This window comes from Streptomyces sp. 6N223, from assembly GCF_052246635.1.
Taxonomy (GTDB): Bacteria; Actinomycetota; Actinomycetes; order Streptomycetales; family Streptomycetaceae; genus Streptomyces.
The window spans coordinates 1-55,291 of sequence record NZ_JBQQCA010000009.1; the positions used below are offsets into that span (position 1 = coordinate 1).

At 74.6% G+C, this 55,291-nt stretch carries 53 protein-coding genes (1 of these 53 cut by a window edge); 19 read left to right on the top strand and 34 right to left on the bottom strand.

Annotation, left to right across the window (positions count from 1 at the left end):
* Positions 1-259 precede the first annotated feature (259 nt).
* Positions 260-793: an orotate phosphoribosyltransferase gene (gene pyrE / locus ACTWQH_RS08325; RefSeq protein ID WP_443285730.1), complete on the top strand. Its 534-nt coding sequence runs from the start codon at positions 260-262 to the stop codon at positions 791-793.
* Between the two features lie 16 nt (positions 794-809).
* Here pyrE and ACTWQH_RS08330 read toward each other — a convergent pair whose 3' ends face one another.
* The 4 genes from ACTWQH_RS08330 to ACTWQH_RS08345 all read right to left on the bottom strand — a co-directional run bounded on the left by ACTWQH_RS08330 (position 810) and on the right by ACTWQH_RS08345 (position 5,878).
* Entirely contained in the window at positions 810-1,625 is an 816-nt protein-coding gene (locus ACTWQH_RS08330) for an ExeA family protein (RefSeq protein ID WP_443285731.1), read from the bottom strand.
* Positions 1,622-2,986: a DDE-type integrase/transposase/recombinase gene (locus ACTWQH_RS08335; protein WP_443285732.1), complete on the bottom strand. Its 1,365-nt coding sequence runs from the start codon at positions 2,984-2,986 to the stop codon at positions 1,622-1,624. The genes ACTWQH_RS08330 and ACTWQH_RS08335 overlap by 4 nt, the downstream gene beginning before the upstream one ends.
* Before the next feature lie 104 nt (positions 2,987-3,090).
* Positions 3,091-3,492, bottom strand: coding sequence for a helix-turn-helix domain-containing protein (locus tag ACTWQH_RS08340; RefSeq protein ID WP_443285733.1), 402 nt, complete (start codon positions 3,490-3,492; stop codon positions 3,091-3,093).
* A gap of 1,603 nt (positions 3,493-5,095) precedes the next feature.
* Entirely contained in the window at positions 5,096-5,878 is a 783-nt protein-coding gene (locus ACTWQH_RS08345) for a DUF899 family protein (RefSeq protein ID WP_443285734.1), read from the bottom strand.
* Positions 5,879-6,462: 584 nt separating this feature from the next.
* Here ACTWQH_RS08345 and ACTWQH_RS08350 point away from each other — a divergent pair.
* Positions 6,463-7,443: an alpha/beta fold hydrolase gene (locus ACTWQH_RS08350; RefSeq protein WP_443285735.1), complete on the top strand. Its 981-nt coding sequence runs from the start codon at positions 6,463-6,465 to the stop codon at positions 7,441-7,443.
* A 415-nt stretch (positions 7,444-7,858) separates the two neighbouring features.
* Here ACTWQH_RS08350 and ACTWQH_RS08355 read toward each other — a convergent pair whose 3' ends face one another.
* Positions 7,859-8,341, bottom strand: a complete 483-nt coding sequence (locus ACTWQH_RS08355; RefSeq protein ID WP_443285736.1) for a MarR family winged helix-turn-helix transcriptional regulator — start codon at positions 8,339-8,341, stop codon at positions 7,859-7,861.
* A 232-nt stretch (positions 8,342-8,573) separates the two neighbouring features.
* Here ACTWQH_RS08355 and ACTWQH_RS08360 point away from each other — a divergent pair, with 232 nt between their 5' ends.
* The 4 genes from ACTWQH_RS08360 to tpg all read left to right on the top strand — a co-directional run bounded on the left by ACTWQH_RS08360 (position 8,574) and on the right by tpg (position 12,963).
* Positions 8,574-9,014: a hypothetical protein gene (locus ACTWQH_RS08360; RefSeq protein WP_443285737.1), complete on the top strand. Its 441-nt coding sequence runs from the start codon at positions 8,574-8,576 to the stop codon at positions 9,012-9,014.
* A gap of 573 nt (positions 9,015-9,587) precedes the next feature.
* Positions 9,588-10,298: a PEP/pyruvate-binding domain-containing protein gene (locus ACTWQH_RS08365; protein ID WP_443285738.1), complete on the top strand. Its 711-nt coding sequence runs from the start codon at positions 9,588-9,590 to the stop codon at positions 10,296-10,298.
* Positions 10,299-10,303: 5 nt separating this feature from the next.
* On the top strand, positions 10,304-12,403 hold the full coding sequence (tap, locus tag ACTWQH_RS08370; protein ID WP_443285739.1) for a telomere-associated protein Tap: 2,100 nt from the start codon (positions 10,304-10,306) through the stop codon (positions 12,401-12,403).
* Positions 12,404-12,405: 2 nt separating this feature from the next.
* A complete protein-coding gene (tpg, locus tag ACTWQH_RS08375) occupies positions 12,406-12,963 on the top strand; it encodes a telomere-protecting terminal protein Tpg (RefSeq protein ID WP_443285740.1) in 558 nt (185 codons plus the stop codon).
* A 21-nt stretch (positions 12,964-12,984) separates the two neighbouring features.
* Here tpg and msrA read toward each other — a convergent pair whose 3' ends face one another.
* The 5 genes from msrA to ACTWQH_RS08400 all read right to left on the bottom strand — a co-directional run bounded on the left by msrA (position 12,985) and on the right by ACTWQH_RS08400 (position 17,088).
* Positions 12,985-13,650, bottom strand: a complete 666-nt coding sequence (msrA, locus tag ACTWQH_RS08380) for a peptide-methionine (S)-S-oxide reductase MsrA (RefSeq protein WP_443285838.1) — start codon at positions 13,648-13,650, stop codon at positions 12,985-12,987.
* Between the two features lie 86 nt (positions 13,651-13,736).
* Positions 13,737-13,880 (bottom strand): hypothetical protein, encoded by a 144-nt coding sequence (locus tag ACTWQH_RS08385; RefSeq protein ID WP_443285741.1) that lies wholly within the window; start codon positions 13,878-13,880, stop codon positions 13,737-13,739.
* Positions 13,881-14,040: 160 nt separating this feature from the next.
* Entirely contained in the window at positions 14,041-15,003 is a 963-nt protein-coding gene (locus tag ACTWQH_RS08390) for a cytochrome c oxidase assembly protein (RefSeq protein ID WP_443285742.1), read from the bottom strand.
* Positions 15,000-15,752 carry a type 1 glutamine amidotransferase gene (locus tag ACTWQH_RS08395; RefSeq protein WP_443285743.1) on the bottom strand — a complete coding sequence of 251 codons (753 nt, stop codon included), beginning with the start codon at positions 15,750-15,752 and terminating at the stop codon, positions 15,000-15,002. Before ACTWQH_RS08395 ends, ACTWQH_RS08390 begins: the two co-directional genes overlap by 4 nt.
* 94 nt (positions 15,753-15,846) lie before the next feature.
* Positions 15,847-17,088 carry a MurT ligase domain-containing protein gene (locus ACTWQH_RS08400; RefSeq protein ID WP_443285744.1) on the bottom strand — a complete coding sequence of 414 codons (1,242 nt, stop codon included), beginning with the start codon at positions 17,086-17,088 and terminating at the stop codon, positions 15,847-15,849.
* 160 nt (positions 17,089-17,248) lie between these two features.
* Here ACTWQH_RS08400 and ACTWQH_RS08405 point away from each other — a divergent pair, with 160 nt between their 5' ends.
* Positions 17,249-17,443, top strand: coding sequence for a hypothetical protein (locus ACTWQH_RS08405; RefSeq protein WP_443285745.1), 195 nt, complete (start codon positions 17,249-17,251; stop codon positions 17,441-17,443).
* A 12-nt stretch (positions 17,444-17,455) separates the two neighbouring features.
* Here the strand turns inward: ACTWQH_RS08405 and ACTWQH_RS08410 are convergent, their stop codons facing one another.
* Complete coding sequence (locus ACTWQH_RS08410) at positions 17,456-18,664, bottom strand: ROK family protein (protein WP_443285746.1); 1,209 nt, start codon at positions 18,662-18,664, stop codon at positions 17,456-17,458.
* Between the two features lie 17 nt (positions 18,665-18,681).
* Between ACTWQH_RS08410 and ACTWQH_RS08415 the strand changes: the two genes are divergently transcribed.
* Positions 18,682-19,914: an MFS transporter gene (locus ACTWQH_RS08415; protein WP_443285747.1), complete on the top strand. Its 1,233-nt coding sequence runs from the start codon at positions 18,682-18,684 to the stop codon at positions 19,912-19,914.
* 40 nt (positions 19,915-19,954) lie between these two features.
* On the top strand, positions 19,955-20,701 hold the full coding sequence (locus tag ACTWQH_RS08420) for a maleylpyruvate isomerase family mycothiol-dependent enzyme (protein ID WP_443285748.1): 747 nt from the start codon (positions 19,955-19,957) through the stop codon (positions 20,699-20,701).
* A 92-nt stretch (positions 20,702-20,793) separates the two neighbouring features.
* Here ACTWQH_RS08420 and ACTWQH_RS08425 read toward each other — a convergent pair whose 3' ends face one another.
* The 4 genes from ACTWQH_RS08425 to ACTWQH_RS08440 all read right to left on the bottom strand — a co-directional run bounded on the left by ACTWQH_RS08425 (position 20,794) and on the right by ACTWQH_RS08440 (position 25,687).
* The gene (locus tag ACTWQH_RS08425; RefSeq protein WP_443285749.1) at positions 20,794-21,192 is read right to left on the bottom strand and encodes a MarR family winged helix-turn-helix transcriptional regulator; all 399 of its coding nucleotides are present in this window, start codon (positions 21,190-21,192) and stop codon (positions 20,794-20,796) included.
* 282 nt (positions 21,193-21,474) lie between these two features.
* Positions 21,475-22,140 (bottom strand): response regulator, encoded by a 666-nt coding sequence (locus ACTWQH_RS08430; RefSeq protein WP_443285750.1) that lies wholly within the window; start codon positions 22,138-22,140, stop codon positions 21,475-21,477.
* The gene (locus ACTWQH_RS08435; protein ID WP_443285751.1) at positions 22,137-23,393 is read right to left on the bottom strand and encodes a sensor histidine kinase; all 1,257 of its coding nucleotides are present in this window, start codon (positions 23,391-23,393) and stop codon (positions 22,137-22,139) included. The genes ACTWQH_RS08430 and ACTWQH_RS08435 overlap by 4 nt, the downstream gene beginning before the upstream one ends.
* Before the next feature lie 53 nt (positions 23,394-23,446).
* Positions 23,447-25,687, bottom strand: a complete 2,241-nt coding sequence (locus tag ACTWQH_RS08440) for an MMPL family transporter (RefSeq protein WP_443285752.1) — start codon at positions 25,685-25,687, stop codon at positions 23,447-23,449.
* A gap of 162 nt (positions 25,688-25,849) precedes the next feature.
* On the opposite strand from ACTWQH_RS08440, the gene ACTWQH_RS08445 reads away from it, so the two are divergent.
* Entirely contained in the window at positions 25,850-26,635 is a 786-nt protein-coding gene (locus tag ACTWQH_RS08445) for an AfsR/SARP family transcriptional regulator (protein WP_443285753.1), read from the top strand.
* On the opposite strand, the gene ACTWQH_RS08450 is transcribed toward ACTWQH_RS08445, so the two are convergent.
* On the bottom strand, positions 26,593-27,900 hold the full coding sequence (locus ACTWQH_RS08450; RefSeq protein WP_443285754.1) for a geranylgeranyl reductase family protein: 1,308 nt from the start codon (positions 27,898-27,900) through the stop codon (positions 26,593-26,595). The two genes, ACTWQH_RS08445 and ACTWQH_RS08450, sit on opposite strands and share 43 nt — an antisense overlap.
* Before the next feature lie 179 nt (positions 27,901-28,079).
* Between ACTWQH_RS08450 and ACTWQH_RS08455 the strand changes: the two genes are divergently transcribed.
* Positions 28,080-29,504 carry a dipeptidase gene (locus ACTWQH_RS08455; RefSeq protein WP_443285755.1) on the top strand — a complete coding sequence of 475 codons (1,425 nt, stop codon included), beginning with the start codon at positions 28,080-28,082 and terminating at the stop codon, positions 29,502-29,504.
* 51 nt (positions 29,505-29,555) lie between these two features.
* Here the strand turns inward: ACTWQH_RS08455 and ACTWQH_RS08460 are convergent, their stop codons facing one another.
* The 5 genes from ACTWQH_RS08460 to ACTWQH_RS08480 form a co-directional block, all read right to left on the bottom strand.
* Complete coding sequence (locus tag ACTWQH_RS08460) at positions 29,556-30,188, bottom strand: LPXTG cell wall anchor domain-containing protein (protein ID WP_443285756.1); 633 nt, start codon at positions 30,186-30,188, stop codon at positions 29,556-29,558.
* Positions 30,189-30,326: 138 nt separating this feature from the next.
* Complete coding sequence (locus ACTWQH_RS08465; protein WP_443285757.1) at positions 30,327-30,989, bottom strand: class F sortase; 663 nt, start codon at positions 30,987-30,989, stop codon at positions 30,327-30,329.
* Between the two features lie 126 nt (positions 30,990-31,115).
* The gene (locus ACTWQH_RS08470) at positions 31,116-32,138 is read right to left on the bottom strand and encodes an NUDIX domain-containing protein (RefSeq protein ID WP_443285758.1); all 1,023 of its coding nucleotides are present in this window, start codon (positions 32,136-32,138) and stop codon (positions 31,116-31,118) included.
* A 25-nt stretch (positions 32,139-32,163) separates the two neighbouring features.
* A complete protein-coding gene (locus ACTWQH_RS08475; protein WP_443285759.1) occupies positions 32,164-33,129 on the bottom strand; it encodes an ROK family protein in 966 nt (321 codons plus the stop codon).
* Positions 33,130-33,177: 48 nt separating this feature from the next.
* Positions 33,178-34,494: a DUF6986 family protein gene (locus ACTWQH_RS08480; protein WP_443285760.1), complete on the bottom strand. Its 1,317-nt coding sequence runs from the start codon at positions 34,492-34,494 to the stop codon at positions 33,178-33,180.
* A 197-nt stretch (positions 34,495-34,691) separates the two neighbouring features.
* Between ACTWQH_RS08480 and ACTWQH_RS08485 the strand changes: the two genes are divergently transcribed.
* Positions 34,692-34,976 carry a hypothetical protein gene (locus ACTWQH_RS08485; RefSeq protein WP_443285761.1) on the top strand — a complete coding sequence of 95 codons (285 nt, stop codon included), beginning with the start codon at positions 34,692-34,694 and terminating at the stop codon, positions 34,974-34,976.
* 40 nt (positions 34,977-35,016) lie between these two features.
* Here the strand turns inward: ACTWQH_RS08485 and ACTWQH_RS08490 are convergent, their stop codons facing one another.
* The 6 genes from ACTWQH_RS08490 to ACTWQH_RS08515 form a co-directional block, all read right to left on the bottom strand.
* On the bottom strand, positions 35,017-35,979 hold the full coding sequence (locus tag ACTWQH_RS08490; protein ID WP_443285762.1) for an electron transfer flavoprotein subunit alpha/FixB family protein: 963 nt from the start codon (positions 35,977-35,979) through the stop codon (positions 35,017-35,019).
* A gap of 68 nt (positions 35,980-36,047) precedes the next feature.
* Positions 36,048-36,833: an electron transfer flavoprotein subunit beta/FixA family protein gene (locus ACTWQH_RS08495; protein WP_443285763.1), complete on the bottom strand. Its 786-nt coding sequence runs from the start codon at positions 36,831-36,833 to the stop codon at positions 36,048-36,050.
* Positions 36,834-36,953: 120 nt separating this feature from the next.
* Positions 36,954-37,295 (bottom strand): TlpA family protein disulfide reductase, encoded by a 342-nt coding sequence (locus tag ACTWQH_RS08500; RefSeq protein ID WP_443285764.1) that lies wholly within the window; start codon positions 37,293-37,295, stop codon positions 36,954-36,956.
* 77 nt (positions 37,296-37,372) lie between these two features.
* Positions 37,373-38,488: a threonine aldolase family protein gene (locus ACTWQH_RS08505; protein WP_443285765.1), complete on the bottom strand. Its 1,116-nt coding sequence runs from the start codon at positions 38,486-38,488 to the stop codon at positions 37,373-37,375.
* Positions 38,467-39,237: an SDR family NAD(P)-dependent oxidoreductase gene (locus ACTWQH_RS08510; RefSeq protein WP_443285766.1), complete on the bottom strand. Its 771-nt coding sequence runs from the start codon at positions 39,235-39,237 to the stop codon at positions 38,467-38,469. Before ACTWQH_RS08510 ends, ACTWQH_RS08505 begins: the two co-directional genes overlap by 22 nt.
* 91 nt (positions 39,238-39,328) lie before the next feature.
* Complete coding sequence (locus ACTWQH_RS08515; RefSeq protein WP_443285767.1) at positions 39,329-40,735, bottom strand: DUF6421 family protein; 1,407 nt, start codon at positions 40,733-40,735, stop codon at positions 39,329-39,331.
* Positions 40,736-40,825: 90 nt separating this feature from the next.
* Between ACTWQH_RS08515 and ACTWQH_RS08520 the strand changes: the two genes are divergently transcribed.
* Positions 40,826-41,527 carry a glycerophosphodiester phosphodiesterase gene (locus ACTWQH_RS08520; protein WP_443285768.1) on the top strand — a complete coding sequence of 234 codons (702 nt, stop codon included), beginning with the start codon at positions 40,826-40,828 and terminating at the stop codon, positions 41,525-41,527.
* Here ACTWQH_RS08520 and ACTWQH_RS08525 read toward each other — a convergent pair.
* Complete coding sequence (locus ACTWQH_RS08525; RefSeq protein WP_443285839.1) at positions 41,511-42,137, bottom strand: GNAT family N-acetyltransferase; 627 nt, start codon at positions 42,135-42,137, stop codon at positions 41,511-41,513. The genes ACTWQH_RS08520 and ACTWQH_RS08525 overlap by 17 nt on opposite strands.
* A gap of 165 nt (positions 42,138-42,302) precedes the next feature.
* On the opposite strand from ACTWQH_RS08525, the gene ACTWQH_RS08530 reads away from it, so the two are divergent.
* From ACTWQH_RS08530 to ACTWQH_RS08545, 4 genes are all read left to right on the top strand, one after another.
* Positions 42,303-42,878, top strand: a complete 576-nt coding sequence (locus tag ACTWQH_RS08530; protein ID WP_443285769.1) for a DUF5134 domain-containing protein — start codon at positions 42,303-42,305, stop codon at positions 42,876-42,878.
* Between the two features lie 71 nt (positions 42,879-42,949).
* Complete coding sequence (locus tag ACTWQH_RS08535) at positions 42,950-43,897, top strand: M56 family metallopeptidase (RefSeq protein WP_443285840.1); 948 nt, start codon at positions 42,950-42,952, stop codon at positions 43,895-43,897.
* 50 nt (positions 43,898-43,947) lie between these two features.
* Positions 43,948-44,643 carry an HAD family hydrolase gene (locus tag ACTWQH_RS08540; RefSeq protein WP_443285841.1) on the top strand — a complete coding sequence of 232 codons (696 nt, stop codon included), beginning with the start codon at positions 43,948-43,950 and terminating at the stop codon, positions 44,641-44,643.
* Positions 44,644-44,823: 180 nt separating this feature from the next.
* Positions 44,824-45,456 carry a TetR/AcrR family transcriptional regulator gene (locus ACTWQH_RS08545; RefSeq protein WP_443285770.1) on the top strand — a complete coding sequence of 211 codons (633 nt, stop codon included), beginning with the start codon at positions 44,824-44,826 and terminating at the stop codon, positions 45,454-45,456.
* Between the two features lie 218 nt (positions 45,457-45,674).
* Here the strand turns inward: ACTWQH_RS08545 and ACTWQH_RS08550 are convergent, their stop codons facing one another.
* The 3 genes from ACTWQH_RS08550 to ACTWQH_RS08560 form a co-directional block, all read right to left on the bottom strand.
* Positions 45,675-46,178, bottom strand: coding sequence for a dihydrofolate reductase (locus tag ACTWQH_RS08550; RefSeq protein WP_443285771.1), 504 nt, complete (start codon positions 46,176-46,178; stop codon positions 45,675-45,677).
* Entirely contained in the window at positions 46,175-46,972 is a 798-nt protein-coding gene (locus tag ACTWQH_RS08555; RefSeq protein ID WP_443285772.1) for a thymidylate synthase, read from the bottom strand. Before ACTWQH_RS08555 ends, ACTWQH_RS08550 begins: the two co-directional genes overlap by 4 nt.
* Before the next feature lie 156 nt (positions 46,973-47,128).
* On the bottom strand, positions 47,129-48,058 hold the full coding sequence (locus ACTWQH_RS08560; RefSeq protein WP_443285773.1) for a LysR family transcriptional regulator: 930 nt from the start codon (positions 48,056-48,058) through the stop codon (positions 47,129-47,131).
* A 225-nt stretch (positions 48,059-48,283) separates the two neighbouring features.
* Here ACTWQH_RS08560 and ACTWQH_RS08565 point away from each other — a divergent pair, with 225 nt between their 5' ends.
* Positions 48,284-49,000: a DUF4232 domain-containing protein gene (locus ACTWQH_RS08565; protein ID WP_443285774.1), complete on the top strand. Its 717-nt coding sequence runs from the start codon at positions 48,284-48,286 to the stop codon at positions 48,998-49,000.
* Between the two features lie 27 nt (positions 49,001-49,027).
* Here ACTWQH_RS08565 and ACTWQH_RS08570 read toward each other — a convergent pair whose 3' ends face one another.
* Both ACTWQH_RS08570 and ACTWQH_RS08575 read right to left on the bottom strand, forming a co-directional pair.
* On the bottom strand, positions 49,028-49,786 hold the full coding sequence (locus ACTWQH_RS08570; RefSeq protein WP_443285842.1) for a CPBP family intramembrane glutamic endopeptidase: 759 nt from the start codon (positions 49,784-49,786) through the stop codon (positions 49,028-49,030).
* A gap of 194 nt (positions 49,787-49,980) precedes the next feature.
* Complete coding sequence (locus ACTWQH_RS08575) at positions 49,981-51,471, bottom strand: glutamate--cysteine ligase (protein WP_443285775.1); 1,491 nt, start codon at positions 51,469-51,471, stop codon at positions 49,981-49,983.
* A 335-nt stretch (positions 51,472-51,806) separates the two neighbouring features.
* Here ACTWQH_RS08575 and ACTWQH_RS08580 point away from each other — a divergent pair, with 335 nt between their 5' ends.
* Positions 51,807-52,364, top strand: coding sequence for a hypothetical protein (locus tag ACTWQH_RS08580; protein ID WP_443285776.1), 558 nt, complete (start codon positions 51,807-51,809; stop codon positions 52,362-52,364).
* Positions 52,365-52,479: 115 nt separating this feature from the next.
* Here ACTWQH_RS08580 and gcvP read toward each other — a convergent pair whose 3' ends face one another.
* Positions 52,480-55,291: the 3' portion of an aminomethyl-transferring glycine dehydrogenase gene (gene gcvP, locus ACTWQH_RS08585; protein ID WP_443285843.1), read on the bottom strand. Its footprint extends 107 nt past the window's final position; the window shows 2,812 of its 2,919 coding nt (coding positions 108-2,919); its start codon lies off the right edge, out of view; its stop codon occupies positions 52,480-52,482.

Genomic DNA, 55,291 nt, shown 5'->3' on the forward strand with positions numbered 1-55,291 from the left:
GGGTACGGCCTGCGTTCACTCACCCCGCCACCCCAACAGACCACCCGGCCCGGATCAGCGGATTCCCGCCCACGCCCACACCCTCAGGTGACGACAGAACTGCCTAAAAACACACGAACCGCCCTCTGAAGACCCCAGCGGCCGTGAGGCTGCGGGGGTCTTGGTGTTCACGGTGTCGGCTTTATGTTCACGGTGTCGGTAGGGAGGTGGGCCTCGTGGGCCTGGCTTGGTGCAGGGAGCGGGGTGGCTGGAAGACTGGATGCCTGTGACTCATCTTGATCTTGCTCGCCGTATCCATGCCGTCTCTCATCTGACGGGGACGTTCACGCTTCGGTCCGGACGTAGCGCCACGGAGTACTTCGATAAGTACCGGTTCGAGGCCGATCCCGTTCTGCTGGACGAGATTGCCCAGCGGATGGCGCCGCTGGTGCCGTCCGGCACGGAGGTGCTGGCCGGCTTGGAGATGGGCGGTATCCCGGTGGTGACCGCGCTCGGCCGACACACGGGGCTGCCCTGCGCGTTCGTGCGCAAGCAGGCCAAGGCATATGGCACCTGCCGTCTCGCCGAGGGCGCCGAGATCTCGGGCCGGCGGGTGCTGGTCGTTGAGGATGTGGTCACCAGTGGTGGACAGATCGTGCTGTCGACGGTGGACTTGCGGGGTTTGGGGGCTGAGGTTCATGAGGCTTTGTGCGTGATCGATCGCGAGCAGGGTGGTGCGGATGCCCTCGCGGCCGAGGGCATCCGCCTGGTGTCGTTGCTGACGGCTGAGGATCTGCGGGCCGCTGCCGCGTGACCGGCAGGGCTGGTCGTCAGTCTGTCGCGACGCTTTCGGCGATGCCGGCTCGAGTGGAGGACTCGTCCACCATGGACTTCTCCTCGGTGAAGGCGGCGACGAGGGACTGCCAGGCGAGGTTGTTGAACGAGCGGGGCAGGCCGCGGCTGGTGGCGTGGATGAGGTCGACGGCGTCGTCGGAGAAGAGGGGGTCGGAGCGGCCGGCGATGGTGAGGTGGTGCTTGATGTAGCTGTCGGTCTCCTGCTTGGTCATGGCGGGCATCTGGTAGCGCAGGCCGATGCGCTGGTCGAGGGCGGCCAGGACGCCGAGTTTCATCTTCTTCCGCAGGGTGGGCTGTCCGATGAGGAGGACGGCGAAGGGGGTGTTGGAGTCCATCTCGCAGTTGGTGAGCATGCGGATGGCGTCGAGTTCGTGGTGGCCCAGGAGGTGAGATTCGTCGATGACGATGACGGGGGTGCGTCCGCGTTCGTCGACCTCGGCGGCGAGGGCCTCGGTGGCCTGGGCGGTCAGGCTGGCGGAGTGGAATCTCGGGGTGCCGCCCAGGCTGGTGACGATCAGGTCGTAGAGGCCGCGCATGCCGACGGCCGGGTTCGGCAGGTAGATCACGGTGTGCCGGGCGGGGTCGAGGGAAGCGACGGCGGCCCGCAGGGCGAAGGTCTTGCCGGCGCCGACCTCGCCGGTGATGACGCCGAGTGCGCGGTTGTTGATGCACCACACGATGCGGGCGGCGGCTTCGGCGTGTGCGCCGTGGCGGTGGAGCATGGAGGGGGCGAGGTTGCGGCCGAACAGGGTGCGGGTGAAGCCGTAGAAGCCCTGGACGCGTTCGATCACGGGTGATTCTCCCGGGTGTGGTCTTCCAGCAGGGACGCGTAGTTGATGCCGTGGGCGGTGCGGGCGTCGTGTTCGGCGCCCAGGATCCTCAGGTAGTCGATGCCGGTGTCGGGCTTGGGCTGGGCGGGGATCTCGGCGGTGGCTTTGGGGTGGGTGTGGCGGCCGACGGTGTGGGCGACGGCCTTGCCCAGGGTCCGGCCGCGGTGGCGGACTTCGATGTCGGCCAGGTCGAAGGGGTCGAAGACCAGCTCGACCTTCATCCGCGCCAGGGCGGGGTCGACCTGGTAGGTGTTGCCGTGCAGCGAGACCGTCGCGGTCTTGGTCACCGTGCGTGTCTCCGACCAGAGAAACGCCTCGCGCAGGTCGGCTGGGGAGGGCAGCGGCAGCGGTCTGGGGATGGAGGCCAGCCACCGTTCGATCGGCGCCTGGGTGGTCTCGGAGTGCACGGTGCGGTGATAGACCGTCTCCACCCAGGCGGTGAACAGCCGGTTCAGTTCGGCCAGGGAGGCGATCCGCTCGGTGGCGGCGTCGTCGAGCTCGACGAGGAACTGATCCCGCACCGTTCGAAAGAAGCGTTCGATTTTCCCGCGTCCTTGGGGGCGTCCGGGGCGGGAGTGGGTCAGCCGGATGGCCAAAGAGGCGCAGGCCCGCAGCAGCCAGGTGTCCACGAACGCCGAGCCGTTGTCCACGTAGATGCTCTCCGGGACGCCCCGGGCGGCCAGAGCCGGCCGCAGAGCGGCGGCCAGGCGGACGGTGTCCTCGGAGTAGCCGAACCGGTGCCCGACGATCGCCCGGGAGTGATCGTCGATGAACGCGAAGAGATACGTCTTGCGGCCGGCGATCTTCGGCCCGTGCAGGGCGTCCCCGGTCCACAACTCGTTCGCCCGCGTGGCCTCGAACCGGCCGAAGGTGCCCGTCTGGGTCGCGGGCGGGACGTTCAGCCCGGCCTCGGCGAAGTGCCGCTGCAGCGTGCGGTCGGTCGGCGACCAGCCTTGGGTCTGCCGCAGGATCCGGCGGACCTGCGCGGCGGTCCGCTCCGGCTTCTCCTTCTTCAGCGCGACCGCCAGTTCAAGCACCTCCGGTGGCGTCCGGGGGACCGCCTTGCGCGGCTCGGGCACCAGCGCGGCGAACCCGCCGGTGCGGTAGTAACGCGCCCACCGGTCAAGGGTGTTGCGCGAGACGCGGACCTGCCGGCCGAACGGATCGGTGTGCTCGGCCGCGGCGATCCGACGGCACAACGCCCCGCGCTGGCGGGTCGAGAGCGTCGGATCGAGCAGATCCTGAATCAGCGAATACCGGAACAACGCCACCTGCCGGGCCTTCTCCGCCCGGCGGCGGTCCTCTTCCTCCAGCGAAGCCATACGGGCACCTCACCTCGCCTCGATCACCGTCCGCGACCATCGCGGACAGACGATCAAGACTTAACGGCAGCCTCCCGCCCCTGCCCAGAGGCAACTCGTGTTGCTCATCGCCCGGAAGACACACAGGTCAGCAGCCCGCCGTGAAGACAGCGGCAGGCGAACTCCCACCGCGACACGGTGAAGATGCCCGGCCACCTGGCCGCCGCGGCCTCGGCGGCGGCCATCACCGCGAACACAGCGTCACCCACCGCCGAGCCCGCAGGCCGCGGCGGATCCGGATCAACAGCAAGCGCAACCTGGGCGACGGTGAAGAACCGCCGCACCTCCTCCGCCCTGGACCGAAAGGCACGCAGCCAGCCCCGCACCGTGCTCTCCGTCCGCCCCAACCTCTCGGCGATCGGCCGGTGCCCCATCCCGCTGGCCGCTATCTCCAGCCCCGCCCCGATCACCGCCACCGCGTCCGCCCGCCTGGGCACCACCGTCTGGGCCAGCAGCACCTGCGTCACCCCGCAGCCCCGGCACCTCGCCCGACGAGGCCGGAGCAATAGCTTCGCTCCCCGCTCGCCCCGCACCACCCGCGGCCGGCCATGCCCCCACGGCCCCAGCACCGCTGAACACAAGGGACACCGCAACCGGCCGTCCCGCAGCTGCCGCTCGACCACGAACACGTCGGCGTCGACGATCAGCAACCCAGCACCTCCGTCCGCTTCGTGTTCACCGTGTCGTCGCACACGAAGCAGGACGAAACTGCCCAACAAGATCATCAATCATGTTCACCCAGAACGTCGCGAACCCCCACCTACGTGGTCACGCAGAGAGTCGTCCAACAACCCATGGCGCCGCCGTCCGCGCCTTCGAGGAAGCCGTGCGTGTCGTGGTCCGCCGCGGACGTGTCTGACAGCCCGGAACCCGACGACGACCCGGAACGCACCCGTGACGGCGGGCACGCCCGCCCGCGCCCGCGCGGCAAGAAACGCGAACAAACCACCAGAACCCGCCGCGCAGCCCGCCCACCCACCACGAACAACCACCGCCAACCCCCACCCGGGCGTGGGAGACCGCGCACCGTGCCCCACAACGCGATCCACGACCACGCGCCCGCGCGCGTCCCAGCCCAGAACCCGATGAGTCCATTTTCGTCCGACACCGCTCCCCCGGCAGTCCCACACCCGTCACAGGCACTCCGGCCAGCGCCCTCACCCCTCACACTGCGCCACCCACACACCGACCAACCCGCACTCCGTGCAACGCCACACCAACGACGGAAAACCCGGCCCCGTACGATTCAAGAACGCCGTCTGGACATAACGATCGGCGCCAGAACTTCACCGGATTCGGTAACAAGCTTCAACACCACCCCGGCGCGTAGCCCTTCAGCGGCCCCGCCCACACAAGACGCCCACCAGCAGCAACCCCCACCACCCACACCCTGAAACCGAACGCCGAACCCACCGAAAACCCCACACCAACCACCACCCAGCGGGGGTCGGCACCCTGCGCGCCTTGCCTTCTCGCCGTCCGCTCTATCGGCCACCGATCGGGTAGCGGGCGAGTACGAGGCGGCGCACCTCCCGGGCACCGGCCCTCAGAAGGAGTGCCCTATGTGCTCAGGCGGTGACTGCGCCGCCCTTGTCCTCGGCCCGCTTCTCCAGGAGCGGGCCGAGGTCGTCTGCGCAATGGCGCGTGTCGGCGGTCAGCGGCCTCTGGATCAGTCTTCATCTGGCTCCCAGCCTTCAGGCGGCTCCTCGTCTGGTTCCCAGACGTCGGCGGGATCGAGGACGACGTTGAACGCCAGTTCCTCGAGCTCCCCCCACAGGAACTCGTCTTCAACCTCTAGGTCGCAGGCAGAACAGTCGAAGACGTCTGGGTCAGGATCAGGACTTCGTGATCTTCGGTTTCTCCCCAGCTTGTTTCACCAGCGGCCCACCCTTGAGACCCGCATGAGAGACAAGTCTTCGGTGCCTCCCGCCGCTGGCAACAGCGGCACCGACGGGCGAGCCGGCGGGCGAGCCGCCCACCGGCCGGTCGAACGCGCGAGCAGGCAGCCGCATCGCCCGGAGTCCCGCCCGGTACCTGACACCTGGTGCCGACGCCGCCGACGAAGCAGCGTCAGTGGTGGTGGCCGTGCCGGCCGAGGGTCTCCACGGGGGTCGCGCCGGGGCGGGTCCACTGCGGCACGGGGCGGCTGGCCGGGCCCCAGGTGGTGTTCTCCTCGGCGTCCGAGCGCCAGTACCAGCACGGGCTGTGCCCCTCGGGCCAGCCCTCGGGATTGTCCTCCCACGCCTCGCCGCGGCCGTAGGGCGTCATGTCGAGGAGGCCGAGGGACCCGTTGACCCGCTCGTTGCCACGGCCCGTCGTGGAGTAGGTGAGGAACACGCGGTCGCCGTCTCGCAGGAAGCAGGTGAGGTAACCCATGCTGCCGCCGACCGGCGCGTCCACACCGCGCACCGAGTACCAGGGCTGGGTGTAGCCCATGAACGCGACGTGGGAGGCCACCTCCTCCCACCGGCCCGTGGTCAGGACGGCGAACGAGACGCCGCGGGCGTTGAGGTACACGGCGTCCTTCAGGTGCCAGGCCGTGGTGGTACAGCCCTCGCACTGCCCCTGATGCGGTGCGCCGTCGTACCACATGTGCTGGTAGACCACGAGCTCGTCGCGACCCTGGAACAGGTCCAGGAACGGGACCGGGCCGTCGCCTCCGACGACCTCGACCCTCCCGTCGAACTCCACCATCGGCAGCCGGCGGCGGGCCGCGGCGATGGCGTCACCCTCACGGGTGTGGGCCTTCTCGCGGACCAGCAACTCGTCACGGGCCGCCTGCCAGGTGGCCAGGTCGACCACGGGCGGGCGGCCGGGCAGCGCGGTGGTCGGATCATCCGGCGTGGTCGTCATGGTGTCCTCCGTGGTCTCTCGTACCGGGCAGCGTCGAAACGACCGTCCACGACGGTCAAACGACGGTCACCAGAACAGACTCGCCACCCGGCCGGAACTCATCGCAACAAGGCGCCCCGGGCCGAGCCCACACCGACCGCGTCACGCCGTGCGGCGCCGCACAGCGCTGTGGCACGCCGGGCGACCCCCCCCTGCTGGGTCCCGGGTGGCGCGGGTTGGGTGGTGTCTTGTGCCTTGCCGGAGCGCTTTGTGTGGCCTGCTTGCCGTTCCTGCCGGACCGGGTGGCCCTGGGCGGTGGCTGGCGGCGGTGGGCTGTGAAGGCGCACGTGATGAGGGGCCCGCCTCACCGCTCCACGAACCACACCTCACCAAGGCGTGGCATCACGTCCCCTGAGGAGGACGAGGCACGGATCCCATCACCGGAGCACCGGAGCACCGGAGCACCGCCAGAGCCGAGCGATTTGCTGACATGGCAACAAGGCTCGTCCGCACAGCAGTGCCCGCAGCATGCTCGGCACTGAGCTCAAGGCACGGCGGCTCGACGGCGGTCGTGGCACACGCAGGCCGATGGATCCGGAGGACTCATGCCACTGCACGTCACGGACGTCACGCACCGCCTGGTCTCCTCATCGGCTGGCCGGATCCACCTGGTGGAGCAGGGAAGCGGGCCGCTGGTGCTGCTCGTGCACGGTTTCCCCGAGTCCTGGTACTCCTGGCGCCGCCAGCTGCCGGTTCTGGCCGCGGCCGGATATCGCGCGGTCGCCCTTGACGTCCGCGGCTACGGCCGCTCCTCCAAGCCCGCTGACACGGGCACCTACCGGATGCTCGACCTGGTGGAGGACAACGCCGAGGTGGTGCATGCCCTGGGCGAGGAGTCGGCGGTGATCATCGGCCACGACTGGGGCGCGACCATCGCCGCCAACTCCGCCCTGCTCAGACCGGAGGTCTTCCGCGCAGTGGGGCTGCTCAGCGTTCCCTACACACCACGCGGCGGACCGCGGCCCAGCGAGGTCTTCGCACAGATGGGCGGGGACGAGGAGTTCTACGTCTCCTACTTCCAGCAGCCAGGCCGCGCCGAGGCCGAGATCGAACCCGACGTGCGGGGCTGGCTCGCAGGCTTCTACGCGGCGCTGTCCGGCGACACCATGCCCGGGCCGGGGGCTCCGGACCCGCACTTCGTCAGCAGGGGCGGGATGCTGCGTGACCGGTTCCCCGCCGGCAGGCTTCCCGCCTGGCTCGACGACGGCGACCTGGACGTCTACGCCGAGGAGTTCGAGCGAACCGGCCTGACCGCGGCGCTGAATCGGTACCGGAACATGGATCGCGACTGGGAAGACCTCGCCGTCTTCGACGGCGCCCCCGTCACCCAGCCGTCGGTGTTCATCGGCGGCCGCCTGGACGCCTCCACCACGTGGCTGGCCGACGCGATCAACGCCTACCCCGCCACGCTGCCCGGGCTGGTCTCCTCCCACCTCCTGGACGACTGTGGCCACTTCATCCAGCAAGAACGCCCCGTCGAGGTCAACCAGATCCTCACCGAATGGCTGGCCGCCCTGCCTGCCTGACGCACGCACGCACGCATGCAAGGCCGTTTGGTGCTTTTCGAAACAGAGGTTCTGGCTCAGGCTTTGTGGCCCGTGCACGCTAGGTGACGGCGTTGACGTTTGGGCTGTGGAACCGGGAGACCGGGCCGGAGATCAGGAGTGGAGGACCCAGCGCGCGGGGAGGACGCGATTGCGGCGTCCCGGTGGCGGTCGATGCCGGCGGCGAGGGTGTGCAGGCTGGGCGGTCTCCTGCCGGACAGCCGGACAGCGTCGAGCCAGACGGGCAGGGGCTCGCTCTGGCCGGTTCTCCCGCCGAAGCGTGGACGGCTCCTGGCGTTCGCTGCTGGTCAAGCCGTCGCGATCGCCGTCGTCGCCCTCGGCCTGGCGAAGGGCCCACTCGCGCACCGCGGGCCTGGTCGGGACGGCCGCGGCGTGATCATCTGGCGTGGCCGTGGTGGTCCACGAGGGCGGCCAGAAGCCGGGCCAGTAGCTCGCGTTCCGGCGGGGAGAGCGGCGCGAGCACCTGGTCTTCCGCCTCGGCGAGCAGCGTGTCGAGGCCGAGGAGGTGCCGGTGGCCCTGCTGGGTGAGGGTGATGACGTTCCGGCGGCGGTCGGCGGGGTTGGGTGAGCGTTCCACGTGTCCGCGACCGGCCAGCTCGTTGATCACGGCGACGAGGTCGCTGCGGTAGATGCCCGTGCGGCAGCTCAGCTCCGCCTGGCTGGCGGGGCCGAACTCCTCCAGCGTGGCGAGCACGGCGTAGTGCCACTTACGGGCGTCCGCGCGGCCCAGTTCCTCGTTCACCAGGCGATCGGCGTGGATCGCGGCCTGGGACAGAAGCCGGGTGCGCAGGTTCCGCAGCCGCGCGGCGGTGGCCTGCCGGCCGGGCGGGCGCGCCGTACCGGGCGTGCTGGTGCTCATGCCGCCGATCGTACCCTCTTGTGTTAGTGCCGCTAACGGATTAGATTAGTTGGCGTATCCAACATTAGTGGACCGAACAAATCCGGCGGCGTCGTGCCCCTGACGAACGCCCCGTGCCCGACGATGCACCCAAGGAACACGCCGTCGCGAACCGCGTCCGGCGCGGCCGTGCCCTCGGACCGCCGCCACCGCTCGATCGTCTTCCTTCCCGATCACGCTCACAGGAGACCGCATGTCCGCCACCGCCCCAGCCCTCTTCGGCACGCAGATCATCGGCCAGACCGAGAAGGCACTCAACGCCATCCTGGAACGGCAGCTGGACGGGACCGGCATCACCGAACCCCAGTGGGTGACCCTCACCCTCACCATCCTCAGCGAGGGGTCCCTCACCGAAGAGGCGCTCGCCGAGCGCGTCGCCGACTCGCTGAAGATCGACGACGCGGCCGCGCGCGAGCGCATCGCCGAACTCGCCGCCGCGCACCTCGTGCAGAGCACACCGCAGGGCACCGTCGAGGCGACCGGGCACGGCGCGGCGCTGTGGCGCGAGATCCGCGCCTCGATCACGCAGATCACCCAGCGTCTGTGGGGCGACGTGCCGCAGCAAGACCTGGCCACCGCCGGCAGCGTCCTGACCACGATCCTCGCCCGCGCGAACGCCCTGCTAGCCGCCTGACCGACCGGCACCCCCGCCACGCCGCCGACGCCGACGCCGACGCCGCACCCTCCGCACACACACCGGCCCGGACGACACCCGCCTCAGTCTCGGGCCCGTCATCGGCCGATCCAGCGTCGGCTGCCGTGCGGGTCCCACTGGTTCGACCATCTCGCACAACGTCGCGGCATTCCCGCCGTACACGGGGTACCAGAAGCGCACCAGCCGCGAGATCCCCGTGTTCGTGCTCAGCGAACCGAAGGCGTAGGGGTTCCCGGGACCGGCCGCCGTATCAACATCATGGTGACAACAGCCTGTTGATGGCGTGAGGTGGCCGGGTGACCACCAACGACCAGGCGCGCGCGGCCGGACTGGACCGGGCCCGTGCCGCCGTGAACGAGGCAGGCGCGTCCCGGCTCGCGCGGCGGCCGTGGGAGCGTCCGGGACGGCCCTCGTCGGACACGGACCTCGTGCGGTTCGCCGTGTGGGCCTGCCGGAACGCCGACGGCGCGGACCCGGGCGTCGTGGAGGCGGGGCTGCGGCAACCGGGTTCTCGGCCGGGTCGGCGGCCCGGGCCCGGAGGGGCAGGGCGACGTGCTGGTGCCCCTGAGGGACGCGTCCGAGCGGTGCGGCGCCAAGGCCCGCAACCTCGGCCGGCTGCTGAGGGCTGGGTTCAGGGTGCCCGACGGGTTCGTGGTGGCCGACCCGCTCGGCGGCGACGGCTGGGCGCGGGCGATCGGGCCGGCGCTGCGCCGGCTCGGCCCGGGGCCGTTCGCGGTGCGGTCGTCCGCCCGCGCCGAGGACGGCGCGGAGGCGTCGATCGCCGGGCAGCTGACCTCGGTACTCGCCGTCACGGGCGCCGGGGAGGCGATCCGGGCCGTCACCCGCAGCGCACGCTCGGGCGCGGCCGCCGGGCCCGGCACGTACGCGGCGAGGACCGGGCGGCCGGCCGTCACGACGGTCCCGGTGATCGTGCAGGCGATGGTGCGGCCCGACGCGGCCGGGGTGCTGTTCACCCGCCATCCCGTGACCGGAGCCGACCAGGTCGTGATCGAGGCGGCCCGGGAAGGGGACCACGGCGGACGCGGCTCCCGCGGAGGTCCTGCTGACGGTTCGCCGGCGCCTTGGAGAGGGCGGGCGCCGATCCGGCTGGGTGACGGCGAACGACCGGGACTCCTGCCACCGGGTCTGGCTCGAGATCCACGAGGACCTCATCGCCGCCCTCGGCCCGGCCCGGTGACGGCGACGGCACCGGTTATGCTCGCTCGGCATCCGATCCGGCAGCCGCGTGTCCGAGGGAGGTGACGGCCGTGGGAGACGACGCGCGGGACGCGCGGGACGTGTTCGCCGCGGTGGACGCGCTGCTGGAGCAGGCCGCGCCGCTGCCCGGCCCGGGCGAGCGGAAGCGGCTGCGCACCGCCGCCGGCCTGTCCCGGGCCGACGTCGCGAGGGCGCTCGGCGTGACGGCCGGCACGGTCGCCGCCTGGGAGCGGGAGGGCGACGGCACCGAGCCGACGAAGCAGCGGCGCGCGGCGTACGCCCGTCTCCTGGAGGGCCTCGCCGCCCGCTACCCGGCGCCCGCGCACGAGGCGCGGCCGGACAGCGGCGGCCGCGCGGTCCAGGCGCCGGCCTCCGGCGGCGGTGCCGGCGTGCGGGCGCCCGCACCCGCACCCGCACCCCAGGGCAACGACGCGCGGACGCCCGGCCCCTCCCCCGCGCGCCGGCCCGCCGCGCCCGGGCCGGGGACGGACGCGCGGTTCCCGGCCGGGCCGCTGGCGGTCGTGGACGGCGACGGCGACGGCGACGGCGACGGGAACGGCGTCGCGTACCTGGCCGACGGCCGCACCGCGGACTGCCCGGCCGCGGCCCTCCCCGATCTCGTCGCGTGGGCGCTCGCGGCGGGCCTGGGCCAGGAGCGGCTGCACCGGCACGGCCGCGACGCCGACCCGCTGGTGGTGCTGACCGCCCGTGCCGTCGAACGCCTGGGGCTGCCCGCCGAGCTGGCCGACCGGCGGGGGCTGCGGCTGCCCGGGGACCACCCCGCCATCACCGGCCTGGCCGCAGCGGGCTGGCAGTTGACGCGCCGCGGCTTCGGCCCGTGGGCACGGATCTACCGGCCCGTCGAGGGCGGCCGGCGGCAGTGCGTGCAGCTGGCCGTGCTGCCGTGGGACGCGCTGGACGCCCGCGCGTGGGGGAACGCCGCCGGGCTGCCCCCGGCCGAACTCGCCCGGGTGCTGGGCGCCTACGCCGCCCGCGTGCTGACGCCCCGCGGCTCGGCCGCGGTGTGCGGGCTGGAGCTCATGACGGCGCTGCGCCCCCCGACCCGCCCGGTCCGGGACGCGGGCGGCGGCTGGGCCCCCGGGCCGGTCCCCGGCTCGCTGGCGGCGCCGGTCGACCCCGCGCCGCCCGAGGCACCGGACGAGCACCCCGTGGCCCGCGGCCGCGCCCCCGGCCAGGTGCTGGACGAGGAGGCGTACGAGTGGGTGCGCGACCTGGACCTGCTGGCCGGGGAGGAAGCCCGGCTGCCGCACGTGGTCGGCCTCGACGTCAACGCCGCGTTCCTCGCCGCCGCCAACCGCCTCACGGTCGGCCTGGGCGAGCCCGTGCACACCGACGGGCCCCGCTTCGACCGCAAGCTGCCCGGCTGCTGGTACGTCGACCTCTCCCACGTCGAGCTCGACCCCCGCCTGCCCAGCCCCTTCACCCCCAGCGGCGAACGCCCGGCGGGCCCGGCCTGGTACGCCACGCCGACCGTCGCCTACGCCGCCGAGCTCGGCTACGACATCCACCCGCTGGAAGCATGGATCCGGCCAGAGGCCGGGCCCTACCTGGACCCCTGGTACGCGCGGCTGCGGGACGCCTACCTGGCGACGATGGCCGACCTCGGCGTCAGCCGCGACCTGGACGGCGCGGCGTTCCTGGCGGCGATGGCCGCCCACCGGGACGCCGACCCGGCGATGGCCCCGGTCCTGTCGGCGATCAAGGCGACGGTCAAGGGCGGCATCGGGAAGCTGCGGGAACGCCCGCAGGGCGCCCGCTACCGGCCCGGCGACCGCTGGCCGGCGCTGGAACGCCCCACCTGGCGGCCCGACATCCGCGCCGCCGTCATCGCCGCCGCCCGCACCAACATGCACCGCAAGATGGCGAAGATGGCGGCCGCCGGGCGCTACCCGCTGGCCGTGCTGTCGGACTGCGTGGTCTACCCCTCCCCCGGACCCTCCCCGCTCGACCTCCTGCCCCGCCGGCCGGACGGCGCGCCCGTCCCCGGGACCTTCCGGCTGGGGGTGAGCCCCGGCATGGTCAAGCAGGAGGGCATCCGGCCGACGTGGTGGGCCATCGACCTGATGGAACAGGGCGCCAACCCCGCCCGCCACATCAAGGACACCACCACAGAAGGGCAGGGGGACTAGCGGTGGGCGAGCTCCAGGACGGCATCGAGGCGGCGTTGCAGGCCACCCAGACCCGCCCGCTGCCGAAGGCGCCCGTCGCGCGGATCCGGGTGCTGCTGCGGGCCGAGCGCGGCTCGACGCGGGCCGTCGCCGCCCGCCTGGGCTGCTCCCAGCGGCAGGTCGAGCGCTACCTCGCCGGGCAGGCCCACCGCCCCACGCCGCGCCTGGCCGCCGCCCTGGAGCGCGAGGCCCGCAAGGCGTGGCAGCCGAGGGTGCGGCAGCGCACGATCCACCGCGCCGCGCGGGCCGGCATCACCGTCGAGACGCGGGCGCGGTTCGGGTTCACCGCGGCACCGGGGTCGACGGACGACCCGCGGATGCGGCGCATCACCGAGGCCGTCGACCCGGCCACCACCGCCGCGCTGCTCGCCGCCTACCAGGCCGGGGCCGGCGAGCAGCAACTGCGCGGCATCCTCGCGGGCGGGCTGGGGCAGGCGTACTTCCGCGACCACGGCCGCCGCGCCCAGGGTCTGGACGTGGCCATCAACGCCATCGACTACATCGACCTGGACCTCGCGTAGTGCGCGGCGCCCGGCGCCCGGTCACCGCGGCCACGCCCGCCCGACGTCCGCGAGGACGCCGGTGCCGCCCAGGCCGCAGTAGCCGGCGGGGTTTCTGGCGAGGTACTGCTGGTTGAGCGCGCTCGCGGGGTAGAAGGGGAACCCCGCGGCGGCGTGGACCTCGGTGGTGATCCGGCCGTGGCCGGCGGCGGTCAGCGCCCGCTGGTAGCGCTCCCGCGTGTCCTCGGCGGCCTCCCGCTGGGCGGGCGTGTGCGTGAACAGCAGCGACCGCACGTGCGTGCCCACGTCGTTGCCCTGCCGGAAGCCCTGCGTCGGGTCGTGGGACTCCCAGAACAGGCGCAGCAGCCGCCGGTAGGGCACCCGCTCGGGGTCGAACACGACGCGGACCGTCTCGGCGTGCCCGGTCAGGCCGGAGCGGATCTCGTCGCCGACCGGCCAGGGGGTGTGGCCGCCCTGGTAGCCGGCGACGGTCGTCCACACGCCCGTCGTCTGCCAGTAGCGGCGCTCGGCGCCCCAGAAGCAGCCCAGGGCGAAGTCGGCGGTCTCCAGGTGCCCGGGGTAGGGGCCGAGGAGCGGGGTGCCGAGCACGAGGTGCCGTTCGGGGACGGCGTAGTCGGGCTCCGCGCGGCCCGCCGGGGCCTCCTCGGGGGTCGGCAGGCGGGTCACGCGGCGGCGTTCGAACAGCATGGCGCCAGTGTCCGGGCTGTGCGCCGCCGCGCGGAAGGGCACTCCCGGCCGGATGACCGGGGTGCGGTCCAGGCCGCCGGCGTTGGTCACCTGGAGGCCGAGGCCCGTGCCGGAGCCCTGGAGAGGGGTTCGTTCAACGGCTCGAAGTGGACCCGGGAGTTGCCGGCGTAGGCGGTGGTGATGCGGTCCCACACGGCGTGGCTGTCGGAGGTGGACAGGCCCGAGGGCACGACTTCGTCGTCGGCCGGCCCAGTTGACGCCCTGGATGCCGCCGACGGCCAGCGGAATGGCGTCGTCCGCCGCGCCGGTGGCCGGTGGCGGGTGGCCGCTAGGAGCCGACCCAACGAGGGTCAACGAGTCCGCACAGAAGGCCGCACGGAACGCCTCGCCTCAGGCGCCGCGCGAATCCAGGCGCCGCAGCAGCGCGTTGTACGCCGCAAGCTCCCGCTCGCCGTCCCGCTCCGCGACGCGGTCGCGGCGGCGGGCCACGCGCTGGTCGGCCACGTACCACTGCACGACCAGGACCACGAGGACCACCACCGTGGGCACCTCGCTGAACGCCCACGCGATGCCGCCCGCCGCCGACTGGTCGTCCACCGCGTTCACCGACAGCGAGGCGGCCGGGGAGGCGAAGGTATCCACCACGGGCTCGGACGACATCATCAGCGCGATGCCGAAGAAGGCGTGGAAGGGCATGGTGGCGAACAGGCCCAACAGCCGCATCGGGAAGCTCACGCGGTGCGGCCCGGGGTCGACGCCCATCACCGGCCAGAAGAACAGCAGGCCGACCAGGAGGAAGTGGAGCATCATGAACCGGTGCCCGGCCTGCGTCTCCATCAGGGTGTCGAACAGGGGCGTGAAGTACAGGCCGTACAGGCTCGCGACGAAGAGGGGGATGGCGAACGCCGGCGAGGTCACCACCCGGGCGGGGCGGCTGCGCACGGCCCGCGCCACCGCGCCGCGCAGCGCGCCGCCAGCGCCGGAGCGCGGCAGGCCGCGCAGGATCAGGGTGACGGGGGCGCCGAGCAGCAGCAGGATGGGGGCGAGCATGCTGAGCACCATGTGCTGCACCATGTGGACGCTGAACAGCACCATGCCGTAGTCGTGCAGCCCGGTGACGGTGACCGCGAGGACGCACAGCAGCCCGGCGGCGAACGCCGCGCAGCGGCCCACCGGCCAGCCGTCGCCCGCGCGCCACATGCGGGCCACGCCCCAGGCGTAGAGCGCGGCCGCCACCAGGCAGCCGGCGAGGAACAGGCCGTCGCCGCCGAGGTCCAGGGCCCGGTCCCAGGTGAAGGGGGCCGGTCCCGTCCCGCCGTGCCCGCCGTGCCCGGCGCCGCCCTCGCCCGTCATGACGGCCTGCCCACCGCCGCGATGCGCTCGGACCGCAGCTCCTCGTACCAGCGGTCGTCGACGGGCGCGAGGTCGGCCACGTTCCAGGCGCGCTTGAGCAGCACGTCGGCCAGCAGCGGGTTCCGGGCGAGGACCGGGCCGTGCAGGTAGGTGCCGAAGATGTCGCCCTGCCAGGCGCCTTCGACGCCGCTGTTCTCGCCGTTGCCGAAGCCGGCGCGGACGTGCCCGAGCGGGCGTACGCCGCTGCCGAGCCGGGTGACGCCCTGGTGGTTCTCGAAGCCGGTGAGCACCGGCAGGCCCAGGGACTCGTCGGCGTCGGCGAGCACGTCGCCCACGCAGCGCTGACCGGTGCCGCGGACGCTGACCACGTCGAGCAGCCCGAGGCCGGCCTCCCGCTCGCCCAGGTCGTTGACGAACTCGTGGCCGAGGATCTGGAAGCCGGCGCAGACCGACAGCACCACCGCCCCGCCGTGGGCGGCACGCACCAGGCCGCGGTCGGCGCGCAGCCGCTCGGCGGCCAGGCGCTGCGGCCGGTCCTCGCCGCCGCCGATGAGGTAGATGTCGCCGGAGACCGGCACCGGCTGGTCCGAGCGCACCTCGACGCGCTCGACGCGCACGCCGCGCTGGAGGGCGCGGCGTTCGACCACCAGCATGTTGCCCCGGTCGCCGTAGGTGCTCAGCAGGTCGGGGTAGACCCACACCACGCGCAGCGCCGACTCCGAGGACGACGCGGAACCCGAAAGACTCACAGGGACCTTCCTCCCACTCCCACAGCCACACCCGGCCGGCCGAACGCCCGGAACTGGACCCGCATCGCCGTCACCCTCGCCGTCGTCTTCACCGTCACCCGCCGACCACGCGCCGCAGGTCCTGGAAGCACGTGTAGTTGGCGATGACCTCCACGCGGCCCGGGGGCAGCTCCGTCATGGCCTCGCGCAGCGTCTCGCAGACGCGGAAGGTGACGCCCGCGACCTCGAGGCGGACGGCGAGGTCGAGGCGGCGGTCGCCGATGACGGCGATGGGGTGCCCGGCCAGGCGGGTGTAGTCGACGTCCCACAGCCAGGAGGTGTCGGTGCCGTCGGCGGCGCGGGCGTTGACGCCGAGGACGACGGGCACGGAGGTGTCGCCGCCGACGATGGAGAAGGTCTCCAGCCATCCGGCGGGGTTCTTCGCCAGCAGCAGCCTCACCTCGCGGCCCTCGTAGGTGACGACGCCGTACCGGCCGGCGACGGCGGTGACGGACTGCATGCGCTGCAACGCCACCCCCGGGGGGACGCCGAAGACGGCGGCCGTGGCGGCGGCGACGGCGGCGTTGGCCTTGTTGGCGCGGCCGGGAAGCTGGAGGTGGATGGGCCACGCGGAGCCGTGCGGGTCGAGGACGTTGTCGCCCGAGAGGACCCAGGTGGGGGTGGGGCGGCTGAAACCGCAGGCGCCGCAGTGCCAGGAGTCGTCGGGGCGCTGGAGGACGCCGCCGCAGGAGGGGCAGGACCAGGCGTCGTCCTTCCACTCCTGGCCGGCGGCGACCCACACGACGGTGGGGGCGGAGGTGGCGGCCCAGACGACGAGGGGGTCGTCGGCGTTGGCGATGACGGTCGCCTTGGTGCCGGTCAGCCCCTCGCGCCACCGCTCGGCGAGCATTCGCGTCTCGGCGGCGCGGTCGAGCTGGTCGCGGGAGAGGTTGAGCAGCGCGACGGCCTTGGGCGAGACGGCCTGGGCGACGCTGATGAGGTACTTCTCGTCGACTTCGAGGACGCCGTAGCGGGCGTCGGCGCCGCGCGAGAGGGCGGAGGTGATGCCGGCGGGCATGTTGGCGCCGAGGGCGTTGGAGACGACCTCGCCGCCGGCGCGCAGGGACTCGGCGATGAGGCGGGTGGTGGTGGTCTTGCCGTTGGTGGCGGAGATCAGCACCGTGTCGAGGTGGCCGGAGAGCCGGGAGAGCAGGTCGGGGTCGAGCTTGAGCGCGACGCGGCCTCCGATCACCGATCCGGAGCCGCGGCCCGCGGCCCGCGAGACCGCGGCCGCCGCCCTGCCTGCGGTCACCGCCAGTCTGGCGCGTGCCGACAGCGGCTGGGTGCTGTCTGCCATCGTTCGTGATCCTCCTTGCCCCTGGGCGTCCGGGCCAGCCTATCGAGGTCCGGGCAGGGGTTCGTACGCGTCACCCGGACGCACGCGCCACACGATCACTACGGCGAGTGGCGATTAGAGTGCTGAGAGTGAAGTCGTGTTGGCGGCATCGGGAGTGCTCATGGTCTTGTCGGTCTCCGGGGTCCTGCTGCTGGGCGTGATCGTGATCCTGTTCTTCCGCAAGGACGGCCTGAAGCTGTCGCATGCGCTGGTGTGCGGCCTGTTCGGGTTCTATCTGGCGGGCACGTCGGTGGCGCCGAGCATCGAGGCGGGCGGGGAGCGGCTGGCGGACCTGCTGGGCGGGATCTCGTTCTAGCCGGGCGGGGGGTTACGCGGGCTGGGCGGCGAGGGGGTCGTCGAGGACGGGCTGCCAGGCGAGTTCGGCGGCGCCGACGAGGCTGCCGTGGTCGAGGGTGCACGGCAGGACGGGGACGCTGCCGCTCCTGCCCCACAGGCTGTGGCGTTCGACGGTGGCGCGCAGGCGTCCGGCGTCGGCGTCGAGGAGCCAGCGGTGGAGGCCGCCGAGGATGATGCGGTCGGGGTTGAGGATGTTGACCAGCCCGGCCAGGCCGAGGCCGAGGCGATCGGCGACGGTCCGGGCGGCGGCGCGGGGGGCGGGGTCGTCGGTGGTCCGGGCGGCGTCGAGGAGGTCGCGGGCCTGGTCGAGGAGGGAGCGGTCGGGGTCGGGCTCCCGTCCGGCGGCGGCCAGGAGGGCGGCGGGGTCGGTTTCGACGTCGAGGCAGCCGCGGCCGCCGCAGTGGCAGGGGTGGCCCTGGGGATCGACGGTGAGGTGGCCGACCTCGAGAGCGAGGCCGGCGCTGCCGGTGTGGAGGCGGCCGTCGAGCACGAGGGCGCCGCCGACGCCGCGGTGGCCGGTGGCGACGCACAGCAGGTGCTGGGCGCCCCGGCCGGCGCCGTGGCGGTGTTCGGCCAGCGCGGCGAGGTTGATGTCGTTGCCGCAGAAGCCGTCGGCGTCGATGCCGGCCTCGGCGAGGCAGCGGTTGAAGATGTCGCGGACGGGGGCGCCGGGGGGCCAGGCCAGGTGGAGGGGGTTGAGGGCGGTGCCGTCGGGCTCGGCGACGGCGGAGGGGACGGCGAGGCCGGCGCCGACGCAGCGCCGGCCGGACTCGCGCAGCAGCCGGGCCCCGGACCGGACGACCTCGCGCAGCACCTGGGCGGGGTCGGCGTCGACGGTCATGCAGCCGGGGGCGGTGGCCACGATGCGGCCGCCGAGCCCGACGAGGGCGGCGCGGAAGCCGTCGGCGTGGACCTGGGCGGCGAGGGCGACGGGGCCGTCGGGGGCGATGGACAGGCGGTGGGAGGGGCGGCCCTGGCTGCCGCCGGCACCGGGGCGGGCGTCGACGGTGATGAGGCCGAGGGTCTGCAGCTCGGCGGCGACGGCGCCGGCGGTGGCCCGGGTGACGCCGAGTTCCGTGGTGAGGACGGCGCGGGTGGGGGCCCGGCCGGTGTGGACGAGTTCCAGCGCGGGGCCGAGGGCGTTGCGGCCTCGCTCGAGCCTGGTACGGGTGCGGGTCACGCCCCTATTCTCACTTTGTGCCTGCGATAAACAAACTGAGGACGATGTTCGGGGCGGGTCCGCGGGGGGATCCGGGGCTGCGGCGGCTGCGCGTCGCGATCAGCGCGTTCTTCGCGCTGGACGGTTTCGTCTTCGCCGGGTGGGTGGTGCGCATCCCGGACGTGAAGGAGCAGACGGGGGCGTCGTCGAGCGCGCTGGGGCTGGCGCTGCTGGGGGTGTCGGCGGGGGCGGTGGTGACGATGGTGCTGGCGGGGCGGTTGTGTCAGCGGTTCGGGAGCCATCCGGTGACAGTGGCCGCGGGCGTGCTGCTGGCGCTGAGCGTGGCGCTGCCGCCGCACACGCACTCGGCGCCGGCGCTGGGCGGGGTGCTGCTGGTGTTCGGGACGGGGTTCGGGGCGGTGAACGTGGCGGCCAACAGCGCGGCGGTGGACCTGGTGGCGGCGCTGCGGCGGCCGGTGATGCCGAGCTTCCACGCGGCGTTCAGCCTGGGCGGCATGCTGGGGGCGGGGGTGGGCGGGCTGGTGGCGGGGTGGCTGTCGGCGGCCTGGCATCTGGCGTTGCTGTGCGTGGTGGGGCTGGCGATCGCGGGGGTCGCGGGGCGGACGCTGCTGCGGCAGCCGCCGCCGCGCCCGCGTGGGGCGGCGGCGGTGGAGCCGCGGGGGCGTGGGCGCATGGCGGCGGGGGCGGGCGGACGCGGGTGCGCGCGGTGGCTGGTGGGGGTGGTGGGGTTCATCGCGCTGTGCACGGCGTACGGGGAGGGGGCGTTGGCCGACTGGAGCGCGCTGCATCTGAAGGAGACGCTGGGCGCGGGGGCGGGCGTGGCCGCGTCGGGGTACTCGGTGTTCGCGCTGGCGATGACGGTCGGCAGGCTGGCGGGCTCGGCGGTGCTGGCGCGGGTGGGGCAGGGGCGGACGCTGGTGGCCGGCGGGTCGATGGCGGCGGTGGGGATGCTGCTGGGGTCGTGGGCTCCGACGGTGTGGCTGGCGCTGGTGGGGTTCGCGGTGACGGGACTCGGGCTGGCGAACATCTTCCCCGTGGCGATCGGTCAGGCGGGCGCGGTGGCGGGGCCGCGGGGGGTGGCCGCGGCCTCCACGCTGGGGTACGGGGGGCTGCTGGCCGGGCCGGTGGCGATCGGCTTCATCGCGGAGTGGGTGTCGCTGGCGGCGGCGCTGACGACGGTGGCGGTGCTGTCGGCCGGGGCGGCCGTGATCGCCTACGCCACGCGGCGGGCGGTGCGCTCGCCCGCCTGAGGGGGTGGACGCGGGCGGCGTTTCGGGGAGAATCGGCCGGGTGGAGACCGGTGACTTCCTGACGGTGCTGGATCGTGAGGGCGAGCTGCTGATCGACGCCGCGGGGCGGGCCGGCGCGGACGCGGCGGTGCCGTCGTGTCCCGGCTGGCGGATGCGGGACCTGGTGCTGCATCAGGGGAACATCCACCGCTGGGCGACCGGCTTCGTGGCGGGGCGGCTCGCGGCGTTCGTGCCGGTGCCCGCGGAGCGGGTGGCGGACGGGGAGCTGGAGAGCTGGTTCCGGGACGGGCACGGCTCCCTGATGGCGGCGCTGTCCGGCGCGGCGGAGGACCTGGAGTGCTGGGCGTTCCTGCCGGGGGCGCGCTCGCCGCGGCACTTCTGGGCGCGGCGGCAGGCGCACGAGACGACGGTGCACCGGATCGACGCCGAGCTGGCGGCGGGCGGGGCGCCGACGCCGGTGCGGGCGGAGGTGGCGGCCGACGGCATCGACGAGCTGCTGACGGGATTTCACGGGCGGGAGCGCAGCCGGGTGCGCAGCGAGCGGCCGTGCGCGCTGGGGGTGCGGGCGACGGACGCGCCGGGGGCGTGGTGGCGGGTGCTGCTGTCCGGCGGGCCGCCGCGGGTGGAGCGGGGCGAGCCGCTCGGGCCGGTGGAGTGCGAGATCAGCGGGCCGGCCGAGGCGCTGTATCAGGCGTTGTGGAACCGCCGGCCGTTCGGCGGCGACGGGGTGAGGGTCGCCGGGGACGGGGAGGTGGCGGAGCTGTGGCGGAGGACGTCAGCCATCTGAGCGGCCATCTGAGCGCGGCCATCTGAGGGCGGCCATCTGAGGGCGGCGATCCCGGGCCGGGGCGGGCCCGGCCCGCGGAGCCGGGCGCCGGGTCAGTCGGCGGCGGGCAGCATCCGCGCCAGCACGGCCCGCTGGTCGGGCAGCGCGGCGGCGTGGCGTTCGCGGCCGGCGTCGGTGAGGGTGACGCGGACGCCGCGGCGGTCGTCGCTGCACATGGCGCGGGTGACCAGGCCCTCGCGCTCCAGGCGGGCGATGAGGCGCGAGAGCGCGCTCTGGCTGAGGTGGACGCGGCAGATGAGCTCCTGGACGCGGTAGGCGCAGCTGCCGTCCTCGGCCTTGCCCTGGGCGAGCACGTCGAGCACCTCGAAGTCGCTGGCGCCCAGGCCGTGGGGGTGGAGTACGCGGTCGAGCTCGCACACGGTGCGGGCGTGGAGGGAGAGCGTCTCCCGCCAGCGGGCCACGAGTACTTCGTCTGCCGTCATCCCGGGCATGGGGGGCACGCTACCAGAGATTCGCCCATCGTTGCACCGTAATTAAATGCACTTGCAATCGATTCTTATGTATGTAGCCTTGTCGCCCAGGACGTCGCCCGACCGGCGAGCGGGCTGCGCGTACGCCGGCGTCGCCCGGTGGTCGTCGCCGCGTCGGTGCCCGCCGTCGCGGCGGAGCCTCGGGAGACCGCCGAGGCGGAGGCGCCCCACGGCTGGGGCCGGGCGCCTCACGGGGGGGACGGGGGGCGGCCCGGCCGGCGGGGACGGGCGGCGGAAACGCCGTCAGCCCAGCCAGCCGGGCCGCACCAGCCCCGACTCGTAGGCCAGGACGACGAGTTGCGCGCGGTCGCGGGCGCCCAGCTTGACCATGGCGCGGCTGACGTGGGTCTTGGCCGTCAGCGGCGAGACGACCAGCCGCCGGGCGATCTCCTCGTTGGACAGGCCGATGCCGACCAGGGCCATCACCTCCCGCTCGCGCTCGGTGAGCCCCGCGAGCCGGGACGCCTCGGCCGGCTCCTTGGAGCGGGCGGCGAACTCGGCGATGAGCCGCCGGGTGACGCCCGGCGAGAGCAGCGCGTCGCCGGCGACCACGGCCCGCACGGCGCGCAGCAGCTCGTCCGGCTCGGTGTCCTTCACCAGGAAGCCGGAGGCGCCGGAGCGGATCGCCTCGAAGACGTACTCGTCCAGCTCGAAGGTGGTCAGCATGACGACCCTCACGCCGTCGAGCGTGGCGTCCTCGGTGATGCGGCGTGTGGCGGCCAGCCCGTCCAGCAGCGGCATCCTGATGTCCATCAGCACCAGATCCGGCCGCATGTCACGCACCAGGGCCAGCGCCTCCTCGCCGTCCGCGGCCTCGCCGACGACGGAGATGTCGGGCTGGGCGTCCAGCAGGGCGCGGAACCCGGCCCGCACCAGGACCTGGTCGTCGGCGAGCAGTACCCGGATCATGTCGTCTCCCCGTTGCCGCGTTCGGTGGTTTCGCCGTTGCCCCCGCGTCGCAGCGGCAGCCGGGCGGTGACGCGGAACCCGCCGTCCTCGCGGGGCCCGGCCGTCACGGTGCCGCCGAAGGCCGCGGCGCGCTCCCGCATCCCGACCAGGCCGTTGCCGCCGACCGTGCCCTCCCCGGTGGCCGGGCCGTCGTCGTCGATCCGCAGCTCCAGCTCGTCGGCGGCGTACCGCAGCAGCACCCGGGCCGTGCGCGAGCCGGAGTGCCGGACGGTGTTGGTCAGCGCCTCCTGCACGATGCGGAACGCGGCCAGGTCCGCGCCGGGCGGCAGCGGAGAGGGCGTGCCCTCGGTGCGGGTCGTCACGGTCAGCCCCGCCCGCTCGGCCTGGGCGGCCAGCTCCGGGAGCCGCGCCAGGCCCGGCGCGGGGGCGCGGGGCGCGGCGCCCCCGGGCGAGCGGAGGGTGTCCAGCACCTGCCGCACCTCCCCCAGCGCCTCCTTGCTGGCGGACTTGATGGTGGTCAGGGCGGTGCGCGCCTGGTCCGGGTCGGAGTCGAGCAGGGCCAGGCCCACGCCCGCCTGCACGTTGATGACGGAGATGCTGTGGGCGAGCACGTCGTGCAGCTCGCGGGCGATCCGCAGCCGCTCCTCGTCGGCACGGCGCCGCTCGGCCGCCTCGCGCTCCGCCTGTTCCCGGGCGACCTGCTCGCGGCGGGCCCGCAGCAGCTCCGAGACGGCCAGCACCGCGACCGCCCACGCCGCCACGGCGCCGCCGAAGCCCCAGGGGGCCGGGCCGTCGTCGTCCGGCGGCAGCCACCGGTACAGCCAGTGGCCGGTCAGCAGCAGGCTGCCCCAGAACAGCCCGAGCGCGCCCCAGGCGGCGTGGCGGTGCCCGGCGACGACCGCGCCGAAGGCGCCGACGACAACGCTGAGGAAGATCGGGCCGTAGGGGTAGCCGGCCGCGAAGTACGCCGCGGCGACGGCGGCGGTGCCGAACGCCGCCAGCGGCGGGTGGCGGTGGCGCAGCACGAGCAGGGCGGGGCCGAGCGTCAGCAGGGCGTAGCCGAAGACGTCCAGGTCGACGCGGTGGTCGGCCCGCTCCTGGTTCTCGCTCGCGAAGGTCGAGCCGACGAGCTGGATCAGCAGGACCACGGCCGAGGACAGCCACGGCAGGCGGGCGACGGCCGGCGGCGCGGCCAGCCAGCGCTGCCAGGGCGGGCCGCCGGGCCCGGACGCCCTGCTGGTGTGCTCGGTCATGTCCGCAACGCTAGCGGGGGACGGCGGCGGGGCGCGTCAGCCGAGCGCGGGCCTCACACGTACTCCCGGCGCAGTACGCCGTCGTCCGGCGGCGTGCCGGGGGCGGCGGGCGCGGGTGCGGCGTTCTCGCGCAGCCCGAGGCGGGCGTGGAGGCGGGCCAGGGGCGCCGGCGCCCACCAGTTGGCGCGGCCGGCCAGCCGCATGGTGGCCGGGAGCAGCACGAGGCGGACGAGGGTGGCGTCGGTGGCGATCACCAGTGCGGCGCCGACGCCGAGTTCCTTCAGGAAGACGACGCCGCTGGTGGCGTAGACGGCGAAGGTGAGGGCGAGGATGCCGGCCGCGGCGGTGATGAGGGGGGCGGTGCGCCGGATTCCGTCGGCGACGGCGCGGGGGGTGTCGCCGGTGCGGTCGTGCTCCTCCTTGATGCGGGAGAGCAGGAACACCTCGTAGTCCATGGACAGGCCGTAGGTGACGCAGAACATCAGCACCGGGACGCTCGGCTCGATGGAGCCGGTGGGGGTGAAGCCGAGGAGGCCGGAGAGGTTGCCGTCCTGGAAGATCCACACCAGGGCACCGAACATGACCGACAGGCTGAGGAGGTTCAGCAGGGTGGCCTTCAGCGGCAGCAGGACGCTGCCGGTCAGCAGGAAGAGCACGGCGCAGGTGACGAGGAGGATCAGGGCGGCGACCAGGGGCAGCCGGTCCAGGAGGGTGGCGCGGAAGTCGGTGGTCTCGGCCGGGTAGCCGCCGACCTCGGCGCCGTGGGGGGCGGCGATGGCGCGGACGTCGGCGACGAGTCCGGGCACGTCCCCGTCCATGGCGCGCTGGGTGGGGACGACGGACAGGCGGGTGGCGCCGCCGGGGGAGGTCAGGGCGCTGGAGCCGGGGCCGGGTCCGGCGGCGAGCGCGCCGTCGCGGTGGGTGCCGGCGGCGGAGACGACGTGGAAGACACCGGGGACGCGGGAGAGTTCGGCGGCGAGGGCGGGCACGTCCGCGGCGGTGCCGGTGGGGACGACGAACAGGGTGTCGGTGGGCTCGGCGGCGAAGTGGTCGCGGATGGTCTCGGAGGCGACGCGGCTGGAGGTGCCCTCGGGCAGGGTGCGCTGGTCGGGGAGGCCGAAGCGCAGCCCGAGCAGCGGGGAGGCGGCGAGCAGCAGCAGGGCGAGGGCGGCGCCCCCGGCGGCCAGCGGGCGGCGCATGACGCGGTGGGCGGTGCGGTGCCAGAAGCGGCCGGTCGCGGCGGGCGGGTGGGGGCGTTCCACGCGGTGGCCGAGGCGGGCGAGGGCGGCGGGGAGGACGACGACGGCGGAGACGACGGCGGTGAGCACGACGAGGATGCCGGCGTAGGCGAAGGAGGCGAGGAAGAAGAAGGGGAAGACCAGCAGCGTGGCCAGGGAGACGGCGACGGTGGCGCCGCTGAAGACGATGGTGCGGCCGGCGGTGGCGACCGCGGCGGTCACCGCGTCCTCGCGGGGGCGGCCGGCGGTGCGCTCCTCGCGGTAGCGGTTGATGAGGAACAGGCCGTAGTCGAGGCCCAGGCCCAGACCCAGGACGAGGGCGAGGTTGGCGGCGAAGGCGGAGACCTCGGTGACCTGGGCCAGCAGCCGCAGCCCGGCGAGGGTGCCGAGCACCGACAGCAGGCCGGTGCCGACGGTGAGCAGGGCCGCCACGGTGCGGCGGTAGATGAGGATCAGCAGGAGGAGGACGGTCGGCAGGATGATGGCCTCGGCGGTGAGGAAGTCCTCGGCGGCCTGCTCGCTGACCTGGCGGGAGACCTCCTCCTGGCCGCCGACGGTGACGGTGACGTCGTCGGTGGTGCGGGTCAGCTCCGGGGAGAGATCGGCCAGTTCGCGGCGGGTCTCGGTGGCGTCGCCCTCCAGGCGGGCCAGGACCAGGGCGCGGTCGCCGTCGCGGCTGCGCAGGGCGGCGTCGCGGCCGGGCCAGTAGGAGGTCACGTCGGTCACCATCGGGTGGGCGGCCAGCTCGCGGGCGAGGTCGCGCCCGGCGGCGGCGACGCGGGGGCTGTCGATGTCGCCGCGGGCGGCGGTGACGAGGAGGGCGAGGTTGGGGTTGCCGGTGCCGAACTCGTCGCGGAGGGTCTCCTGCACGGCGACGGATTCGGTGCCGGGCGCGTCCCAGCGTGCCAGGTCGAGGTCGTCCTGCGCGCCGGCGCCGTAGGCCCCCAGGCCCAGCAGGAGCGCGACGGCGGCGAGCAGGATGGCGCGGGAGCGCCGCACGGTGAAGTGGCCGAGCCTGGCCAGCGGCCCCTGGCCGCCGTGGTCGCGCGGGGGCATCGGTGTCGTCGTTCCTTCCCGGGGGTGGCGCGCCCGCGGGTGTCCGGGCGGCGGGCTGCCAGGTTCGCCCGCCGCGCTGACCGTCCGCTGGAACGCCCACTGGAACGCCGGCCGGACGGCAGGTGTGGCGGCGTTGCCGGGCGCGGACGCTAGGCTCGGGCCATGGCCGAGGGTCTGCGTTGTGAGCTGCTGGGCCCGCTGCGGGCGTCGCGCGGCGGCGTCGAGGTGCCGCTGGGGCCGCCCCGGCAGCGGGCCGTGCTGGCGGTGCTGCTGCTCCAGGACGGGCGGCCGATGACCTTCGAGGCGCTGGTGGACGCGGTGTGGGGCGAGCGGCCCCCGGCCCAGGTGCGGAACCTGGTGCAGAAGTACGTGTCGGGGCTGCGGCGCGCGCTCGCGCCCGAGACCGCCGCGGGCACGGTCCGGCTGGGCTGGACCGGCAGCGGATACCGGCTGGAGGGCGCCGGGATCGACGACATGACGGAGCGGGCCGCACTGCTGCGGGAGGCGGTGACGGCCCGGGACGCCGGCCAGCTGCGGCGGGCCGGGGAGCTGGCGGCGCGGGCCGAGGCGTTGTGGCGCGGGGAGTTCGCCGAGGGCCTGACCGGGCCCTACCTGGCGGCCGAGCGGCGGCGGTGGGCCGAGAAGCGGCTGACGGTGCTGGAGGCGCGGATGGAGGCGCAGATCGAGCTCGGCCGCTACCACGAGTGCCTGCACGAGCTGATGCGGCAGGTGACCGCGCACCCGCTGCGCGAACGCCTGGCGTGGCTGCTGATGCTCGCGCTCTACCGCAGCGGGCGGCCCGCGGACGCGCTGCTGGCGTTCGAGGAGGCGCGGCGCCGCATCGCGGAGGAGACCGGCGCCGATCCCGGGCCGGCGCTGCGCGCGCTGCACGAGCGGATCCTGCGTCAGGACCCGGGACTGCTCCCGGAGTCCGCGCTCGCCTCCTGAGAGCCCTGAGAGTCCTGAGAGGAACGCCCCCGGGCCTCGCCGTCCGCCGGCGTCTGGCGGTCGAGGGCGGCCAGCGCGCGGCGGGCCAGCGGGTGGGTGCGGACGACGCCGGCGAGGGTGGTGGAGCCGCGGGTGATCTGGGTGAAGATGGTCCACACCGGGCGGACGCCGATCATGGTGGCGTGCAGCATCCGGGGGCGGTGGGAGAAGATCGCGTGCATGCGGCGGCCGACGCCCATCTCCACGCCCAGCCCGGACTTGATGGCGAAGGTGTAGTTCAGGGCCTGGCGGCGGGCGTCCACGGCGTCCTGGGCCTCGGCGACGCGGGCCGCCCACTGCCCGGCCAGGCGGCCGGAGCGCAGCGCGAAGGAGATGCCCTCGCGCGTCCACGGCTCCAGCAGCCCGGCGGCGTCCCCGCAGACCAGGACCCGGCCGCGGGTCAGCGGCGAGTCGTCGGTGCGGCAGCGGGTGAGGTGGCCCGATGCGATGGCGGGCTCGAAGCCGGACAGGCCCAGGCGGGCGACGAAGTCCTTCAGGTAACGCCGGGTGGCCGCGCCCTGGCCGCGTGCGGAGATGACGCCGACGGTGAGGGTGTCCCCCTTGGGGAAGACCCAGCCATAGGAGCCGGGCAGCGGGCCCCAGTCGATCAGGACCCGGCCCGCCCAGTCGGCGGCGACCTCCGGCGGCACGGGGATCTCCCACTCCAGGCCCAGGTCCACCTGCTCCAGGCGCACGCCGACGTGCGTCCCTATCCGGCTGGCGCTGCCGTCCGCGCCCACCACGGCGCGCGCCAGCAGGCGCCGGCCGTCGGCGAGGACCACGGCGACGGTGCGCCGGTCGGGGACGCCAGGGCCGTGCTGCTCGACGCGCGATACGGCGGTACCGGTGCGCAGCACGACGCCGGCGGCCACCGCCGCCTGCGCCAGGCGCTCGTCGAACTCCGGGCGGTTGACGAGCCCGAACAGCATCCGGCGGGAGCGGCGGGTGCGGGCGAGCCGGCCGTTGAGGGAGAACGTCACGGCGTGGACGCGGTCCAGCAGCGGGAGTTCGAAGCCCGGCGGCAGCGCGTCGCGGGAGGGGCCGATGATGCCGCCGCCGCAGGTCTTGTAGCGGGGCAGCTCGGCCTTCTCCAGCAGCAGCACGCGCCGGCCCGCCTCGGCGGCGGCGCGGGCCGCGGCGGACCCGGCGGGGCCCGCGCCGACCACGACGACGTCCCACACCCCCTCGTTCCCGTTCCCGTCCCCGGCTGCGGTCTCGCTGCTCACGTTGTGCCGTCGCTCCCCGCTGCGTGTCGTGCCGCTCGTGCTGTGATCACCCGCAGAGCATCCTAATGCGGCGCCGGCTCGCGGGCGGCGGGGCCGCGGCGTGGGGCGGCCGGCGGGCGCTGTGAAATCATCGCCATCATTCCCGGACACCCGACCGCACCGGCACGAGGGAGCGTTCCATGGAGCACGGCCAGGTGGCGCACGGCACGGACGACGAGACGGGCAACGCCGCGGCGGGCGCCGCGATCGCCGAGGCGGTCGCGGCGCTCATGCCGCGGGCACGGCGGGAGCTCGCGGAACTGGTCGCCTTCCGGTCCGTGGCGGACCCGAAGCAGTTCCCCGCCGACGAGTGCCGGGCGGCGGCCCGGTGGGTCGCCGACGCGCTGCGCGCCGAGGGCTTCCCCGAGGTCGCGGTGCTGGACACGCCGGACGGCAGCCAGGCGGTGTACGGGCACCTGCCCGCGCCCGAAGGGGCGCCGACGGTGCTGCTGTACGCCCACTACGACGTGCAGCCCCCGCTGGACGAGGCGGCCTGGACCTCCCCGCCGTTCGAGCTGACCGAGCGCGACGGCCGCTGGTACGGGCGCGGCGCCGCCGACTGCAAGGGCGGCGTCATGATGCACCTGCTCGCGCTGCGGGCGCTCACGTCCGCGGGCGGCGGGGTGCCCGTCGGGGTCAAGGTGATCGTGGAGGGCTCGGAGGAGCAGGGCACGGGCGGCCTCGAGCGGTACGCCGAGCGGCACCCCGAACTCCTGGCGGCCGACGCCGTGCTGATCGGGGACACCGGGAACGTGCGGGCCGGGCAGCCGACGGTCACCGCCTCGCTGCGCGGCATGGCGGCGGTGCGGGTGCGGGTGGACACCCTGGCGGGCAACCGGCACTCGGGCGTCTTCGGCGGCGCCGTGCCCGACTCGCTCACCGCGCTCATCCGGATGCTGGCCTCCCTGACGGACGCCGACGGCTCCCCCGCCATCGACGGCCTGGACACGGCGGGCACGTGGGACGGCGCGCCCTACCCCTTCCCCGAGGACACCTTCCGGGAGGACGCCGGGGTGCTGGACGGCGTGGGCCTGGTCGGCTCCGGCACGATCGCGGACCGCCTGTGGGCGCGCCCGGCGGTCACCGTCCTGGGCATCGACTGCCCGCCGGTGGTCGGCGCCACGCCCTCGGTGCAGGCGAGCGCGCGGGCGCTGGTCAGCCTGAGGGTGCCGCCGGGCATGGAGGCGGGCGCGGCGGGCGAGCTGCTGGCGGAGCACCTGCGGAAGCGGGTGCCGTGGGGCGCGCGCGTCACGGTGGAGCCGACGGGCGAGGGCCAGGCGTTCCGCGCCGACACCGGCTCCCCGGCGTACGGCGCCATGGCGGCGGCGATGCGTGAGGCGTACGACGGCACGGAGATGGTGGTCGTCGGCAAGGGCGGGTCGATCCCGCTGACGAGCCTGCTGAGCGGGCTGTACCCGAAGGCGGAGTTCCTGCTGATCGGCCTGAGCGACCCGGCGGCGCAGATCCACGCGGTGGACGAGAGCGTCTCGCCGGAGGAGCTGCGGCGGATGGCGGTGGCCGAGGCGCTGTTCCTGCGGGGGTACGCCGCGATGGCGCGCCGCTGACCGCGTGGCGGCGGCGCGCCGGCCCGGCGCCCGGGCGCTGCGCGGCGCGGGTCAGGCACGTCCGCGCGGGCGGCGGCGCACGGCGAGGACGCCGCCGGCCAGGGCGAGCGCGGTGATTCCGGCGCCGGCGAGCAGCATCGTGGGGCCGCCGGAGCCGCCGGTCTGCGAGCCGCCGACGCCCGCCTGGGCGCCGAGCGTGGGCTTGGCGGTCGTGACGGTCGCGGCGGGCGTCACCGTCGACGTGGCCGTCGCGGTGGCCGTGGCGGTGGCGGTCGTCGTGGCGGTGGGGGTCGAGGTGGGTGTGGTGGGCGAGACGATGGTGAGCACCGCCGTCGCGGTCTCGTCGCCGCAGCTGAAGGCGACCTCGTACTGCGCGCCGACGCGCGCGTCGGCGTCGACCGTCGTACGGGCGCTTTGTATCTCTCCTGCCATGCCCAGTCCAATCCTGTCGAAGACCGCCGACTCGGCGAACGCCTCGAAGTCCGTGCACCCGTCGACGGTGAGGTCCACCGCCCCGCCGGGCTGGACGGAGCTCGGCGAGACGCTGACGCTGAAGTGGACGCCCGGCCGCGCCAGGGGCGCGCCCGGGCCGGTGACGCCGAGGGCCGCGGCCGTGGGCGCGGCCGCCGCGAGGACGGTTGCGGCCAGACCGGCCCCGGCGAGTGCCGTACGCGGTGTGCTCATCAGATGGCTCCTTCGTGGGAAGTGCGCGACCCCGCACGAAGACACTAATCCGACAAGTTCCCTCGTATGCCATTGAATAGGACAAACGGGTTACGCGAGGCGGGCGCGGGGCGGGCGCGGGGCGGGCCGGGCGGGCGTTCACCGGATGCCGCTCAGCCGCGCGAAGACCACGACGTTGGCCTCGTAGCCGGCGCCCTCCTGGTAGGCGCCGCCGCAGGTGATGACCCGCAGCTCGGCCCGCTCGGTGTCCCGGTAGACGCGCGGCGGGAAGCGGTCCTTGTCGAAGACGGCCGTCTCGTAGACGGTGAACTCCACCGCCCGGCCGTCCTCGCGGATCACCTCGACGGTGTCGCCGGGCAGCAGCGCGCCGAGGTCGTAGAAGACGGCCGGGCCGGCGGCGGCGTCGACGTGGCCGACGAGGACGGCGGTGCCGCGCTCCCCCGGCGTGACCGCGCCCTCGTACCAGCCCGCGAGGCGCTCCTCGCCGGGCGGCGGGGCGGCGACCCAGCCCTCCGCGTCCAGGCCCACGGCCACCAGCGGGGCGTCCACGCCGACGGCCGGGATCGACACCCAGGTGGGCGTGGCGGACGGCAGCGCCGGGGTGGAGCCGCCGCCCGGGGGCGTGGCCAGGGCCGCTCCCCCGGCGCCGGGCGGGGCGGAGGGCTGCGGCGGGCCGGCGCCCGGCGGGTCCTCGGCCGCGCCCAGCATCATGGTCACGCCGAGGACCACCGCGCCGACGGTGATGCCGAAGGCGACCCGGGCGGCGGGCCCCGGATCGTCCGCGGTCGCGTCCCACTCCATCGGGCAACACGCTAGAACGGCCCGTGGGCGTCCGCGATTCGTGGCCGTCCGGGGGCGGACGCGGGCGGATCGGGGGCCGTAACGCACGGGCTGAGGGCTGGGACCGCGCCGGGCTCCGCCGGACGGTCAGGCGCCGACGGGCACGCCGGCCTCCAGGTTGAGGGGACGGCCGAGAGCCCGGGCGCGCAGCGCCCAGCGCAGCCGGGCGTAGCGGCCGGGCGAGAGCAGGTGCTCGGCCTCGTCCTCGGCGGCGAAGCGCCAGCCGCGCAGCTCGGCGCCGGGCAGCAGGACCTGGTCCAGCAGGTCGGGGCCGAGGCGGCCGCCGTCGAACAGGAGCCGCAGCCCGCCGTAGCGCGGGGGGTGCGGCGGCTCCCAGTCCACGATGAGGAGCGAGGGCTCGTGCGGCAGGCGCAGGCCCAGCTCCTCGGCCACCTCGCGGACGGCGGCCCGCGCGGGGGGCTCGCCGGCCTCCACGACGCCGCCGGGGAACTCCCAGCCCGGCTTGTAGGTGGGGTCCACCAGCAGCACCCGGTCGCGGTCGTCGAAGAGGAGCACGCCCGCGGCCAGGGTCTCGGCGCGGGGGGCCGGGGTCTGCACGATCTGGCAGGTGCCCGCGCCGCTCCGGGACGCCTCGGCCAGGGCCTCGGCGGTCTGGCGGGGGGTCAGACGGGAGGCCTCCACGGTGTGGGCGTCGTCGGTCAGCCACGGCAGCGCGGCGTCGTAGCGCGGCAGGTCCGCCAGGCAGCGGGTGCGCACGGCGTCGCCCTCCACGGCGGCGCGCTGGTCGATCCGCGCGCGAAGGAACGTTTCCTCAACGTGGAGCAGGAAGTGCTGCACCGTGATGCGGCGGGCCGCCAGGCCGCCGAAGATCTCGTCGCGGTGCTCCTGGTGAAGCAGGGTCATCGGCGCGATGAGAGGGCCCGGCATCTCCGACAGCAGGGCCGCGGCGGTGTCGACGACCAGGCGGCGCCAGGAGGGCAGGTCCTGGACGTCGTCGACCTCCGCCAGCCGCTCCTTGGAGAGCATGGTGCGCAGTCCCGCGCCGACCAGCTCGGGGTCGTAGAGCGTGCTGCCCGGGAGCAGGTCGAGCAGTTCGCGCGCGGCGGTGCTCTTGCCTGCCCCGAACGCGCCGTTCAGCCAGATGATCACGGACCCCCTCCTTCGTCACCCTTGTTCAGGTGCCCGCTGCACCCTGTGCCAAAAACGTGTCCGATTCGCTTCGGCAGGCGGCGGCCGCGCCGACGAGGCCGGCGTCGGTGCCCAGCTGGGCCGGCACGACCTCGAGGTTCCGCACGAAGGGCAGGGTGGCGTACTCCGTGAGGGCCCGGCGCAGCGGCGCGAAGAGGACGTCGCCGGACTGGCTGACGCCGCCGCCGATGACGGCGGTCTCGATCTCCACCAGGGTCGCGGTGGCGGCGATGGCGGCGGCCAGGGCGCGGGCGGCGCGGTCGAACGCGGCCCGCGCGATGGGGTCACCGGCGCGGGCGGCGGCCGCCACGCCCGCGGCGGTGGCGTCGCCGCCGGGGGTGGCGGGGCGCCAGCCGGCGTGGTGGGCGTAGCGGGCGATGTTGGTGCCGCTGGCGATGCGTTCGACGCAGCCGCGGCCGCCGCAGGGGCACAGGTCGCCGTTGAGGTCGACGCTGATGTGACCGATGTGGCCGGCGTTGCCTGTGGGGCCGGGGCGCAGCCGCCCGTCGAGGATGAGGCCGCCGCCGACGCCGGTGGAGACCACCATGCACAGGGCGTTGGCGCGTCCCCGGGCGGCACCGCACCAGTGCTCTCCGGCGGCGATGGCCGCGCCGTCGCCGACGAGGGTGACGGGCAGCGGCCCTGTGGTCTTGCGGATCCCCTCGACCAGCGGGAAGTCGCGCCAGCCGGGGATGTTGACCGGGCTGACGGTGCCGTTGCGGGCGTCGACCGGCCCGGCGCTGCCGATGCCGACAGCGGTGACCCGGGGCCACAGCTCGTGGGCGGTCAGCAGGGTGACGACGTCGGTGGCGGCCTGCAGCACGGTCTCGGCGGACTCGGTGGCCGGGGTGGGGCGCTGTACGCGATGCAGGAGGCGGCCGCCGGCGTCCACGAGGGCGCCCGCGATCTTGGTGCCGCCGATGTCGACGGCGGCGACGAGATCCATGGTCATGGTGGTGAAGCCTGATCCGTGATGGTCTGAGTTGTCCAGCCCGCCCCATCATGGTGTGCGAGGAGTTGTGCGGCCGCCGGCGAGGGCCGCGAGGGCGTCGGGGACCAGCCCGGTAGGGCCGGTCACCTCGGCGGCGTCGAGGGCGCCGCAGTGCAGGCCGCGCAGCAGGAATCCGGCCAGGGCGCGGGCGGTGGCGGGTTCGTCGAGAACGCCGGGGGCGTCGTCGCCGGCGCGGAGGGTGTACGCCGCCAGCCGGGCGGTGGCGGGGCCCAGGCTCTCGCGGTAGAAGGCGTAGACCGCCGCGTAGCGGGTGGGCAGGTGGCCGGGGTGCAGGTCCCAGCCCTGGTAGAAGGCGCGGTGGAGGGAGCGGCTCACCAGGCGGTGGTGCAGGCGCCATGCGTCGTGGACACGGTCAGCGGTGCCGGTGGGCAGGACGTTGGTGGAGCCGTCGGAGAGCTGCACTCCGGTGCCGGCGGCGGCGGTCTGCATGACGGCCTTGGCGTGGTCGGCGGCGGGGTGGTCCAGGGCCTGGTGGGCGGCGGCGACCTGGCAGGCGGCGCTGTAGTCGTAGGTGCCGTAGTGGAGGCCGGTGAGGCGGCCGTCGGCGGCGTCGATCAGGCGGGCGACGGTGGCGCGGCCGTCGGGGCCGAGGATGGCCTGGGTGGTCTCGATCTGGATCTCGAAGCCGAGGCGGCCGGGCGCGAGGCCGGTGGCCTGCTCGAACGCCGCGCACAGCCGGGCCATGGCGGCGGCCTGTCCGGCGTGGCTGACCTTGGGCAGGGTCAGGCGCAGGCCGGGGGGCGGCGGGCCGGCGTCCAGAAGGGCGGTGAGGAAGACGTCGAGGGTGCGGATGGCGCGGTCGCGGACGCCGGGCTCCAGGCTCTTCATGCGGATGCCGAGGTGGGGCGGGGCGGCGGGTGAGGCGGCGAGGCGGGCGACGAGCCGGGCGGCACGGGCGGCGTCGGCGTCCTCCTCGGCGTCCGGGCGGTGGCCGTAGCCGTCCTCGAAGTCGATGCGCAGGTCCTCGACGGGCTCGCGCCGGAGCTTGGCGCGCACGCGGTCGTGGACGGGGGCGGCGAGGGCGTCGGGGATGCCGAGGACGGCGGCGAGGGCCTCGGGGGTGGGGGCGTGGGCGTCGAGGAGGGCGAGGGCCTCCTCGCCCCAGGCGCGGGGGGTGTCGGGGGTCAGGGCGTCGGCGGGGACGTAGACGGTGTGGACGGGCTGGCGGGTGCCGGGGTCGCCGGGGTAGCGGCGGGCGAGGTCGGCGTCGACGGCGGCGAGCGACGCGGCGATGCCGGCGCGCGCGGCCGGGTCCAGGCTGGTGGCGACCGGCGGTGGCGGCGCCTGTGGTTCTCGCTGCGGCATGAGGGCCTCCGCCCGCCGAGGTTTTTCAACAGTCCGTTGAAGTCCTGGGTCACCGACGCTAACCGGCGGCCGGGCGAAACACAACGGACGGCCCGACACCCGGCGTTCACGGTGCGGGGCCGAAGCGCCACGGAGGATTGACCGTGGGGCAAAGGGCGTGTCACGCGCCTGCCGGAGGCTGATGGCAGCGGAGAGAAATGCCCGCACACATCAGCACTTCGGAGGACATGATCGACATGATGGACCATTACCAGTTGGTGGCGGGGCTGGCGTTGAAGCGGCTGTGGGAGGACGACGGCAGCGGCCCGCCGCCGGTCGTCGGCGGGCACGAGGCGGACCGGCGGGCGAGCCTCGCCGCCTCCCGCCCGGCCTCGGGCTCGGGGTCCGCCTCCGCGTCGCCTCTCCCGGAGGCCTCTCCCGGCCGCCGACGGCGGGGCGGGGTACGCCGCGGGCGCGGCGGCGCGCCCGCCACGGTCACCTGACGGCGGCGGCCGGGGATCGAGGGGCCCGCGGGGGCGGCGTTCAGCCCTTGCGGGCCCTGACCTCGTCGGTCAGCGCCGGGACGACGTCGAACAGGTCGCCGACGACGCCGTAGTCCACCAGCTCGAAGATCGGCGCCTCGGCGTCCTTGTTGACGGCGACGATCGTCTTGGAGGTCTGCATCCCGGCGCGGTGCTGGATGGCGCCGGAGATGCCGGCCGCGACGTACAGCTGCGGGGAGACAGTCTTGCCGGTCTGGCCGACCTGGTGGGCGTGCGGGTACCAGCCGGCGTCCACGGCGGCCCGGGAGGCGCCCACGGCGGCGCCGAGGGAGTCGGCGAGCGCCTCGATGAGCGCGAAGTTCTCCGCACCGCCCATGCCGCGCCCGCCGGAGACGACGATCGCCGCCTCGGTGAGCTCGGGCCGCCCGGTGGACTCGCGGGGGCTGCGGGTGACGACGCTGGTGCCGGTGGCGAGGGGGCCGAAGGTGACGGCCAGCTCCTCGACGGTACCGGCGGCCGGCGCGGCCTCGGGGGCGGCGGAGTTGGGCTTCACGGTGATGACCGGCGTGCCCTTGGTGACGCGGGAGGTGGTGGTGTAGGCGGCCGCGAACACCGACTGGGTGGCGACGGGGCCGTCCTCGCCGGCCTGGAGGTCGACGGCGTCGGTGATGATGCCCGAGCCGAGCCGGACGGCCAGGCGGGCGGCGATCTCCTTGGACTCGGCGGAGGAGGGCAGCAGGATCGCGGCCGGGGAGACGGCGTCGGCGGCGGCCTGGAGGGCGTCCACCTTGGGCACCACCAGGTAGTCGGCGAACTCGGGGGCGTCGGCGGCGAGGACCCGCGCCGCGCCGTGCTCGGCGAGGACGGGCGCGGCGGTGGCGGCGCCGGCGCCGAGGTGGACCGCGACCGGGTCGCCGAGGCGGCGGGCGAGGGTGAGCAGCTCCAGCGTGGGCTTGCGGACGTCGCCGTCGAGGTGATCGACGTAGACGAGGACTTCGGCCATGGTTCAGGGCTCCTGGATGGCTGGCGGTGTGGTCGGGTGTCTCGGGGTGTCGGTCGGGCCGGGCGGCCTCAGACGAACTTGCGCTCGGCGAGGAAGGCGGCGAGTTGCTTGGCGCCCTCGCCCTCGTCGGTGACGATCTCGCCCGCGGTGCGCGGCGGCCGCGCGGTGACGGACTCGACCGCCGTGTGGGCGCCGGCGAGGCCGACCTCCTCGGCGTCGATCCCGAGGTCGTCCAGGTCCAGGCTGGTCACGGACTTCTTCTTGGCGGCCATGATCCCCTTGAAGGAGGGGTAGCGGGCCTCCCCCGACTGGTCGGTGACGGAGACGACGGCCGGCAGCCCGGCGCGCAGCCGCTCGCTGGCGGCGTCGCCGTCGCGGCGGCCGGTGACGGCGCCGTCGGCGACGGCCAGCTCGGACAGCAGGGTCACCTGCGGAACGCCGAGCCGCTCGGCCAGCATGGCGGGCAGCACGCCCATGGTGCCGTCGGTGGAGGCCATGCCGCAGATCACCAGGTCGTAGCCGGTGTGCTCGATGGCCTTGGCGAGCACGAGGGAGGTGCCGAGGGCGTCGGTGCCGTGCAGGTCGTCGTCCTCGACGTGCACCGCCCTGTCCGCGCCCATGGACAGGGCCTTGCGCAGCGCGTCGTTGGCGTCCTCGGGGCCGATGGTGACGACCGTCACCTCGGCCTCCTCGGCGTCCTCGGCGATCCGCAGCGCCTGCTCGACGGCGTACTCGTCGAGCTCCGACAGCAGGCCGTCGGAGGACTCCCGGTCGGTGGTCAGGTCCTCCGCGAAGCCCCGCTCGCCCGCGGCGTCGGGCACGTACTTCACACAGACAACGATCCTCAGGCTCACGCCGGCTCTCCTCACCGCTGTTCTTAGTTACTCGTGAGTACATCCAGGGTATGCCACCGCGTCAAGGATGCCGTGCTGTGACGTTGCCGACGCCACGCGCCCCCGTCTTCTCCGGGTTCCTCAGGGGATCGCGGCGCCGAGGGCGGCGATGACGTCGGCCTTGCGCGGCTGGCCGGAGCCCCGGTGGGCCACGCGCCCGCCCGCGTCCAGCACCAGGACCGTCGGGGTGTGCGCGATCCCGAGCGCGCGGACGAGGTCGAGACGCTTCTCGGCGTCGATCTCGACGTGTGTGACGCCCTCGACCATACCGGCCACCTCCGACAGGATCCGGCGGGTGGCCCGGCACGGCTGGCAGAAGGCGCTGGAGAAGTGCACGAGCGTGGCGCGCTCCCCCAGCCGCCCGGCGCCGATCTCGCCGGCGGCCAGCCGCGCCGGCCGCGTGCCCGGGGCCTGTCGGCTCATCTCCTCACACCCTCCCGTCGCCGTCACGGTGCAAGCGCCCGGCGGGTGGCGTTCATTCCCGCCGGGCGGGACGCCCTTCAGCGGGCCATCTCCTCGCGCAGCGCGGCGACGAAGCCGTCCACGTCCGCCTCGGTGGTGTCGAAGGAGCACATCCAGCGCACCAGCCCCGCCGCCTCGTCCCAGTAGTAGAAGCGGTAGCACTTCAGCAGGCGTTCGGACACCTCGTGCGGGAGGGCGGCGAAGACGGCGTTGGCCTGGACCGGGTAGCGGATCTCGACGCCCTTCACGGCGCTCACGCCGTCCGCGAGGCGCCGGGCCATGGCGTTGGCGTGGGCGGCGCCGCGCAGCCACAGGTCGCCGGCGAGCAGCGCCTCGAACTGCGCGGAGACGAAGCGCATCTTGGCGGCGAGCTGCATGGACAGCTTGCGCAGGTGCGGCATGGCCGTGACCGCCCCGGGGGTGAGGACGACGACGGCCTCGCCGAAGAGCATGCCGTTCTTGGTGCCGCCGAAGGAGAGCACGTCGACGCCGGCGTCGGTGGTGAAGGCGGCGAGCGGCAGGCCGAGGGAGGCGGCGGCGTTGGCGATGCGGGCGCCGTCGACGTGGACGGTCATGCCGCGCTCGTGGGCGTGGTCGGCGAGGGCGCGGATCTCCTCGGGCGTGTACCGGGTGCCGAGCTCGGTGGACTGGGTGAGGGAGACCACCTGCGGCGTGGCGCGGTGCTCGTCGTCGAAGCCGAACGCCTCGCGGTCGACGAGCTCGGGGGTGAGCTTGCCGTCGGGGGTGGGCACGGGGAGCAGCTTCAGGCCGCCGACGCGCTCGGGGGCGCCGCACTCGTCGGTGTGGATGTGGGCGCTGTCGGTGGTGATGACCGCGCCGCGGCGGTCGGTGAGGGCCTGGAGCGCGACGACGTTGGCGCCGGTGCCGTTGAAGACCGGGTGGACCTCGGCGCGGGGGCCGAAGTGGGCGCGGAAGACGTCCTGGAGGTGGGCGGTGTAGTCGTCGGCGCCGTAGGCGGGCTGGTGGCCGCCGTTGGCCAGGGCCAGGGCGGCCAGGATCTCGGGGTGGGCGCCGGCGTAGTTGTCGCTGGCGAAGCCGCGCACAGCGGGGTCGTGGCGGCGCCGGGCGTCGGTCGCGGGCGCCGGGGCGCCGGCGCCCGCGTCGCCGGGCGTCACGGCTGGGGGGTGAGCCACAGGCGGGTTCCGTTCACTTCCTCGGCGGGCCGGCTCCACAGCTGCCGGACGGACTCGGCCAGGTCCTTCACGTCCGTGAAGCCCGCGAACTTCGCGCCGGGGCGTTCGGCGCGCAGCGCGTCGTGGACCAGGGCCTTGACGATCAGGATGGTGGCGGCGGCCGGGGGCGGGCCGTCGCCGCCCGCCTTGCGGAAGCCGTCGGCGAGGGCGAGGGTCCACGCCTCGGCGGCGGACTTCGCGGCGGCGTAGGCGGCGTTGCCCGCGGTCGGCCTGGCGGCGCCGGCCGCGCTGACCAGCACGAAGCGGCCGTTGCCGCTGCGGGCAAGGGGGCCCTCGAAGGCGAGGGAGGTGTGCTGCACGGTGCGCACCAGCAGATCGTGCAGGGCCTCCCAGTCGGCGAGGTCGGTCTCGGCGAAGGAGGCGGAGCCGCGCCAGCCGCCGACGAGGTGGATCAGGCCGTCGACGCGGCCGAACTCCTTCTCGGTCTTGGCCGCCCAGTCGCGGGCCTCCGCCAGGTGGAGCAGGTCGACGGTGTCGCCGGTGACGGTGGCGCCGCCGTGTGCGAAGCGGGCGGCGTCGACGCCCAGGGCGAGGCGCTCGGCGTCGGCGTCGGACGCCACCACGACGGCGCCCGCCTCGGCCAGGCGCTTGAGGGTCGCGTGCCCGGCGGGGCCTCCGGCGCCGGCCACGGCCACCACGGCGCCCTCCAGCTCGCCGCCCGCGCCGTTGCCGGGGGTCGTGGTGCTCATCGCGGTCACCTCCGTTGCGTGCGGGGTGGGTGTGGTTGTGGTGCGTGCTGTCGTGCGTATGGGTCCATGATGCCGCGTAACGCCGCCCGGGTCAGGCCGCCCGGGTGGCGGGGGCGGCGGCGGTGATGCCGCGCGTGGACTCGATGACGCGGCGCAGCTTCTTCGCCAGCGCCTCGTAGAACAGGCTCAGCGGGAACTCGTCGGGCAGCACGTCGTCCACCAGCCTGCGCGGCGGCAGGCTCAGGTCCAGGGCGTCGGGGCCCTTGGCCCAGGTGGAGCCGGGGTGCGGGGCGAGGTAGGCCGAGACGAGCTCGTACGCCTTGAGCCAGTGCACGATCTTCGGGCGGTCGATGCCGCGCCGGTAGAGGGTCTCGATCTCCTCGCGCAGCCGGGCGGTGACCTCGCGGGCGCGGTCCCAGTCGATGGTGAGGCGGTTGTCGCGCCAGCGCAGGGCGTCGTTCTGGTGGAGGCAGGCGAAGAGGAGCTGGCCGCCGAGGCCGTCGTAGTTGCGGTGGCGCTCGCCGGTGACGGGGAAGCGGAAGAGGCGCTCCAGCAGCACGGCGTACTGCACGTCGCGGCCCTGCGGGTAGCCGTCGGCGGCGAGCAGGCCGGCCTCGTGGAAGGCGGTCAGGTCGCAGCGCAGCTCCTCCAGGCCGTACATCCAGTACGGCTGGCGCTGCTTGATCATGAAGGGGTCGAACGGCAGGTCGCCGTGGCTGTGGGTGCGGTCGTGGATCATGTCCCACAGCACGAAGGTCTGCTGGCTGCGCTCCTGGTCGGTCAGCAGGCCCTGGGCGTCCTCGGGCAGGGTGAGGCTGGTGACCTCGCAGGCGGCATGGACGACGCGGCGAAAGCGGGCGGCTTCGCGGTCGCAGAAGATGCCGCCCCAGGAGAAGCGCTCGGGGGCCTTGCGGACGGCGATGGTCTCGGGGAAGAGCACGGCGGAGTGGGTGTCGTACCCGGGGGTGAAGTCCTCGAAGGCGATGCCGAGGAACATCGGGTTGTCGTAGCGGGTGCGCTCCAGCTCGGCCAGCCAGTCGGGCCACACGACGCGCAGGGCGACGGCCTCCAGGTTGCGGTCGGGGTTGCCGTTCTGGGTGTACATCGGGAAGACCACGAGGTGTTCGCGGCCGTCGGCGCGGCTCGCGGCCGGCTGGAACGCCAGCAGCGAGTCGAGGAAGTCGGGAACGCCGAAGCCGTCGGCGGCCCAGCGGCGCAGGTCCTGCTCCAGGGCGCGGTGGTAGGCGGCGTCGTGCGGCAGCAGGGGGGCCAGCTCGCGCACGGCCTCGATCACGCTGTCGAGGTGGCGCTCCACCTCGGCGCGGCCGGGGGCGCCCTCGGCGTCGAAGTCGATGGAGCCGTCCTTCGCCTGGGCAGGGCGGATGGCCGTCACGGCCTCCTTGAGCCTCGACCACGCGGGGTGGGCGGCGAGGCGCCCCTCCCCGGAGGGGCCAGAAAGTCCACGATCACGCCCGGCGGACGCAAGAGTTTCCGTCATAACCCATCCTTTGCCGAAGTTCCTTGCGCGTAATCACGGTAGCTGGCGGAGTTTCTTCGATCAACCGGAGGCGCGTGAGATCCTGGCGCCATGCCGCTGCTGACCGTTGGACACCGCGGGCTGATGGGCGTGGAGCCGGAGAACACCCTGCGGTCGTTCCGCCGGGCCGACCGCGCCGGGCTTGACGTCATCGAACTCGACCTGCACCTCAGCAAGGACGGCGAGCTGGTGGTGATGCACGACGCCGAGGTGGACCGCACCACCGACGGCACCGGGCCGGTCGGCGACCTCACGGTGGCCGAGCTGCGGGGCCTGGACGCGGGCGACGGGGAGCGGATCCCGCTGTTCACGGACGTGGTGGACGCGGTCGGCGCGCCGTTGCAGGCCGAGATCAAGGACCGGGCGGCCGCCCGGGTGCTGGCCGCCCTCATCGAGGACCGGGGGCTGGGCGAGCGCGTCACCGTCATCTCCTTCCACGACGACGCGCTGGCCGAGACGGCGGCGCTGCTGCCGGGCGCCGCCCTGGGGCTGGTGACCGGGCGCTCGACGGACTCCGCGCCGGAGCGCGCCGCGGAGCTGGGCGCGGGCCTGGTCTCCTGCGAGCTGGCCTACCTGGACGCGGACGTCGTCGGGCGCTGCCACGCGGCGGGCGTGAAGGTGCTGGCGTGGACGGTGAACACCCCGGCGGAGCTGGCACGCGCGCGGCAGCTGGGGCTGGACGGGGTGGTGACGGACCTGCCGGAGATCGTGCGGGCGGCCCGGTCGGACGCGGGCGCTACGGCAGGGGCTTGACCAGCAGTTCGAACTCCAGGTCGCCGCGGCGGGGGATGCCGAACCGCTCGTCCCCGTACGGGAAGGGGCTGCGGCGGCCGGTGCGGGCATAGCCGCGGCGCTCGTACCAGGCGATGAGATCCTCGCGCGCGGAGATGACCTTCATCCGCATCTCGGTCGCGCCCCACTCGGCGCGGGCGCGGCGTTCGGCCTCGGCCAGGAGCAGCTTGCCGACGCCGCCGCCCTGGAGGGTGGGGCGTACGGCGAACATCCCGAAGTAGGCGGCGGGGCCCCGGCCTTCCGGCCCGTCGTGGCGTTCGATCTGGCAGCAGGCGACGAGTTCGGCGTCGCCCTCGCTCTCGGTGTCGCTGTCGCTGGCGCACTCGGCGACGAGCAGCTGGCCGCCCGGGGCGCGGACGAGCGAGCGGACCTCCTCGGGGTCGGTGCGCTGGCCGTCGAGGAGATGCGCCTCGGTGGTCCAGCCGACGCGGCTGGACTCGCCCCGGTACGCCGACTCCACGAGGGCGACCAGCGCGGGGACGTCGCCCTCCGCGGCGATGCGGAAGCGCAGGCGCGGTGGCCGCGCCGTCGTCGCCGCCGGGCCGCCCGGCACCTCCGGCACCCCTGACACCCCTGACACGCCGGCTCCTCCTCGGTCTCTCGGCCCGGGCTCGGGCGCTACAGGCCGGAATGCTAGCGCGCCGCCTCACGCCCCCCGAGTCTCCGGTGCGCTCCCCTGAGCGCCCGCGGTGGCGGGCAGCCTCCCCGCGGAGGCGGCGCGGTGCGGGAGGGCGTGATGCACGGACCGGAGCCGGTGGGCTGGCTGCTGGTGGCGCTGGGCTGCGGCACGGGCGGGTACTGCCTGCTGCGGCTGCGCGGCGTGCGGGCGTGGTGGCGGCAGGGCGCGGCGGCCGAGGGTGTCATGGGGCTGGGCATGGCGGCGATGGCGGGGGTGACGGCGCCGGCGGGGCTCGCGCCGCTGCTGGGCGCGTTCTACGCGGCCGTGACGGTGTGGTGGGTGCTGCTGCCCGGGGCGGGCGCCGGGGCCGGGCACCGGGCGCACCACCTGGCGGAGGGCGCGGCGATGGTGTACATGGCGCTGGCCATGGCCGGGGACGGCGAGGGGCGGCACGCGCACGTGGGGGGTGCGGGGGGCGTGCCGTGGCTCACGGGCGCGCTCGCGGCGTACTTCGCGCTGCGGGCGCTGCGCGCCGGGCGGCGGCTCGTGCCGGCGGCGGAGGCCGCGCCGCACGGCACGGCGGCGAGCGGGGCGGCGGCGGGCGGGGCGGCGGGCACGCGGCCGCCGGAGGTGGTGGCGGCCTGCCGGGTGGCGCTCAGCATGGGGATGCTCGCGATGCTGCTGACGCTGTGAGGCTCGCCCCTGCGCGGGCGGGCCTCGGTGCCGGGCTGTCAGAGCCGCGATCTAGGCTGTGGCGCATGGTGATCACGCTCACGTCGACGCTGCTCGTGCTGGGCGGGCTCGCCGCGCTGCTGGCGCCGCGCCTGCTGGGCCGCGGCAGCTGGCCGGAGCGGGAGCCCGTGCTGGCGCTGTGGGTGTGGCAGTGCGTGGTGGCGGCGGTGCTGCTGTGCTGCGTGTTCGCGATGGCGCTGTGCGGGGCCGCCGCCTGGCAGGAGGTGCGCGGCCAGGTGTTCGCGCCCGCGCCCAGCGAGGTGGTGCAGGCGTACGCCGTCCACCCCGACGGTCGGCGGTGGGCCGCCGCGGTGGCCGTGGCGCTGGCCTGCGGCGGGCTGTGGACGGCGGTGATGTTCGGCCGCGAGGTGAGGGCGGCACGCGCGGAGCGGCGCCGCCGGCGGGCCGGGCTGCTCGCCCGCGTCCCCCGGCTGCCGGGCGAGGAGCCGGACGCCGGCGACCGGCTCCTCGTGCTGGAGGACGAGCGGCCCGACGCCTGGCTGCTGCCCGGGTCCGGCCCCCGGCTGGTCATCACGACCGGCGCGCTCCGGCGGCTGACGGGGCGGCAGCTCGACGCGGTGCTCGCCCACGAGGAGGGCCACGTGCGGGCCCGCCACCATTGGCTGCTGTACTGCGCGGGCACGCTGGCCAGGGGTTTCCCGGGGGTGCCGGTGTTCGCGGCGTTCCGGCGCCAGGTGCACCGGCTGGTCGAGCTGGCGGCCGACGACGCCGCCTCGCGGCGCTTCGGGCGGCTCACCACCGCCCTGGCCCTGGTCGGCCTCAACGAGGACCGTGGCGTCTTCGGCGAGGCGTCCGCCGTCCACCGGGCCGAGGTCCCCCAGCGCGTCAGCCGGCTGCTGCATCCCGCCCGGCGGCTGTCCGTGGCACGCCGGCTGCACATGACCGCCGCGGCGGCGGCCCTGCCGGCGATACCGGTGCTGGTGACCTTCGCGCCGGGGCTGACCGCGCTCCGCGGCTAGCAGACCGTTCGGGGCGGACGGGAGGAGGGCAGGAGAGGAGGATGCAACGCATGACGATCAAGGGCGTTCTCTTCGACTTCTCCGGGACCCTGCTGCGCATCGAGCCGGCCGTCTCGTGGCTGCGCACCGTGCTGGACCGGGCGGGGGTCGAGCTGCCCGAGGAGGAGCTGGCGCGGTGCGCGGCGGCGCTGGAGGAGGCGGGGGCGCTGCCGGGCGGCGCGCAGCCGCAGGACGTGCCGCCGGAGCTGCGGCCGCTGTGGCGGGAGCGGGACCGCGACGCCGCGCGGCACCGCGCGCTGTACACCGGGCTGGCCCGCCAGGTGCCGCTGCCGCGCCCGGAGTTGTACGACGCGCTGTACGACCGGCACCGCGAGCCCGGGGCGTGGCGGCCGTACCCCGACGCCGCGGCGGTGCTGCGGGAGCTGTCCGCCCGGGGCGTGGCCGTCGCCGTGGTGAGCAACATCGGCTGGGACCTGCGCCCCGTCTTCCGCTTCCACGGGCTCGACCCGTGGGTGAGGGAGTACGTGTTGTCGTTCGAGCACGGCATCCAGAAGCCGGATCCCCGGCTGTTCCGCGCGGCATGCGAAGCGTTGGGGGTGGAGCCGCGCGAGACGCTGATGGTCGGGGACGATGCCACGGCGGACGCGGGGGCGGCGGGGCTGGGCTGCGCGGTGCACCTGGTGGACCACCTGCCGGTGACCGACCGGCCCTCCGGGCTGCTTCCCGTGCTCCGGCTGGTGGGCTGAGCCCGCGCCGAGCCTCTCCGGCGAGGCCGGGGCCACCGCCCCGGCGGCGGTTTCGGGCGGTCCCCCGCTCCGCCCGAAACCGGCACCGGGCCGGTCCCGCCCCGTTGGCCCAGGGCCGGGCAGGCTCCAACAAGCGCACTGAGTATATTGGCTCGGAGCCAGTCAACGCGGGAGTCCAGCATGTCCCCTCGCAGCGCATCCGTCAATGAAGAGATGCGCCGACGCTCGCGGACCCGGCTCCTCGAGGCCACCGTGGAATTGGTGTCGGAGCGGGGCTACGAGTCCACCACGCTGGGCGACATCGCGGACCGGGCGGGCTCGGCACGGGGCCTGATCTCGTACTACTTCCCGGGAAAGCGCCAGCTCCTGCAGTCCGCCGTGCACCGCCTGATGCACCTCACCCTCGCCGAGGCGCTGGAGCGCGAGCCGCCGCCCTCGGGGCCGCAGGCCGGGCGGGAACGCCTGGCGCGGTCCATCGACGCGATCCTCGGTATCGCCCGCGACCGCCCGGTGCTGATGCGGGCTCACATGGCGGGCCTGCTGCAGGCGGAGGGGTTCATCCAGTGCGCGGAGCAGCAGCGGCTGGCGGCGTTGCTGCGGGACACCATGGTGCGCTACGGCTCGCGCGACCCGGACGCCGACTATCCGCTGCTGCGGTCGCAGCTCATGGGCGCCGTGGTGGCGCAGCTGCTGCCGGGGGCGCCGATGCCGATGGCACGGATGCGGGCCGAGTTGTTCGGCCGCTACGGGCTGTCCTGGGAGCTGGGGTTCCCGCCCGAAACAGGACCGGAAGGCGGCCCTGTTCTCGCATAGCTACGGCGGCCGGACATGCAGCGCCGTGTGACTGCCGTGGTCGTCGTTTCCCGTCAGCCGGGTGTCTCGCTGAGCTGAACGAGTGATCTCGGGCCGGGCGGAGAGGTGCGGGTGCGGCTGGCCGGGAGGCGGGGGCAAGGCGTCCGGCGGCACCGGGGTGAGAGCCGGGCTTACCACAGGGCCGGTTCAGAGGCTGATCAGGGTGTGTGAGTCGCCTGTCACCGGCTGTATCTGCGGATGCGGTAGCGCAGTCCGGACGCGGATGACTGCCAGCCGTTGTCCTCGGTGACTGTCCACGTCGGGTCCGGTGTCGGGGCGTAGGTGTCGCCGTCCACCGTCAAGTCGACCTCAGTCACCGAGAGCATCGTGGCGTATCCCAGGGCGGCCCGGTAAATTTCCCCGCCGCCGATCACCCATGCCGCGGCGGGGGCAGCTGACTCCGACGGCTCGGCCGCGAGTTCCAGAGCCTGGGCGATGGATCCGGCACGTTCCGCGCCGTCGGCCACCCACAGTGGATCACGAGTCACCACGATGTTGCGCCTGCCGGACAGCGGGCGGAACCGCGGAGGCAGCGAATCCCACGTTCTGCGCCCCATCACCACCGGATGCCCCAGGGTGGTTGCCTTGAAATGCGCCATGTCCTCGGGCAGGCGCCACGGAATCGCGTTGCCCGCGCCGATCACGCCATCGAGGGTCTGCGCCCAGATCAGCCCGACGTTCACACCGCGACCGGGGCTTTGATGGCCGGGTGGTGTTGGTAGTCGAGCACTTCCACATCGGAGTAGGCGTATGCGAAAAGCGAGCCGGCCTGGCGCAGACGCAGCCCGGGGAACGCGAACGGGGTGCGCGAGAGCTGCTCGGTCACCTGCTCCACATGATTGTCATAGATGTGGCAGTCGCCGCCGGTCCAGATGAAGTCACCCGGTTCGAGGCCGACCTGCTGCGCCACCATGTGCGTGAGCAGGGCGTAGCTGGCGATGTTGAACGGGACACCGAGGAACAGGTCCGCGCTGCGCTGGTACAGCTGGCAGGAGAGCTTGCCGTCGGCGACGTAGAACTGGAAGAAGGCGTGACACGGCGCGAGTGCCATCTTGGAAAGCTCGGCGACGTTCCAGGCGGAGACGATCATCCGGCGGGAGTCCGGGTCCCGGCGCAGAGTGTCGAGTACCTCGCTGATCTGGTCGATGTGCCTGCCGTCCGGAGCGGGCCAGGAACGCCACTGTGCGCCGTAAACCGGACCGAGCTCGCCGTTCGCGTCGGCCCATTCGTCCCAGATGGTGACGCCGTGCTCACGCAGCCAGCCGACGTTCGAGTCGCCGCGCAGGAACCACAACAGTTCGTACACGATAGATCTGAGATGCACCTTTTTGGTGGTGACCAGCGGGAACCCCTGCGAGAGGTCGTAGCGCAGGTGGTGCCCGAACACACTTCGGGTGCCGGTGCCCGTCCGGTCGGCTTTGGCCGCCCCGGAGGTGAGTACCAGCCGCAACAGGTCTTCGTACTGGGTGTCCGCCACAGCCGCGAGTCTACGGGCCGCCTACAAGGCGCACTCGACGGTCATGCCCCCCCGTACGCCCGGGGCACCGGTGCGCGGCTCAGCCGCGGCGCGGGCCGCGGGCACGCCTGAGCGGCGGGGCGCGGCCATTGCCTGACTCGGTTGCGCCGTCAGGCGTCAGGCCGTCGGGCGTCGGGCCGTTACGCCGGCGCGGGCAGGGGCGGCCGCACGGAGGGCGGCGACCGCGGCGCGGACGGCGGGCCTGCGGCCGGCGTCGGCCCGCCACAGGGCGTACACGTGACGGATGATCGCGCGCCGCACGGGCACGACCGCCACGCCCGCCGGCACCGGATCCCGGCCCAGGCGGGGCGCCACCGCCACGCCCAGCCCCGCCGCGATGAGGGCGAGCTGCGTGTGGTGCTCGGCGGCGGTGTGGACGACCCGCGGCTCGATGCCCTTGCCCCGAAGCGTCAGCATCAGCCAGTCGTGGCAGATCGCGCCGGGCGGCCAGGACACCCATGGGTCGCCGGCGAAGTCCTCCAGGTCCACCTCGTCCCGCCCGGCCAGCGGGTGGCCGGCGGGCATCGCGATGTCGGCGACGTCGTCGAAGAGCGGCGCCTTCGCCAGCCCGCCGGGGAGGGCGAGCGGCCGGTTGTACCAGTCGAGGACGACGGCCAGGTCGATGTCGCCGCGCACCAGCGCCGCCACGGCGTCGTCGGGCTCGGCCTCGCGCATCGGGACGCGCAGCCGCGGGTGCTCGGCGTGCAACGCCGCCAGGGCGCGCGGCAGCAGGCCGCGCGCCGCGGAGGCGAACGCGCCCAGCGGCAGCTCGCCCACGGCCTGGCCGCGGTGGGCCTCCAGGTCGGCGCGGGCGCGCTCGACCTCGCAGAGGATGCGTTCGGCGTGCTCGGCCAGCAGCCGCCCGGCGTCCGTCAGCCGCACACCGCGGCCGTTCTTCATCAGCAGCCGCTGGCCGGTCTCCCGCTCCAGCTTGGCGAGTTGCTGGGAGACCGCCGAGGTGGTCACGTGCAGCGCGAGGGCGGCGCCGGTCACCGAGCCGTGGCTGTGGACGGCATGCAGGACGCGAAGGCGGTCGAGGCTCAACACATCAGGAATGCTACGCAGTCGGCCCGGTCATTCCGTGGCCCGGCTACACGGCCGGGCGGCCACCGCCGGCCGCGGGCGTGCGGCGCGGCGGAGGGGGAACCTGCCAGGCAGCGGCTCCGTCGAAACGGCGGGCCGCATGGCCGTCATCCCTTCCCTCACCTTCTCCCCCTCCCCCGCTCTCATCCGAATCTCCTCCGTCCAGCCAGACTCCCTCCGGAGGACCCCATGGCGTATCACCCCGCACGCGCCGCCGCGATCGTCGTGCTCTCCGCGCTCACCGCGCTCACCGCCGCCGGCTGCGCCTCCCCCGACGAGGACTCCTCTACCGACAACCGCGCCGGGACCGGCGACCGGCCCGGCGCCGAAGCGTCCGCCGAGCCGTCGCCGCCCGGCTCCCCCGCCGAGCCGTCCGACGGGTCGCCGCAGGACGCCTCGGGCGGCGCCGACCAGGAACAGCCGTCCGGGCACAACCCGAGCCAGGACCAGGACCAGGACCAGGACGCGGACGACGGCGCGCCCTGGTGCGCGGCCGAGTCGCTGTCCGCGTCCCTGACGCCGCTGAGCCCCGGGGCGGGCAACCGGTACGCCGCGCTGGTGCTCACCAACACCTCGGACACCGCCTGCCGCACCCAGGGCTGGCCCGGCCTGCAGCTCGTGACGGCCGACGGCGAGGAGATCCCCACCACCACCGTGCGCGACGACTCCGCCGGCGCGCGGCCGCTGACCGTCGAGCCGGGCGGCAGCGTGCACACGCAGCTGCACTGGACCGTCGTGCCCAGCGACGCGGACCCCGCCACGGGCTGCGGGCCCGAACCGGCGTCGCTGCGGGTGATCCCGCCGGACGAGTACGGCGCCACCTCGGCCGAGTGGGAGCTGGGAGCGGTCTGCGGCGACGGCCGGATCGAGGCGCTGCCGCTGGAGGCGGGCGAAGGGCCGGGCTGAGGACCGGCTGTGGGCCCGGGCCCGGACTCAGGCGGTGGGCAGCCAGTCGACGCGGCCGGCCAGCAGGGCGTAGCCGACGAACGCCACGATGTCGATGAGCGCGTGCGCCACGACCAGCGGCATGACCCGGCCCCAGCGCCGGTAGAGCCAGACGAAGATCACACCCATCGCCAGGTTCCCGGCGAAGCCGCCGAGTCCCTGGTAGAGGTGGTAGGTGCCGCGCAGCACCGAGCTGGCCATCAGCGCCGCGCCCGGGCCCCAGCCGAGCTGGCCGAGCCTGCGCAGCAGGTAGCCGACGACGATCACCTCCTCCAGCACGGCGTTCTGCACGGCGGAGGCGATCAGCACCGGGATCTTCCACCACACGTCGGGCAGCGACTCCGGCACGACCGTGAGGCTGGCCCCGGCGGCGTGGGCGCCGAGGTAGAGCAGCAGCCCGGTGCCGCCGATGCCCGCGGCGACGACCGCGCCCCAGGCAAGGTCGAAGCGTGGGCGGCGCACGTCGAAGCCGATCAGGCCCAGTCCGGGAGCGGACCCGCCGGCGGCCGGTTCGCGCGTCAGCAGGTGGGCGACGAGCGCGACGGGCACGAGCGCGGTGGCGATGCCGAAGAGCTGCCAGGCCAGATCGAGCCAGGGCCGGCCGGGCGCGCTGGAGGTGTTGAGGTTGGCCGCCTGGTCGGCGAGGCCGCCGGGGCGGGTGATGACGCCGGCGAAGCGGATCAGCGCGGCCACGGCGCTGGCGCCCAGGGACAGGGCCAGCACCAGCAGCAGCTCGCGGCGCAGCACGCGGTGCGTGGGCGCCGGGTGCTGCGCGGCGTCGGCCGCCTGGCCGCCCTGGCCCTGCCCATGGCCCTGGTCCTGCCCATGGTCCTGGTCCGGCTTCAGCCGCACTGTGTCTCCGTTCGACGTGCCGACGCCTGGGCACACCGTGGGGCGGTCACGTGCGGACACGGGCGAGCGCGCGGGCGGCGGCGGAGACCCTAGGGCCCGGCGACCGGCCAGCTGTGCACGGGGGCGTCCGTGCGCGACAGCGCACCGTACCGCTCGACGAGCCGCCGGAGCGCCGTGGCGCGGTCCGCGCCGCCCGCCACCTCACGGTGATAGACCAGAGTCTGCCAGGCCGCCCCGGTGACGCCGCGGCGGCATCTCTCCTCGATGACCGACAGGTAGTGGTCGCGGTCGGTGGCGGCGACGCCGCAGGCATCGAGGCCCTGGGCGGCCAGCGGCAGCAGGTGCTCGCGGATCAGGCGGACGGCCGGCAGCCGCCGGGGGCCCTCGGCGTCGGGCCAGCTCAGCTCGGCGTCGATGCCGTGGCGGCAGGCGGCGAGGAAGTTGCCCTCGGCGGCGGCGAACGGCAGGCGCCGCCATACCGGGTCCGGCTGGTCGGTGAGCGCCCTCACCAGGCCGTAGTAGAAGGCGGCGTTGGCCACGGTGTCGGTGACGGTGGGCCCGCTGGAGAGCACGCGGTTCTCCACCCGCAGGTGGGGGACGCCGTCGACGACGGCGTAGACCGGGCGGTTCCAGCGGTAGACGGTGCCGTTGTGCAGGGCGAGCTCGGCCAGGCTCGGCACGCCGCCCGCCTCGATGACGGCGAGCGGGTCCTCCTCCTGGCACACGGGCAGCAGCGCCGGGAAGTAGCGCAGGTTCTCCTCGAACAGGCAGGTGGGCCCGGTGATCCAGCGTTCGCCGAACCAGGTGCGGGGGCGTACGCCCTGGGCGGCCATCTCGGGCGGGCGGCTGTCGGTGGCCTGGAGGAAGAACGGCGGCCGCGACTCGTGCCACAGCTCGCGGCCGAAGACGAAGGGGGCGTTGGCGCCGACGGCGACCTGCGCGGCGGCCGCCGCCTGGGCGGCGTTCCAGGTCGCGGCGAAGCGCTCGGGGGTGGTCTGGAGGTGGAGCTGGACGGAGGTGCAGGCGGACTCCGGGGCGATGGAGTCGAAGGAGCGGGTAAGGGTCTCGGCGCCGGCCAGGTCCAGGGAGATCCGCTCGCCGCGCGCGGCCATGATCTGGTCGTTCAGCAGCGCGTACCGGGCCGCCTGGGAGAAGCTGTCGGGGACCATCTGCTCCTCGGTGATGGTCGGGAGAACGCCGACCATCACGACCTGCGCGTCGAATTCCCCGGCCATTCGGTCGGCGTATCCGAAGGCGATGCGCAGCTCTTCGGCCAGATCGTCGAAGACTCTCGCGACCAGGCGTCTGGGGGCGACATTGAGTTCCAGCGTGAATTTTCCCAGCTCGGTCTGGAAATCCCGGGTGGCCATTCGCGCGAGGACCGCGTCGTTGACCATTCGGGGAACGCCACGGGAATCGGCCAGGTTCAGTTCGATCTCCAGGCCGACGAGATCGCGGGGGCGGTCGAAGCGGCCGTCCGCCAGGAGGCGCCGCAGCCCCTCCAGACACTCCCGCAGCCGGGCGCGGAAGAGCTGCCGGGCAGCCAGATCGAACCGGTCGGCGGCGACCTTCGCCCCCATGGCACACCTCCAGCGTCGTGTACCGCCCCGTCGCGCGGTGTCCCCAAGCATGCCCACGTCACGGCGCCGGTAACACGCGCCGGGCTTCGCCGCCCGCCCTCACGGCATATTCCATCGGAATAATTCTGAGTCCGCGGGCCGATCGGGGGCCACCCGGCGGCAATCCGCGCGCCATCGATCCGATCCCGCGGCCTGACGGGCGGCTCGATTTGTGCTTGCCGAAACCTGGCGGGTCAGCTATTGGAAACATAGGGCCAACAAGGCTCGTATATGCTCCGCGACGCTGTGTCTCCCACCGAAGAGGCGACCTACTCCTGAGCGAGAGGCGACCCATCATGCCCCTGAGAATCCATCCGGCGCCCGCTGCCGCCGAGCGCAGCGTCCGCGCGGCGCTCCATCCGGCGACCGCGCATTCGCCGCATCCGCTGCACGAGAATCGCACGGCACTCGCCCCGGCGCTGCCGCTGCCGGTTCACCGGCTGTCGCCGGTGTCCTCACCCGACGACTCCCTCCACGCCCGGCTGACCGGCTGGCGCTTCCTGCTGGAGCGCGGCGGCAAGGCCGTCGGCGCCGCGGAGACCATGCTCACCGCGGACGGCTGGACGTTCTCCCACTTCCTCGAAGGCCCCTACGTCTCCTCCTCCGAGCGCGCGGTACGCCGCGCCGAGTCCCTGTCCGCGACCTACCAGCCGCGGCTGCTGTCGCTGCCCGAGCGGTACATGCTGACGCTCTGGCTGCACGCCGACGCCGCGGCCGACCCCGCGGCGGGCAGCCCCGGGCCCGATGACCTGCTGGTTCCGCTGGCGCCCGCGCCTCCCGGCATCGCCGCGGACACCGCGATCGGCACCGACGAGCTGGTGGCGCTGCTGACCACACGGCTGGCGCCCGCCTGACGGGCGGACGCGGGCCGCGAGCGGCCCCGGGGCCGGTCGCGCAACGGCGCGGGACCGGCCCCGGGGTCTCGGCGAACGCCCCCGCCCCACCCCGCCCGGCGTGGGCCGCCGCGCCTCACGCCTCGTGGTCCGGCACCGGCGGGCAGGAGCAGACCAGGTTGCGGTCGCCGTAGGCGCCGTCAATGCGCCGCACCGGCGGCCAGTACTTGTCCTGCCGCGTCACGCCGCCGGGGTAGACCGCCTCCTGCCGGGTGTAGGGGTGCGTCCACTCCCCGCTGAGCTGCTCGGCGGTGTGCGGGGCGTTCGCCAGCGGGTTGTCCTCCCGCGGCCACTCCCCCGACGCGACCCGGTCGATCTCGGCGCGGATGGCGATCATCGCCTCACAGAATCGGTCGAGTTCGGCTAGATCCTCGCTCTCGGTCGGCTCGATCATCAGCGTCCCGGCGACCGGGAACGACATGGTCGGCGCGTGGAACCCGTAGTCGATCAGCCGCTTGGCGACGTCGTCGATGGTCACGCCGGTCGCCTTCGTCAGCGGGCGGATGTCGATGACGCACTCGTGGGCGACGAGCCCCTTCGGCCCGGTGAAGAGCACCGGGTAGTGCGGCTCCAGGCGCCTGGCGACGTAGTTGGCGCTCAGCACCGCGAGCTGGGTGGCCCTGCGCAGCCCGTCGGCGCCCATGAGCCTGAGGTACGCCCACGAGATGGGCAGGATGCCGGCCGAGCCCCAGGGCGCCGCCGAGACCGGCCCGATGCCGCCGCCCTCCGGTCCGGCGGCGGGCTGCAGCGGGTGGCCGGGCAGGTAGCGGGCGAGGTGGGCGCGTACCGCCACCGGGCCGACGCCCGGCCCGCCGCCGCCGTGCGGGATGCAGAACGTCTTGTGCAGGTTCAGGTGGGAGACGTCCGCGCCGAAGCGGCCGGGGCGTGCCAGCCCGACGAGGGCGTTGAGGTTGGCGCCGTCCACGTAGACCTGCCCGCCGGCGTCGTGGACGGCGGCGCAGACCTCGGCGATGCCCTGCTCGAAGACGCCGTGGGTGGAGGGGTAGGTGACCATGAGCACGGCGAGCTCGTCGCGGTGGCGGGCGATCTTCTCGCGCAGGTCGCCGGCGTCGATGTCGCCGTTCTCCCCGGTGGCGACGACCACGACGCGCATTCCGGCCATGGCGGCGCTGGCGGCGTTGGTGCCGTGGGCGGAGGAGGGGATGAGGCAGACGGTGCGCCGCGCCTGGCCCCGGTCGCGGTGGTAGGCGCGCACCGCGAGCAGCCCGGCGAGCTCGCCCTGGGAGCCGGCGTTGGGCTGGAGGCTCACCGCGTCGTAGCCGGTGATCTCGGCGAGGCGTTCCTCCAGCTCGCGGATGAGGGCGAGGTAGCCCTCGGCCTGGTCGAGGGGGGCGAAGGGGTGCAGCTCCGCGAACCCGGGCCAGGTGATCGCCTCCATCTCGGCGGCGGCGTTGAGCTTCATGGTGCACGAGCCGAGCGGGATCATGCCCCGGTCCAGGGCGTAGTCGCGGTCGGAGAGGCGGCGGAGGTAGCGCGTCATCGCCGCCTCCGAGCGGTTCCGGTGGAAGACCGGGTGGGTGAGGTACTCGTCGCGGCGCAGCAGCTCAGCGGGCAGCGCGTCGGGGGTGCGGGCGTCGAGCGCGTCGATGTCGCCGGCGCCCGGGAACAGGCCGGGGGCGGCCCCGGCCCTGGCGAACGCCGCCCAGACCGCGGCGAGATGGGCGCGGGTGGTGGTCTCGTCGCAGGCGATGCCGACGTGGTCGGCGTCGGTCGGCCGCAGGTTCACCCCGGCCTCGCGGGCCGCGGCGACCACGGCGGCGGCCCGGCCGGGCACCCGGGCGGTGACGGTGTCGAAGAAGGCGCCGTGCGCCACCTCGGCGCCGCCCGCCTCCAGCCCGGCGGCGAGCACGGCGGCGTACCGGTGGGCGCGGCGCGCGATCGCGGCCAGGCCCTCGGGGCCGTGGTAGACGGCGTACATCGACGCCATGACGGCGAGCAGCACCTGGGCGGTGCAGATGTTGCTGGTGGCTCGCTCGCGCCGGATGTGCTGCTCGCGGGTCTGCAGCGCCAGCCGGTACGCCCGCTCCCCCGCCGCGTCGCGGGAGACGCCGACGAGCCGGCCGGGCAGGCTGCGGGCGTACGCCCCGCGCACCGCCATGTACCCGGCGTGCGGCCCGCCGAAGCCGAGGGGGACGCCGAAGCGCTGGCTGGAGCCGACCGCGACGTCGGCGCCGAGGTCGCCGGGGGAGGCGAGGAGGGTGAGGGCGAGCAGGTCGGCGGCGAGGATGGCGACGGCGCCCAGGTCGTGCGCCCGCTCGATGACCGCGCGCGGGTCGCGGACGGCGCCGCCGGCCCCCGGGTACTGCAGCAGCATGCCGAAGACGCCGCGCTCGGCCACGGCGTCGGGGATGCCCTCGCCGAGGCCGGCCACCACGACGTCGATGCCGAGGGGCTCGGCGCGGGTCCGGATGACGGCGATGGTCTGCGGCAGGCAGTCGGCGTCGACGAGGAAGACACCGTCCTTGGCGGTCGCCACCCGGCGGGCCAGGGCCATGGCCTCGGCGGCGGCGGTGGCCTCGTCCAGCAGGGAGGCGCCGGCGGTGGGCAGGCCGGTCAGGTCGGCCACGACGGTCTGGAAGTTGAGCAACGCCTCCAGCCGGCCCTGGGAGATCTCCGGCTGGTAGGGGGTGTACGCCGTGTACCAGGCGGGGTTCTCCAGGACGCCGCGGCGGATGACGGGCGGGGTGACGGTGCCGTGGTAGCCCAGGCCGATCATGGGCTGGACGACGGTGTTGCGGGCGGCCAGCGCGCGCAGCTCGGCGAGCGTGTCGGCCTCGTTCAGCGGCGGCGGCAGGCTGAGCGGCCGCGTGGCGCGGATCGCGGCGGGCACGGCCGCGGCGGAGAGTTCGTCCAGGGATCCGTAGCCG

Coding starts and splice junctions, on each gene's coding strand:
- pyrE (WP_443285730.1), top strand. CDS start 260: ATGCCTGTGACTCATCTTGATCTTGCTCGCCGTATCCATGCCGTCTCT.
- ACTWQH_RS08335 (WP_443285732.1), bottom strand. CDS start 2,986: ATGGCTTCGCTGGAGGAAGAGGACCGCCGCCGGGCGGAGAAGGCCCGG.
- ACTWQH_RS08345 (WP_443285734.1), bottom strand. CDS start 5,878: ATGACGACCACGCCGGATGATCCGACCACCGCGCTGCCCGGCCGCCCG.
- ACTWQH_RS08350 (WP_443285735.1), top strand. CDS start 6,463: ATGCCACTGCACGTCACGGACGTCACGCACCGCCTGGTCTCCTCATCG.
- ACTWQH_RS08355 (WP_443285736.1), bottom strand. CDS start 8,341: ATGAGCACCAGCACGCCCGGTACGGCGCGCCCGCCCGGCCGGCAGGCC.
- ACTWQH_RS08360 (WP_443285737.1), top strand. CDS start 8,574: ATGTCCGCCACCGCCCCAGCCCTCTTCGGCACGCAGATCATCGGCCAG.
- msrA (WP_443285838.1), bottom strand. CDS start 13,650: ATGCTGTTCGAACGCCGCCGCGTGACCCGCCTGCCGACCCCCGAGGAG.
- ACTWQH_RS08390 (WP_443285742.1), bottom strand. CDS start 15,003: ATGACGGGCGAGGGCGGCGCCGGGCACGGCGGGCACGGCGGGACGGGA.
- ACTWQH_RS08400 (WP_443285744.1), bottom strand. CDS start 17,088: ATGGCAGACAGCACCCAGCCGCTGTCGGCACGCGCCAGACTGGCGGTG.
- ACTWQH_RS08405 (WP_443285745.1), top strand. CDS start 17,249: ATGGTCTTGTCGGTCTCCGGGGTCCTGCTGCTGGGCGTGATCGTGATC.
- ACTWQH_RS08425 (WP_443285749.1), bottom strand. CDS start 21,192: ATGCCCGGGATGACGGCAGACGAAGTACTCGTGGCCCGCTGGCGGGAG.
- ACTWQH_RS08430 (WP_443285750.1), bottom strand. CDS start 22,140: ATGATCCGGGTACTGCTCGCCGACGACCAGGTCCTGGTGCGGGCCGGG.
- ACTWQH_RS08435 (WP_443285751.1), bottom strand. CDS start 23,393: ATGACCGAGCACACCAGCAGGGCGTCCGGGCCCGGCGGCCCGCCCTGG.
- ACTWQH_RS08440 (WP_443285752.1), bottom strand. CDS start 25,687: ATGCCCCCGCGCGACCACGGCGGCCAGGGGCCGCTGGCCAGGCTCGGC.
- ACTWQH_RS08445 (WP_443285753.1), top strand. CDS start 25,850: ATGGCCGAGGGTCTGCGTTGTGAGCTGCTGGGCCCGCTGCGGGCGTCG.
- ACTWQH_RS08455 (WP_443285755.1), top strand. CDS start 28,080: ATGGAGCACGGCCAGGTGGCGCACGGCACGGACGACGAGACGGGCAAC.
- ACTWQH_RS08460 (WP_443285756.1), bottom strand. CDS start 30,188: ATGAGCACACCGCGTACGGCACTCGCCGGGGCCGGTCTGGCCGCAACC.
- ACTWQH_RS08465 (WP_443285757.1), bottom strand. CDS start 30,989: ATGGAGTGGGACGCGACCGCGGACGATCCGGGGCCCGCCGCCCGGGTC.
- ACTWQH_RS08475 (WP_443285759.1), bottom strand. CDS start 33,129: ATGACCATGGATCTCGTCGCCGCCGTCGACATCGGCGGCACCAAGATC.
- ACTWQH_RS08480 (WP_443285760.1), bottom strand. CDS start 34,494: ATGCCGCAGCGAGAACCACAGGCGCCGCCACCGCCGGTCGCCACCAGC.
- ACTWQH_RS08485 (WP_443285761.1), top strand. CDS start 34,692: ATGCCCGCACACATCAGCACTTCGGAGGACATGATCGACATGATGGAC.
- ACTWQH_RS08490 (WP_443285762.1), bottom strand. CDS start 35,979: ATGGCCGAAGTCCTCGTCTACGTCGATCACCTCGACGGCGACGTCCGC.
- ACTWQH_RS08500 (WP_443285764.1), bottom strand. CDS start 37,295: ATGAGCCGACAGGCCCCGGGCACGCGGCCGGCGCGGCTGGCCGCCGGC.
- ACTWQH_RS08510 (WP_443285766.1), bottom strand. CDS start 39,237: ATGAGCACCACGACCCCCGGCAACGGCGCGGGCGGCGAGCTGGAGGGC.
- ACTWQH_RS08515 (WP_443285767.1), bottom strand. CDS start 40,735: ATGACGGAAACTCTTGCGTCCGCCGGGCGTGATCGTGGACTTTCTGGC.
- ACTWQH_RS08520 (WP_443285768.1), top strand. CDS start 40,826: ATGCCGCTGCTGACCGTTGGACACCGCGGGCTGATGGGCGTGGAGCCG.
- ACTWQH_RS08530 (WP_443285769.1), top strand. CDS start 42,303: ATGCACGGACCGGAGCCGGTGGGCTGGCTGCTGGTGGCGCTGGGCTGC.
- ACTWQH_RS08540 (WP_443285841.1), top strand. CDS start 43,948: ATGACGATCAAGGGCGTTCTCTTCGACTTCTCCGGGACCCTGCTGCGC.
- ACTWQH_RS08545 (WP_443285770.1), top strand. CDS start 44,824: ATGTCCCCTCGCAGCGCATCCGTCAATGAAGAGATGCGCCGACGCTCG.
- ACTWQH_RS08565 (WP_443285774.1), top strand. CDS start 48,284: ATGGCGTATCACCCCGCACGCGCCGCCGCGATCGTCGTGCTCTCCGCG.
- ACTWQH_RS08575 (WP_443285775.1), bottom strand. CDS start 51,471: ATGGGGGCGAAGGTCGCCGCCGACCGGTTCGATCTGGCTGCCCGGCAG.
- ACTWQH_RS08580 (WP_443285776.1), top strand. CDS start 51,807: ATGCCCCTGAGAATCCATCCGGCGCCCGCTGCCGCCGAGCGCAGCGTC.